Below are 57,671 nucleotides of genomic sequence, written 5' to 3'. Positions count from 1 at the left end.
CGCGGGGGCCATGCGCGGCGGGAACCTGCTGACCGCCCCCGTCGCCATCCTCGGCGCGGGCATCACCTCCTTCGCCGTCCCCGAACTGGCCCGCCGCCGCGCCCGGATGACGGCGCGGACGTGGTACCTGGCCTCCGGTGGCCTGGGGGGCGTGGTCCTGGTCGCCGGGGTCGCGTGGGGGTCGATGTTCCTGCTGCTGCCCGACGCCTTCGGCCAGACCGTCCTGCGCGACAGCTGGGAGGGCACGCGCAGCGTCCTCGTCCCGGTCATCGTGGGTCAGGCCGCGACGGCGCTGGCCGGTGGCCCGACGGCGGCGCTGTACGCGATGGGCCGGGCCCAGGCCACGTTCCGGGTGCACCTGCTGCTCGCGGCCCTGGTCCTGGTGCTGCCCATCAGCTTCGCCCTGCTGTGGGGTCTGCCCGGGGCGGCCTGGGGCATCGCCGCGTCGTTCTGGGCGGTCGTGCCGTTCTGGTGGATCTCGTTGCGCCGGGCCGTGGCCGCCGAGGTCGAGGAGCAGCGCGAGGCCCGCCCGACCGCCTCGACCGTCCAGGAGACGACGGCATGAGCGGCGGTACGAGCGGCGGCACGAGCGATGGCACGCGCACCGGGAACGGCGACCGGCTCGTCTACCTCTGCTACGGCGAGGGCCCCATCGTCGCCGAGACCGAGTTCTCCATCGTGTCCTCGTTCCGGCTCGACCCCGAACCCGCGCACGAGGTCGTCGTCTACACCGACCACCCCGAGCACTTCGCGCACCTGCCGGTGCGGGTGGAACCCCTCAGCGCCGAGACGCTGGCGGCGTGGAGCGGGCCGGACGGGTACGCCCACCGGCGCAAGCTGGAGTGCGTCGCGCACGCCCTGCGGGAGGCCACCGGGCGCGTGGTGTTCGTGGACGGGGACACCTGGTTCCGCAGACCCCCCCGGGAGCTGTTCGAGCGGGTCGACGCCCGGCACGCCCTCATGCACGTCCGGGAGAACACGCTGCGCGCGTCCCGGATCGACTACAACGTCGAGCTCGCCGACCACCTGAGCACGCACCGGTTCGAGGACTCCACGGGCCGGCCCTACGACTTCACGGCCGACCCCCCGTCGTGGAACTCCGGCGTCATCGGGCTGCTGCCCGAGCACGCGCCGCTGGTGCGCGAGGCGCTCGGCCTGCTGGACCGGTTGCAGCCCGCCGGGCTGCGGCTGCACACGCTGGAGCAGTTCGCCCTGGGGATCGCGCTGGAGCAGGCGCTGACCGTCCGCGAGGCGATCGACGTCGTCTACCACTACTGGCAGACGGAGATCCGCCACCCGGCCGCGGGCCGGGTGCAGGCCACCCTCGAGCGCACCCGGGGGGCGGACCTGCCCACCCGCGCCCGTGCGCTGCACCGGGTCCGGCCCCGCGCGCACGGTCGTCGCCGGGCCCGCGCGCTGCTCAGCGGTGCCCTGGCCGCCCTGGGAGTGCGCCGTCCCGCCGTGCGGGCCAACGCCTGAGTCGCGCGGCCGGTCCGCCCGGGCCCACCGGCGCGCCGCCCGCGCGGCGCGCCGGAGCGGGGACTACCCGACGCCCACGGCCGGGGCGGTGGGGGCCTGCGCGGCCAGGGCGTCCAGCCGGTCGTCCCAGCCGGGCCGGCGGGGCCGGAACGTGGCGGGCGCACCGGTGGCCACGTTGTCGGCGGGCACGTCCCGGGTGACGACGGCGTTGGCGCCGATCACGACGCGGTCGCCCACGGTGATGCCCCCGAGGACGCAGGCCCCCGCCCCGATCGTCACGTCGTCCCCCACGACCGGCTGGCCCGGGGTGGACCCGTCGCCCAGGGTGACGTTCTGGTAGATGCGCAGCCCGCGGCCGATCCGCACCGAGGGGCCGATGACGATGCCGGTGGAGTGCATGATGCACAGCCCCGGTCCGATCCGCGCGAAGGGGGAGATCTCGGCCCCCGCCGAGCGCAGCGTGCGCGCCTGGATCAGGTGGGCGGCGGGCATGAACCGGGGGGCGACGACCTGGGCCAGGCGCAGCTGCACCGCGGCGCGCACCCGGGGGACCAGCGCCACCCGGGCCGCGACCTCGGGCCACCAGGCGCGCGCCGGTCTCCCGCCGGGATCGACCATGTGCTCCAGGTCGCTGCGCAGCGCGGCCAGGGGTCCAACGTTCACCGGGTTCCTCCCAGGGGGGTCGTCCACGGGGGCACGGTCACCTCGACCGCGTCCGTGGGGTCGTCGTCGGTCCGCTGCTCCTCCCAGACGGACAACTCGGTCCGTCGGCCGACGAACAGGGTGGCCATCGGCAGGAGCACGTAGAAGATGTTCGCCGCCAGGAAGCTGGAGGACGTGACGGCGTTGAGGAAGACCGCCGCCAGCGCCACCGTCGGCGCGGGGGAGCGTCGCACGGCGGCGACGAACAGGAACACCACCGCGAGCAGGAACGCGGGGAGGCCGTACTCCAGCACCATCTTCGCCGCGCCGGCGAAGCTGATGGGCAGCCCCGTCTGGGCGAAGATCGCGTCGGAGATCCGGTCGGCCTGCCCCGGCCCGAGCCCGGTGAGGACGGACCAGGGGTCCGAGGACCAGCGGTCGAGCAGGTACTGGTACGGCTGGACGAACCGCAGGCTGCCCGAGGAGTTCGTCTGGCCGGCCTCCCCCGAGCGGCTCAGCAGGATGGGGCCCAGGGGGGACAGCAGCGCGGCGACACCCGCGATCCCCAGCACGACCGCCGCGCGCACGGCCCACAACCCACCGCGCCGCACGGCCAGGACCACGAGGCCGAAACCGAGGACCATGAACCCGGTGCCCGTCACGGTGCACACCAGCGCCACGGCGAACACCGCGACCCGCCAGTACTCCCGGCCCCGGCTCAGCACCGACAGCAGGGCGAGGGCGAGGAACTGCGAGAACACCGACGGTTCGACGAAGACGAAGGCGTTCGCCTTGATGACGGGGGAGCCGTACTCGATGGGGTAGGACGTGTTGTAACCCTGGAACAGCAGGTTCTGCGGCACGACGGTGCGCAGCAGGTCCGTGTAGCTCCAGATCCCCGCGAACTGCGCGAGCATCTGCACGATCCCGATCCCGGCGAACACGAGCATGAACGTCTCGAACCGGCGCTGGACGCGGGGGAACAGGTGCAGGCGGCGTTCGTCGACGCGGAAGCACAACGCGGCCCAGGTGACGACGAGCAGCAGCAACGAGGTCAGCGAACCCGTTCCGCGCCAGAGGACGTCGACGAGGGCGACCACGCTCAGGGCGCCCATCGCCAGGGCGTAGGTGCGCACCGAGGCCCCGTCCTCGCGCACGTGGCCGTGGTAGGCGAGGTACCCCAGGACGGCGGCGACCACGGGGATCGTCACGGGGACGGGGGAACCGAGCGGCAGGGCGAACCGCTGCAGCACGGTGAGGGCGACGACGACGATCGTCACCCCGACCATGACGCGGGCGTCGGCCGTGCTCGTCGCGCCGGGGGTGTCCGGGCCCTGCCCGTGGGCGGGGGTTCGAGACCCGGCGGCGCCGGGGGTGCCGGGGAGCCCGGGGGAGGCGGGGGCGACGGTGGTCGCGACGGTGCGCAGCCCCGTCGCCGTCCGTGCGGTGCCGCGGTTCGTCTGCTGCTGCGCGTCGTCCACGCGTCGTTTCCCCCCGTCGGTGCGGCCGGGCGCCGCCCCGTTCCCGTCGTCCCCGTCGTCCCGGTGGCCCTGCCGTCGCGGTCCCCCCGCGGGCCTCATGCTAGGCGGCGCGGGCGGCCGGCGGGGCCGGTGCCGCCGGTCGCGCGGGGCGGGCGGGGGGCTCTGCGTGAGAACTTCACACGTTCGCAGCAGGGCGTCCACCCCCGTTCGGCCGCCTGCGTGACAACGCCGGACGGGCGCCGGGAAAGGGTGCAATAGTGGCGCCCGCAGCGGTCGCCGGGTGCTGATCACACGGCGTAGGGAAACCCCAGCACCGAGTCACGGGCGGTGGGGGCCGCGGGGTGGACCGGCACGCTGCACCGGGGGGCGCGGTTCTGCGTCACGTCAGGGAAGGGACTGGTAGTCGGTGACAACGAGCTCGCACGTTCGGAGCAGTTCTGGTGCGTGGGGCGCCATCAGCCGCCAGCGCTGGAAGATCCTGGTGGTGGCCGTGCTGGCCGCCGTGCTCGGGTACGTCCTGCCCTCGCACCTGCTGACCCCGACCTACGAGGCCACCTCGACCATCACGCTGTCGAAGGACCGCCCCTACGACCCGACGACGTCGAACGCCTCCTCCCTGGGCGACCCGACGAAGTGGGCCACCCTGCAGGCCGCGGTCGCGGGGTCCGAGACGGTCCTGTCCGTCGCCGGCCAGACGCTGCCGGCGGACCTGCAGCCGACGTTCCGCGACGGCCTGACGATCACCGCCAAGGACGAGTCGAACCAGATCACCGTCACCGCCACCGCGCAGGACGCCCAGGACGCGGCGACCGTCGCCGACGCGGTCGCCGCCGCGTACCAGACGGTCAACACGCAGAAGGTGCAGCAGGCCACCGCCAACGCGCTGACCGCCGTCGGCGGCGACACCGCCCAGCAGCAGACGATCAACCTCAACGCCAGCGCCTACGGCAACGGCATCTCCGTGCTGGACGCGGCCACCGTGCCCTCCCGGCCCGCGCCGCCGTACGCCTGGCAGCTCGCGGTCCTGGCCGGTCTCGTCGGCCTGTTCGCCGCCGCCGGCGCCGTCGCCTGGCGCGCGCACCTCGACCAGCGCGTGGACACCCCGCCGCTGGCGGGCGTGGCCGAGCTCGGCCGCTGGAGCTCCACGCCCCGCGGCCGCGGCATCGGGGACCAGAACTCCGCCGAGTCCCGCAACGCGGGCATCGTCCTGGTCGGCCTGCAGCACCTGGGTCATCTGCGCACCCCCCGCCTGGAGGTCTCCAGCGTCCTGGTCACCGCGGCCAGCGGTGACGCCGGCGCCCTGGCCACCGGGCTGGCCGCCTCGGCCGCCCGCGCGGGCCGCCGCGTCGTCGTCGTGGACGCCGACGAGGCCGGCAGCCGCCTGGGGGCCTTCGGTGCGCCCGTGGCCCAGCCCGACCAGCGCGTCCTGCCCGAGCGCCGCTGGACCGACGAGATCCACCCCTGGGTCATCGGCGGCGGCGCCGTCGTCGGGGTCCTGCCGCTGGAGGCCCGTTCCCTGCAGCCGCACGTCGTCGGGGCCGGGGTCCGCCAGCTCGTCGAGGCCGGTCACCTCGTGATCTTCGTCGGCGGTTCCGTCGTGACGTCGCCGGTGGCCTTCGCCGTGGCCGGGGAGGTCGACGCGGTCCTGGTCCAGATCGAGGCCGAACCGCGCGCCGAGGTCGTCAGCAAGACCGTCGCCCAGCTGTCCATCGCGGCCCCGGCCGTCGTCGCGCAGGTCGTCGTCGGGGACGCCGGGCACGGCACCGCCGCGTCCGGCGAGCGCTCCGAGGCGGCACGCCAGCGCCCGGTCGTCCAGGCCCAGCAGGCCCCCGAGGTCTCGCGCCGCGGCTGACGCCCCCCTCCGCACGACGGGCCGGTCCCCCCGGGGGCCGGCCCGTCGTGCGTCCCGGGGCACCTCACGGGGCCGGGGCGGCGGCGATCTCCTCCCACGGGCCGGGGGCGATCCAGCCCTCCTCCATGTGCGTGGCGAGGGCGGGCCGCGCGCCCAGCAGCACCCGCCGCCGCGAGGGCCGCCGCAGCGAGCGCACGTCGACGGCCGCCCTCGTCCCGGTGAGGTAGGCCCGGCGCAGGGCGGACCTCCAGGCCGGGGTGCCCTCGGCGGGGGCGTGGTGCTCCAGGAGCTCGCGCAGCCCGAAGCGCCGCCGGCCCTGCAGCGTCAGGCAGGTGGTGTGGTCGAAGTCGCCCCCCGACAGCGCGCACAGCCACAGCAGCCGTTCGTCCTGGCGCAGCGCGCCGACGCGGGCGGCGAACGTGCTGGTGGTGCTGTCGAGCCGCTCCCAGCGAACCGGCAGCCCGGTGCCGGCCACCGCCTGGCCGTAGGGGGCGAAGTAGTCGGCTCCGGCGTGCCGGGGGTCCCCGGCCGCGTCGAGGAGGGCCACCAGGGCCTCCGGGCGCCACAGGTAGTCGTCCTCGGCGAGCAGGAGCAGGTCCCTGCCGTCCCAGCCCCGCCGCCGGGGCAGGCCCAGGGCCGTCAGGTAGCTGCGCCGGTTGGAACCGCCGTCGATGGTGACGGGGTCGCCCCAGCGCGCCATGAGGTCCAGCCGGTCGGCGGGCACCGGACCGTCGTTGAGGAAGACGACCTCGGTCCGGGTCTGGGGGCGCTCGGTGCGGACCCGATCCAGCGCCCGGCAGAAGGACTCCAGCCCCACCCGCTTGCTGTACCAGCCCGGCCGGCCCTTGCTGTTCTCCCCGCCGTGCGAGCGGTAGACGACGTGAAGTCCCACCCCCCGATCGTAGCCGGGGACGGGCCCGGGACCCCGGCCCGCGATCACGCGGGGGAGACCCATCGTCGCAGGTCGGCGGCGCGTTACACCTTTCGCCGAACTTTCTGCTCAAGCCGCCGGTCAGGCCGGCCGATGACCTCCCTGTCACCCCGAACGGGCCAACCAGGCACCTCCGCTCCCCCCGCGGCGGTGCCCTGAGCACAGCGAGGTTGATCCACCCCCATGAGCAAGCTTTCGACGTTCCTCCTGTCCGCCTCGGCCGCCGCGGCGGTCGCCGCCGGTGTCGCCGTCCCCGTCTCCGCCCACGCCGCCGACGACGTGCTGCGCTTCGCCACGTCCACCACCCCCTACGTGGACACGGCCGGCCGGACGTGGCAGGCCGAGACCGGCTTCACCGGTGGCTACCAGGTCACGGCCCCCTCCTTCCGCGACATCAAGGGCACCGACAACGACGAGCTGTACCAGTCCGAGCGCTGGGGCATGAGCGGCTGGCGCACGCCCGTCGCGAACGGCACCTACAAGGTCACCCTGAAGTTCGCGGAGACCTTCTTCACCTACCGCGGCGCGCGGGTCTTCTCGGTCACGGCCGAGGGCCGGCCGGTCGTCACGGACCTGGACATCTTCGGCACCGTCGGCTTCGACACCCGCCTGGACAAGTCCTTCACCGTGACCGTCAAGGACGGCTCGCTGGACCTGGGGTTCAGCGCCACCCGCAACAACGCCAAGGTCGACGCCATCCAGGTCCAGCGGGTCCGCGCCGGGGCCGTCACCCCCGGCCCCCGCCCGACCCAGCCCACCCCCGTGGTGACCACCCCGGCGCCGACCACCCCGCCCAGCACCCCGCCGAGCACCCCGCCCAGCACCCCGCCCAGCACGTCCCCGGTGACCCCGCCGCCCAGCTCGGCCCCGGCGAAGCCGTCGACGGGCAACGCCTCGGGTCACGCGTGGATGTCCGGCTCGGCCGGGGTCGGGGCCGCCAACGGCCGGTTCGGCGCCTGGCGCGGCAGCGACCTGGACGTCGTGGCCAGCTGGGCCGGCGACGCCGACAACTCCGCGAACTTCTACACACTGTGGAAGGGGGCCGAGTACGGCGCCTGGAACGGGTCGATGGACATGGCCGTCGGCGGCATCGACGCGGGCGAGACCTGGGCCCAGGCCGCGGCCGGGCGCTACGACGCCCGCTGGGCCGCCTCGCTCACCAAGCTCAAGCAGCTGTGGGGCGACCGCGACGGCACGATGTACATCCGCTTCGCCCACGAGATGAACGGCTACTGGTTCTCCTGGAGCGTGAACAAGAACAACTACCAGGACTTCATGACGTCCTGGAAGCGCTACCGCGCGCTGCAGCAGCAGATCTTCCCCGAGGCCGAGCTCGTCTTCTCGGTCAACAAGGAGACCAACGGCGCCGGGATGGACTGGACGACGTTCTTCCCGGGCAAGCAGTACGTCGACGTCCTGTCGGTGGACTACTACAACAACTGGCCGTACGCGGCCACGCTGGCGCAGTTCCAGCAGCAGTCCTGGGAGCGGGACGGGTGGGGTGCGCCCAAGGGCATCAACGCCCACCTCGCCTTCGCCAAGAGCCAGGGCCTGCCGCTGGCGGTCTCGGAGTGGTCCGGCAACGCCGACGACGGTGACTCGCCCGCCTTCATCCAGGGCATGCACGACGTCTTCAAGGCCAACGCCGGGACCGGCGCCGGCCAGCTCCTGTACGAGGTCCAGTTCAACGTGGACATCGACAACCGGCGCTGGCTGCTCGACGGCGGTTCGCGGATGCCCAACTCGGCGGCGAAGTACCGCGAGCTCTTCTGAGCCGCTGACTCCCGACCCCGCACGCGCGACGCCCCCGCCGGCCCGGTGATCACCGGCCGGCGGGGGCGCCGCGCGTCCTCCCCGGTCGTGGGGGGCGGCTACTTGATGCGGTCCATGACGACGCGGCCGGCGACGGAGGCGCGGCCGGTGGTGACGCCCTTGACGTAGGCCCAGTGCTGGGCGGCGCGGTCCCGGCGGCGCAGGGCCGTGCACTGCAGCGTCCGGACGGCGTAGCCCAGGGCCAGCACCGAGCTGATGCCGTGCACGGTCGCGCTGGAGTGGTGGCGGGCCAGGTAGCGGCGCATGGCCGCCCCGCGCAGCCGCAGCATCTCCAGGTTCGGCGCCCCCGAGCCGCCGGCGGCGTGCGGGACGATGACGTCGGTGCGCAGCCGCTCGCGCAGGCCCGCCTGCCGGGCCGTGCGGCCGAACATCATGTCCTCGTTGTAGACGTAGAAGTCCTCGTCGAAGCAGCCGAGCCGGACGAAGGTGCTGCGCCGCACGGCCATGCACGCCCCGGTGGTCCAGTCCACGTCGAGGGCCTCACCCGGTGCGGGCTTGGCGTACAGCCCGGCCCGCGGGAACACCTTGTGCAGCCCGGCCGAGTGCACCACGGCCCGGGCGGCCGTGGGCTCCCAGCCGCCGACGCCGAGCTCGACGTGCCCGTCGACCCCGGCCATCGTCGCCGCCGAGGCGGCCAGGCCCGGGTCGGCCGCGACGTCGGCCACGAGGGTGGCCAGGTGCTCCAGCGTCGGACGGGAGTCGGGGTTGCCGAAGACGACGTACTCGTGGGTGGAGGTGCGCGCGCCCATGTTCGCCGCCTTGGCGAAGCCCTTGCCCCCGCCGGAGTCGACGTAGCGCGTCGCGGGCCGCTCGGCGGGCAGCTGCGAGAGCCCGTCGACGTCGGAGGCGTTGTCGACGACCACGACCGGCAGGTCCTGCGGCAGGCCGGCCAGCAGCGCCCGGATCTGGTGGGCGCTGCGGTAGCTCACGAGGACGAGTTCGACGTCGTGCTCCAGCCCGCCGCGCCCGGCGCCCTGCGCGTCGCCCGGGGCCGCCCGCCCCCCGGCCGCCCGTCCCGCGGCGCCCACCGCGGCGCCCACCGCGTCGCTCACCGTGTCGTTCCTCGCGTCCCTCACGTCCACGCTCACTGCCGCCCGTCCCCTTCCGGTGTTCTTCCCCCACGGTCCTGCGGTGCGCGGGCGCACCGGCTGGGCCGTTCCGGTGGTGGTCGTCCCACCGCCGAGGCCCAGTGTGGACCCCCGCAGCGCGTCCCGAAGGGTGACCGTCCGTGGCGAACGGGTGGTTCGGTCGGGAATCCCGCGCGATGCGCGCAAGTTCGTCACTACGCGCTGACCTGGAGCGACAGGGAGTAATGGCTAGACCGGCCTTCCTCGGATGCCCACGAAAACTACCCAGAGTAATTATTGAAACACGGATGGCTTTGTTGCTCAGCGTGTCCCGCGCTTGCAAGAATGCCCGGGCCACCCGCGGACCGCGCGGGGGTCACGGGGGCGGTGAGGGGGGCCGACGGCCGGCGGGCCGGCGGGTTTCACCGCTCCGGACGTACGTCTGGGGGGTTCCACACGTGAAACTGGGTCGACCGAGTCCGGCGCTCAGCGCCTTGACCGTCCTGTCCTTCGCCGGTCACGTCATGTACCCGTTGTACCTGCTGGCCAGCGAGCGCCTCGCGCCGCGCCGGCCCGTGCGCCCGCGCGCCGGGGAGGCCGGCTGGACGTGGGACGACGTCGACGTCCTCATCCCGGCCTTCGGCGAGGCCCGCGTCCTGGCCGACACCGTCCCGCAGTTGCTGGGCGAAGGCGTTCCGCTGGACCGCATCACCATCGTCGTCGACGAGGACGAGAAGACCCGCGCCACGGCCGAGCACCTCGGCTGCCGGGTCGACTGGTCGCCCACCCGGGCCGGCAAGGCCGCCGCCGTGAACCGCGGGGTGCAGAACTCCCGGGCCGGCATCGTCGTCCTGCTCGACGCGAACGCGTTCGTCCCCGGGGACGGGTTGCGCGCGCTCGTCGACCGCGTCGCCACCGACCTGCACCTGGCCTCGGGCGTGCGCAAGGAGTCCGGCGCGGCCGACGAGGGCCTGTACTGGCGCTACGAGAACTGGATCAAGCAGACCGAGGCCGGTCGCGGCGGGTCGCTCGCGCTGGTCGGGGAGGCCGTCGCGCTGCGCCGGGAGTCGTTCCGGCCCATCCCGGGCTCGGTCCTCAACGACGACCTGTTCCTGGCCTTCGACTTCGCCCGGCGCGGGCTGAGCGTCGGGGTCGTGCCCGAGTGCGTCGCGGTGGAGGACTCCGCCCCGCGGGGGGACCAGCTCGAACGGCGGGTCCGCATCATGAGCGGGCAGCTGCGGCTGTTCTGGGGTTTCCGCCGCTCCTTCCTGTCCGGGGACGACAAGTTCGTGCACTTCGCCATGCACAAGGGGTGGCGTTCCACGCTCGGGCCCGCGGCCCAGCTCACGCTGACGGCCGCCTGCCTGGCCCGGCCGGGGAACCGCTACAGCCAGCTGTTCCTCCTGGGGGAGGCCGTGTCCGTCGCGGCCTACCTCAAGGGGGACAAGCTGCGGGGCAGGGCGGCGGCCCCGCTGCGCGTCCTCGGGCAGGCCGTCGGCATGCCGCCGGTCATCTTCGCGCTGTCCATCCCGCGCGCCCTGGGCCGTTCCCGGTCCGGGGCCTGGAAGAAGCGCACCCGGTGACGGCCGAGCGCACGGCCTGGGTCCTCGCCAAGCAACTGCCGGCCAGCACCGATTCCGGTGGCCGCCAGCGGGTCCGGGCCGTCATCGACGCCTACGCCGCCTCCTTCGACCGGGTCCACGTCGTCGGGTTCGGCCGCTGGCCCGGCTGGCGCGAGGTCCTGCCCGCGCACGTCACCGTGCACGAGGTGGAGTCGCCGAAGCCCACCCCGGGGGCGGTCCTGCGCAGCTCGCTGTTCGCGGGCAAGTGGTTCTCCCGGCAGGTCCACGACCTGCTGGCCGCCGGGGTCCGCGCCCGCGACGTCGTGCACGTGGACTTCCCGCAGATGGCGGTCAACGTGCCCGCGGACGTGCGCATCGACGTCCTGGACCTGCACAACGTCGAGTCCGACCTCGTCGCGCGCCGGTTGCGGACCGAGCGGCCGCTGGCCGGGCGGTTGCTGGCCCCGGAGGTGGCGCGGTTCCGCCGCTTCGAGCTCGCCGCCGCGGCCCGGGCCGGGCACGTCACGGCCTGCAGCCGCAAGGACCAGGAGGTCCTGTCGGCGCACGGCATCGACAGCACGTTCGTGCCCAACGGCGTCAGCGCCGCCTCGCACGTCCCGACGGTCCCGCCGGCGACGCGCACCGCGCTGTTCGTGGGGGCGGTCGACTACGGCCCCAACAAGGCCGCCCTGCGCTGGTTCCTCGACGAGGTGTGGCCGCTGGTCCTGACCCGCGTCCCCTCGGCGCGGTTCCTGGCCGTCGGGCGCGGCCTGTCGGCGGTGCACCCGCGCCCGGGCGGTGAACCGGGCGGGGTGGAGTTCCACTCCGACGTCGCGGCCGTGGACCCGTTCTACGACCGTGCCGACGTGTGCGTGGTGCCGCTGCTGTCGGGCGGGGGGACGAAGATCAAGCTCGTCGAGGCCCTGTCCCGGGGCCGGGCGGTCGTCACCACCAGCCTGGGTCTGGAGGGCCTGGAGGAGCACCGCGACGTGCTGCGCGTCGCCGACGGTGCCCCGGAGTTCGCCGACGCCCTGGTCGAGCTGTTCGAGGACCCCGAGCAGGTCGCGAAACTCGGCTCCGCCGCGGCGGACGTCGCGCAGTCGTTCTCGTGGGAATCCGCGATGACTCCGCTGCGTGACCTCTTGACGACGATTCGTCGATGAGTTCCCCGAAGCGGGTTCCTTTTCACCCGCTTCGCCCAATCTCACGCTCCGTGTTCAGGCCCCTGTAGTAGCCTCGCGGCAGCACCTCGGCGGGAAACCGGTGGCTCGGATTCGTGGGGGGTTCGGACCGCCACCGGAGATCCCACGCGTTCGGCGCGACAGGTGCGCAGTTCCCCCACGGACGGTCTGCGGGCGCGGTGCGCCCGCGCCGACGAGATCCGACCGATCAGGTTCGAGTGAGGGACAACATGACCGAGGCCACTCCCGTCTCCGAGATCCCCGTCGTCATCCTCTGCGGTGGCATGGGCACCCGACTGCGCGAGGCCAGTGAGAAGCTGCCCAAGCCGCTGGTGGACATCGGCGGACGGCCGATCCTCTGGCACATCATGAAGCTGTACAGCTCCTACGGCTTCCGGAAGTTCGTCCTGTGCCTGGGGTACAAGAGCGACCTCATCAAGCGCTACTTCCTCGACTACCGGATCAACGCCGGTGACTTCTCGCTGAACCTGTCCTCCCAGGACGCCCCGACGTACCACACCAACGGGGTGCAGGAGGACTGGGAGATCACGTTCGTCGAGACCGGTCTGACGACCGCGACGGCTGCCCGCATCAAGCGCGTCGAGCAGCACCTGACCGCCGACAAGTTCCTGCTCACCTACGGCGACGGGCTCGGCGACGTCGACGTCCTCAAGACGCTGCGCGACCACGAGGCCGCGGGCCGGCTGGCCACGGTGACGGCCGTGCACCCGAGCTCGCGCTACGGCGAGATGCACGTCACCGGCGACACCGTCACCGAGTTCAACGAGAAGCCGACCCTGGCCGACGGCTGGGTCAACGGCGGGTTCTTCGTCTTCGACCGCGCCTTCGCGGACAAGTACCTCGAGGACGACCCCGACATGATGCTCGAGCAGAAGCCCCTGCAGACCGTGGCGCGCGACGGCCAGCTCACCGTCTCCCAGCACGAGGGGTACTGGCTGGGCATGGACACCTTCCGCGAGTGGACCGAGTTCAACAAGCTCTGGGACGCCGGCAAGGCGCCGTGGAAGACCTGGGAAGACTGAGACCCGCCAGACCCACGAGAACCGGAGAACCGCAGTGAAGATCGTCGTCACCGGGACCGAGGGGTACCTCGGCGCCCTGCTCGCCCCCACCCTGCTCGAGGCCGGCCACTCCGTGCTGGGCATCGACACCGGCTACTACAAGCAGGGCTGGCTCTACAACGGCGTCCCGGCCTCGGTCGAGACGCTGGCCAAGGACATCCGCCACGTCACCCCCGAGGACCTCGCGGGCGCCGACGCGGTCGTGCACATGGCCGAGCTGTCCAACGACCCGCTCGGGGAACTCATCCCCGACGTCACCTACGTGGTGAACCACCGGGGGTCCGTCCGCCTGGCCGAGGTCGCCAAGCAGGCCGGGGTCTCGCGGTTCGTCTACATGTCGAGCTGCTCGGTCTACGGCGTGGCCGAGGACACCGTCGACGAGACGTCGGCGGTGAACCCGCAGACCGCCTACGCCGAGTGCAAGGCGCTCGTCGAGCGCGACGTCGCGCCGCTGGCCGACGACGACTTCTCGCCGGTGTTCATGCGCAACGCCACCGCCTACGGGGCCTCCCCGCGCCAGCGGTTCGACATCGTGCTGAACAACCTCGCGGGTCTGGCCTACACGACCGGCAAGATCGCCATGACCTCCGACGGCTCGCCCTGGCGTCCGCTGGTCCACGGCCTGGACATCGCCAAGTCGATCCGCGCCGTCCTGGACGCCCCGCGCGAGAAGGTCCACAACGAGATCTTCAACGTGGGCGACTCCGAGCAGGTCTACCGCGTCCGCGAGATCGCCGAGGCCGTCGGCCGCGCGCTGCCCGAGGCCGAGATCACCTTCGGGCAGAGCAACGGCGACAACCGCTCGTACAAGGTGAACTTCGACAAGATCCACTCCACGCTCGAAGGCTTCTCGTGCGACTGGAACGCCGACAAGGGCGCCCGCCAGCTCATCGAGGTGTTCAAGGCCATCGACCTCGACGAGGCGACGTTCACCGGCCGCGGCCACACCCGGCTCAAGCAGCTCGAGCACCTCATCCGCACCGGGCAGCTCGACCAGGAGCTGTTCTGGCGCCTCCAGCCGACCTCGGGGATCGCCCAGTGAAGTTCCGGACCACCCCCATCGAGGGCGTCGCGATCATCGACCTGGAGGAGCGCGCGGACGACCGCGGGTTCTTCGCCCGGTCCTTCTGCCGCGAGGAGTTCCTCGCCGCCGGGCTGAACCCGGCGGTCGAGCAGTGCAACCTCTCGTACAACCACAAGGCTGGGACGCTGCGCGGCATGCACACGCAGGTGGACCCGGCGCCCGAGGCCAAGCTCGTGCGCTGCACGGCCGGCGCGATCCAGGACATCATCGTCGACCTGCGCCCGGACTCGCCCACGCGGTTCCAGCACGTCGCGGTGGAGCTGTCGGCGCAGAACCGCACGGCGCTCTACGTGCCGGAGTACTTCGCGCACGGGTACCTCACGCTGACCGACGGCGCCGAGGTCGTCTACCAGGTGTCCCAGAGCTACACCCCGGGCACCGAGCGCGGCCTGCGCTACGACGACCCCGACCTCGCCCTGCCGTGGGCGCGCGACGTGGCCGTCATCAGCGACAAGGACAAGAGCTGGACGCTGCTGGCGGACGGGGCGCAGCTGTCGTGATCATCGTCGACAACGCGCTCAAGCGTCGCCAGGCCGAGGGCCGGCCCATCCGGGTCGCCCTCGTCGGCGCCGGGTTCATGGGCCGCGGGTTCGTCAACCAGGTCGTGAACTCCGTGCCCGGCATGGAACTCGTCGCCATCGCCAACCGCACGGTGTCCAAGGCGCGCGACGCCTACGAGCAGGCCGGGGTCACCGGCGTGGTCGAGGCCGACGACGCCGCCGCCGTGGACAAGGCCATCGCCCAGGGCACGCCCGTCGTGTCGGCCTCCTACGAGGCCGTCGTCGACGCGGGCCGGGTCGAGGCCGTCGTCGAGGCGACCGGCAACACCGAGTACGGCGCGCACGTCGTCGTCCGGGCCATCGAGCAGGGCAAGCACATCGTCCTGCTCAACGCCGAGGTCGACGGGACCGCCGGCCTCGCGCTGCGCACCCGCGCCGAGAAGGCCGGGGTGGTCTACACCGGCTGCGACGGTGACCAGCCCGGCGTGCAGATGAACCTCATCCGCTTCGTGCGCTCCATCGGCGTCACACCGCTGGTCTCGGGGAACATCAAGGGCCTGCAGGACGAGTACCGCAACCCCACCACGCAGGAGGGTTTCGCCAAGCAGTGGGGGCAGGACCCCTACATGGTGACGAGCTTCGCCGACGGCACGAAGGTGTCCTTCGAGCAGGCCCTCGTCGCCAACGCGGCGGGGTTCTCGGTCGAGAAGCGCGGCATGCGCGGCGCCGACCACCGCGGGCACGTCGACGAGCTGACGCAGGCGTACGACGTGGACCGGCTCAAGGAGCTCGGCGGCGTCGTCGACTACGTCGTCGGCTCCAAGCCCGGCCCGGGCGTCTACGTCCTCGGCACGCACGACGACCCCAAGCAGCAGCACTACCTGAACCTGTACAAGCTCGGCACCGGGCCCCTGTACTCGTTCTACACGCCGTACCACCTGTGCCACTTCGAGGTGCCGCTGACCGTCGCCCGCGCGGTGATCTTCGGCGACGCCGCGATCGTGCCGGGCGACGAGGTGAAGGTCGAGGTCGTCACCACGGCCAAGACCGACCTGGTGGCCGGCAAGGAGATCGACCGGCTCGGCGGGTACGACACCTACGGCGTGGCCGAGACGTACGCGGCCACCAAGGCGGGGAACCTGCTGCCCATGGGGGTCGCCGAGGGCTGCGTCCTGAAGCGCGACGTCGAGAAGGACCAGGTCCTGACGTACGACGACGTCGTGCTGCCCCAGGGCCGGCTCATCGACGCCCTGCGCGCCGAGCAGGCCGCGCTCCTGGCGCGCTGACGCACCACCGCACGTCCCGAACGGCCCCCGCGGGGTGGGTCGTTGACGCGAAGCGACGAACCTATCGGCGCTCCGCGTCAACGACCCACCCCCGCCGGGGCCGTTCGGCGTCCCCGGGACCGTGCGCGCCGCCCCGCGCGTTAGGGTCGCCGACGTGAACTCCGCGGGCAGGCTCGACGTCGCGGTCGTCGGGGCCGGGCGGGTGGGGCCGGTCCTCGGGGCCGCGCTGCGCACCGCGGGGCACCGCGTCACCGGCATCACCGCCCGCACCCGGCAGGCCGCCGAACGCGTCGAGGCGCTGCTCCCGGACGTCCCCTGGATCGAGCCCGAGGACGCCTTCACCGCCGACCTCGTCCTGCTCGCCGTCCCGGACGACGTCCTGGGCCCCCTCGTCACCGGGCTGGCCCCGAACGTCCGCCCCGGCCAGCTCGTCGTCCACACGTGCGGGCTGCACGGCCTCGGGGTGCTGGAACCGGCCGCGCGGCACGGTGCCCTCACCCTGGCCCTGCACCCGGCGATGACGTTCACGGGCACGTCGCTGGACCTGCAGCGGCTGGTCGGGGCGGCCGTCGCCGTCACCACGCCCCCCGTCCTGGCGCCCGTGGCCGACGCGCTCGTCCGCGAGTGGGGTGCCACCCCCGTCGCCGTCGCCGACGCCGACCGGGCGGTCTACCACGCGGCCCTGGCCCACGGCTCCAACCACCTCGTCACCCTCGTCGCGCAGGCGCTGGACGCCGCGCGGGCGGCGGTGGGCCAGGACGCCGAGCGGGTCCTGCGGCCGCTGCTGCAGGCCGCCCTCGACAACGCGCTGCGCGAGGGCGACGCCGCGCTCACCGGTCCCGTCGCCCGCGGCGACGCCGGCACGGTCGCCACCCACCTGCGCGTGCTGGGCGACCTGGACCCGGCCACCGCGGCCACGTACGCCCGGCTGGCCCGCGTCGGCGCCGACCGCGCGCAGGCCGCCGGCCGGCTGACCCCCACCGCGGCCGCCGCGGTCCGCACCGAACTCACCGCAGGAGAACCGTGAGCACCACCCCGCCCGCCCCGACGTCCGCCCTCACCGTGGCCCGCACCCGCTCCGAGCTGGCCGCCGCCCGGGCCGCGCTGCCCGGTCCCGTCGCGGTCGTCATGACGATGGGGGCGCTGCACGCCGGGCACGCCCGCCTCATCCGCGAGGCGCGCGGCCGCGCGGCGTCGGTCCTGGTGACCGTCTTCCTCAACCCGTTGCAGTTCGGGCCGAACGAGGACCTCGCCCGGTACCCGCGGACGCTGGACGCCGACCTGGCCCTGGCCGCCGAGAACGGCGCGGACGTCGTGTTCGCCCCCGGGCCCGACGTCGTCTACCCCGACGGCACCCCGGGGGTGCGGGTGGCCGCCGGGCCGCTGGGGGAGGTGCTCGAGGGCGCCAGCCGCCCCGGGCACTTCGACGGGGTGCTCACGGTCGTGGCCAAGCTGCTGCGCCTGACGCGGGCCGACCTGGCGTTCTTCGGCCAGAAGGACGCCCAGCAGCTCCTGCTCGTGCGGCGCATGGTGCGCGACCTGGACCTGGGCGTCGAGGTCGTCGCCGTCCCCACGGTCCGCGAGGACGACGGCCTGGCCATGTCCAGCCGGAACCGCTACCTGACGCCGTTCGACCGCGAGGTCGCCCTCGTCCTGCAGCGGGCGCTGAGCGCCGGCCGGGCCGCCGCGCCGGAGGGCCCCTCGGCGGTGCGGCGGGCGGCGCGGGACGTGCTCGTGGCCGAACCCGCCGCGCGCGTGGACTACCTCGCCCTCGTCGACCCGCACGACCTGGCCGACGTCCCGGAGCACTTCCGCGGCCAGGCGCTGCTGGCCGTCGCGGCCCGGGTGGGCTCGACGCGCCTCATCGACAACACCCCCCTCGTCGTGGGCCACCCGGCCGACTGAGCGGGTCACGTCGCCACCGCCGGGCCCCACTAACCTTGGCCGCGTGGACGACCAGACGCCCGACCTGCCCGAGGACGAGTTCGAGGACCTGCCCGAACAGGTGAGGGTCCGCCGCGAGAAGCGGGACCGCATCATCGCCGCCGGCGGCGAGGCGTACCCGGTGTCCGTCCCGCGGACGACGTCGCTGGCGGACCTGCGCACCCGCTACGAGCACCTCGAGGCGGGCGAGGAGACGACCGACGAGGTCGGGGTCACCGGTCGCGTCGTGTTCCTGCGCGGCACCGGCAAACTCGTCTTCGCCACCCTCCAGGAGGGCGACGGCACCCGGCTGCAGGCGATGGTCTCGCGCGACGGGGTGGGCGAGGACGCGCTCGCCGCCTGGAAGTCCGACGTGGACCTGGGCGACGTCGTGTTCGTCCACGGCACCGTGATCTCCTCCCGCCGCGGGGAGCTGTCCGTGCTGGCCGACGCCTGGCAGATGGCCTCGAAGGCGTTGCGCCCGTTGCCGGTCCTGCACAAGGAACTGTCGGAGGAGACCCGGGTCCGGCAGCGCTACGTCGACCTCGTCGTGCGCGAGGCGGCCCGGCAGAACGTGCGCGCCCGCTCGAACGTCGTGCGCTCGGTGCGCCGGACGCTGGAGGACCGCGGGTTCCTCGAGGTCGAGACGCCGATGCTGCAGACGCTGCACGGGGGCGCCAGCGCGCGCCCGTTCGTGACGCGCTCGAACGCGTTCGACACCGACCTGTACCTGCGCATCGCACCGGAGCTGTTCCTCAAGCGCCTCGTCGTCGGCGGCATCGAGCGCGTCTTCGAGATCAACCGGAACTTCCGCAACGAGGGCGCCGACTCCACCCACTCGCCCGAGTTCGCCATGCTCGAGGCGTACGAGGCCTGGGGCGACTACGACTCCGTCGCCGAGCTGACCCGCACGATCGTGCAGGAGGCCGCCCAGGCCGCGTTCGGCTCCCACGTCGTGACGTGGGCCGACGGCACCGAGTACGACCTGGGCGGGCAGTGGCGCAGCATCTCCATGTACCCGTCGTTGTCGGAATCGCTGGGGGAGGAGATCACCCCGGAAACCCCGCGCGAGCACCTGCTGGCCCTGGCCGGGAATCTCGGCGTCCCCGTCGACGCCACCCGCTGGACGGCCGGAAAGCTCGTCGAAGAACTCTGGGAGCACCGGCTCGGGGATTCCCTGGAAACGCCGACCTTCGTCCGCGACTTCCCCGTGGAGACGTCTCCGCTGGTGCGCGCGCACCGCAGCGTCCCGGGTGTGGTGGAGAAGTGGGACCTGTACGTCCGCGGTTTCGAGCTGGCGACGGGGTACTCCGAGCTCGTCGACCCCGTCGTGCAGCGCGCGCGCTTCGTCGACCAGGCCCGGCTGGCCGACCTCGGTGACGACGAGGCCATGCGGATCGACGAGGACTTCCTGCGCGCCCAGGAGCACGGGATGCCCCCCACGGGCGGCATGGGCATGGGCGTGGACCGCCTGCTCATGGCGCTGACGGGGCTCGGGATCCGCGAGACCATCACGTTCCCGCTGGTCAAGCCCCGCTGAGCGTCGCCCCCGGGGTCCTCCCGCGCGGACGTACCCTGGGGGTGTGGATCAACTCGCCGCGTTGCTGCCCTCCGCGGGGCTGGCCCTCCTGTTCGTGCTGCTCATGCGCTCGATCCTGCACGCCGACCGCCGGGAACGGGCCGCCGAGCGCCGGGCCAGGGCCGAGCGCCCCGGTACCGCCCCGCGTCCGGGGGGTGTTCCCGGAGAAGGGCCGGCAGAAAACGGGCGGACCGACCGCCCGTCCTGACCGGGACCCTATTCGCGGCATTCCCGGGGTGATTTGACCTGACTCGCGGAAAGGGCCAGAGTGTTCCCGACCGGCGCGTCCCGCGAATCGGTCGTCCACGCCCTTCCGAAAGGAATGCCCCACGATGGCGCAGAAGGTTCAGGTCCTGCTCGTCGACGACATCGACGGCAACGAGGCCTCGGAGACGGTGACCTTCGCCCTGGACGGGGTCAACTACGAGATCGACCTGTCGGACGAGCACGCCGCCGCCCTGCGCGACGCCTTCGCCCCCTGGGTGGGCCACGCCCGTCGCGTCGGCGGCCGCTCCAGCTCGGGCCGCAAGTCCTCCTCCGGTTCCCGCCCGGCGGCCAAGGCCTCCGAGGGGCCCGAGCGCGACACCGGTGAGGTCCGCACCTGGGCCCGGGAGAACGGCTACACGGTCTCCGACCGCGGCCGCATCTCCGCCGAGATCCTCCAGGCGTTCGACGCGGCGCACTGAGCCCCGCCCCCCGCGCACCGACGAAGGGGCCGACCACCACCGGTGGTCGGCCCCTTCGTCGTCGGTGCGTCATCCCCACCGCCCGCAGGACCACCCCACCACCCGCAGGACCATCCCTGCGCCCGACGGCCCGTGCACCCATCGGTGGATGCGGGCGTTGACGACGGTGCGTGAGGATCGAGCCGTTCCGCTGCGGCGGGCCCCGGCGACGGGGCAGCCGCGCGTCCACCCGTCCACCACCCGCCACCACGAAGGGGCACCCATGATCGAGGCGGTCGGCCTGCGCAAGGTCTACGGCAAGAAGGTCGCCGTGCAGGACCTCAGCTTCACCGTGCGCCCGGGCATCGTCACCGGGTTCCTCGGACCCAACGGGTCCGGCAAGTCCACGACCATGCGGATGATCGTCGGCCTCGACCGCCCGAGCGCCGGTCAGGCCCTGGTCGACGGCAAGCCGTTCGCGCAGCACCGCGCGCCGCTGTCGACCGTCGGGGCCCTGCTGGACGCCAAGGCCGTCCACACCGGGCGCTCGGCGCACAAGCACCTGCTCGCGATGGCCGCCACGGCGGGCATCCCGCGCTCGCGGGTGGACGAGGTCATCGACCTCGTCGGCCTGGGGGAGGTGGCCCGCAAGCGCGCCGGGGGCTTCTCCCTGGGCATGGGGCAGCGCCTGGGGATCGCCTCGGCGCTGCTGGGGGACCCCTCGACCGTCATGTTCGACGAACCGGTCAACGGCCTGGACCCCGACGGCATCCTGTGGATCCGCAACCTCATGAAGGAGCTCGCCGGGCAGGGCCGGGCCGTGTTCGTGTCCTCGCACCTCATGAGCGAGATGGCGCTGACGGCCGAGCACCTCGTCGTCATCGGCAGGGGCCGGCTCATCGCCGACGAGTCCGTCAAAGCCTTCGTCGACCGCGTCCAGCCGCGCGGGGTGACCGTCCGGTCCCCGCAGGCCGAGCAGCTGCGCGACCTCGTCGCCGCCGAGGGCGGGCGGCTCGCCGCGATGGACGACGGCAGCTTCGACGTGCGCGGCCTGAGCGCCGAGCGCATCGGGGACGCCGCCGCCCGCCGCGGCCTGCCCCTGCACGAACTGACCACCGTCAAGGCGTCGCTGGAGGAGGCCTTCATGGAACTGACCGCCAACGCCGTGGAGTACCAGGCGCACGGACCGGCCGGGGGTGGACCGCTGACGGTGCCCGGCGCGCCGGCCCCGGCCCGCGAGGAGGTCGCCCGATGAGCGCGACGACGGCGCAGCCCGCGCAGTACCGCCCGGCCGAGCACCGGGTGACCTTCGCCGGCCTGGTGCGCTCGGAGTGGATCAAGTTCTGGAGCGTGCGCTCGATCGTGGTGACGATGGTGGTCTCGTTCGTCGCCGTCGTGGGCATCGGCGTCCTCACGTCCTTCGCGACGCGGGCCCTGTTCGCCGACGTCGCCGGGGCCCAGGCGATGGCCGCCCAGGGGTTCGACGGGGTCGGGGCGAGCCTGACCGGCGCCCAGATGGGCACGCTCATCGTCGCCGCGGTCGGCGTCATCGTCATCGCCGGGGAGTTCTCCACCGGGATGATCCGCACGTCGGTGGTGACCGCCCCGCGCCGCCTGGGGGTCATCGCGGCCAAGGCCGTCGTGCTGGCGGTGAACGTCGCCGTCGTCACCGGGGTCGCGGTGCTCCTGGCGTTCCTGCTCGGCCAGGCCGTGCTGGACACCCGCGGCCTGGGCGCCTCCCTCGGCGACGAGGGCGTGGGGCGCGCGCTGCTGGGCAACGTGGCGATGCTCGTCGGGGTGGCCCTGGCCGGTCTGGGCGTGGGGGCGCTGCTGCGCAACGCGGCCGGCGGCATCTGCACCGTCGTCGCGGCGATCTTCGTCGTGCCGCTGCTGCTCCTGCCGATCCCGCAGTCCTGGGGCGGGGACCACGTCCGTGAGCTCTGGTTCAGCAACACCTACCTGAACGCCACCACCGTCAGCCAGAGCGAGAGCTACCTGTCGGCCGGGCTCGGGTTCGGGGTGTTCCTCGTGTGGGTCGCCGTCCTCCTGGGCCTGGGGGCGCTGGCCCTGCGCAGCCGGGACGTCTGAGCGCCCGGCCGGTCAGGACGAGGAGGCCCGCACGACGAGCTCGGGCAGGTGGACGACCTGGCGCTCGGGGGCGGGCGGGTCCTCCCGCAGGTCGACCGTCCCCGCGTCGACCGTCCGCCCGGTGCCCGCCTGCGCGGCGGCCCGCTGCAGCAGCAGCTCGACGGCCGAGCGGCCCAGCAGGTCCGTGGGCTGGCGCACGGACGTCAGCGGCACGGCCGCCGCGGCGGCGAACTCGATGTCGTCGTAGCCGACGAGGGCCAGGTCGCCGGGGACCGTCAGCCCCCGCCGGCCGGCCTCCTGCAGCACCCCCAGCGCCAGCAGGTCGTTGAGGCAGAAGACGGCCGTGGGGCGCTCGGGGCGGCCCCAGGACTCCAGGGTCGCCCCGACCGCGCGGCCGTTGTCCAGGTGCATCGCCGGGACGTCGATCTCGACGAGGGTGTCCGCCGGCAGCCCCGCCTCGCGCACGGCCCGGCGCGCGCCGGCGGTGCGCCGGTCCACCTGCGGCAGGCCCCGGGGGCCGCCGACGACGGCGATCCGCCGGTGCCCGGCCGCGAGCAGGTGCGCCACGGCCAGCCGGCCGCCCTCGACGTCGTCCACCGATACCGAGGCGGTCACCCCGTCCGGGTCGCTGCGGTCGAGCAGGACGAGGGGGACGTCGAGGCGGCGCAGCTCGCTCAGCCGCTCGGCGGAGGTGTCCACCGGGGACAGGACGATGCCGGCCACGCGCTGCTGGCGCAGGACCTCCAGGTGCCGGCGCTCGCGGGCGACGTCCTCGGCGCTGCTGCACAGCAGCAGGGTGTGCCCGCCGGAGTCGGCGGTCAGCTCGGCCCCGCGGGCCAGGTCGGTGAAGAACGGGTTGGCGATGTCCAGGACGACCAGGGCCAGGAACCGGCTGCGGCCCATGCGCAGCTGGCGCGCGGACTCGTTGCGGACGTAACCGAGCTCCTCGATGGCGGCCTGCACCCGCAGGCGGTTGGCCTCGGTGACGGTCTCGGGGCGGTTGAGGACGTTGCTGACGGTCCCGATGGAGACACCGGCCCGGGCGGCGACCTCCTTGATGCTCGTTGCGGCCACGCCCGATGCTAACCCGAAGTTCTAGATAGATCACGTTCCGTGAAGACCGCGGACCCGGTAGCGCAGGGCCGGGGCCCGGTACTCCTCCAGGGCGTGCGCCACCCAGCCCGCCGTCCGGGCCGCGACGAACACGAACTCCCCGGCGTGCGGCGGCAGACCCCGCGCCAGGGCGTGCGCGGCCAGGGCGAGGTCGACGTTGGGGTGGGCCCCCGCGCCGTGGGTGCGCAGCACGTGCACGAGCAGCCCCGGCAGCGCCGCCGCGACCTCCCCGGCCGGCACGACGTCGAGCAGCTCCTCGGCCCGCGGGTCGGCCCGGGTGTGGACCACCGTCCCGAAGCCGGGCGGCACCCGGCCCGCCAGCGGGGCCAGCGCCGCCGCGGGCCCCTCGTGCAGCACGCGCTCGAGGAACCGGTGGGCCACCGCCGGGGCCCCCGCGTGCAGCGGCCCGTCCGCCGCGCCCAGCGCGGCCGACAGCACCGCCGGCAACCGGGCCCGCGCGCTGGCCGCGACCCGGGCGGCCACCGTCGAGACCGCGAGACCGTGGTCGGCCAGCAGCACCAGCGCGGGCTCCCAGCCCCCGGGAGTACCCAGCACGTCCCCGACGGCCGCCGCGACCGCGCCCCCGCGGCCCAGGACGGCGGCCAGCAGCGGTTCGGGGTCGGGCCCGGCCTCCTCCGGAGAGGGGCCCTCGGCCGGCAGCAGCGCCCCCGCCGCCGCGACGGCCACCCGCAACCGCGCCGCCGGCCGCGTGCCCGCCGGCAACCCCCGCAGCACCGCCTCCACCCCGGCCGTGAGCCGCGGGTCCCCGGCGAACGGCCCCGGCGTCGCCGTCCCCGTCCACAGCAGGCGCGCGACGGCCTCGAAGGAGTGCGTGCGCGACAGCGCCACCGCGTCCTGCCCGCGGTAGCGCAGCCGGTCGTCGTCCAGGGAGGTCAGCTCGCTGTGGACCGTCTCGACCGTCCCCACCGGCCGGCGCCGGCCGCGGGCGGCGAGGGCCTCGACCTCGGCGGGGTCGAACAGGCTGCCGCCGGGGGTGCGGTGGGCGTGCAGCAGACCGCGGCTGACGTAGGCGTACAGCGTCGCGCGCCGCACCCCGAGCCGGTGGGCGGCCTCGGCCGAGGACAGGGCTGAGGCCGGGGGAGCCGCGCTTGGTGGGGTCCTCGGCGGGGTCCTCGGCGGGGGCACGGTTGATCCGATCAACGTTGCCCCCGGCCGGTCAAGGTCCGCACGCTCCTGCCGTGAACGCACCCACCGGCACCCCCGAACCCCACGAGCCGCCCCACGAGCCGCCCCCGGGCCTGCGCGGCGTCGTCGTCACCACGACCGGGCTCGGCGACGTCCGCGGCGAGGAGGGCTTCTTCCACTACCGGCAGTACTCCGCCGTCGACCTCGCCCGCACGCGGACCGTCGAGGACGTCTGGTTCCTGCTGCACCGCGGGCACCTGCCCTCGGCCGCCGAGCTGACCGCCTTCCGCGCCGAGGTCGCCCCGCTGCGGGTCCTGCCGCCGGTGCTCGCCGACGTCCTGCCGGCGCTCGCGGCCGCCGGCGGGCCCCCGCTGGCCGGGCTGCGCACGGCGCTGTCGCTGCTGGGGGCCGCCGAGGGGGCCCGGCCCGTCCTGGACCTCACGCCGCAGCAGCGGGCCGCCGACGCGCTGCGGGTCTGCGCGCTCGTGCCCACGGTGCTGGCCGCGCTGCACCGCACCCGAGTCGGGCTGGCGCCCGTCGCACCGCGCGAGGACCTGGACGCGGCGGCGAACTGGCTGTGGATGCTGACGGGCGCGCAGGCGCCGCCGGCGCACGTCCGGGCGCTGCGGCGCTACCTCGTGGCCACCGTCGACCACGGCTTCAACGCCTCCACCTTCACCGCCCGCGTCGTGGCCTCCACGGGCGCGGACGTCGTCGCGGCGGTCGTGGCCGCCCTCGGCGCCTTCTCCGGCCCCCTGCACGGCGGTGCGCCCGACCGCGCCCTGGCCGCGCTGGAGGAGATCGGCCACCCCGACCGGGCGGCCGCCTGGGTGCACGGGCAGCTCGCCGCGGGGCGGCGGGTCATGGGGTTCGGGCACGCCGTCTACCGGACGGCCGACCCGCGCTCGGTGCTGCTGCGCGAGACGGCCCTGGAGCTGGGCGGGGAGCTGGGCGAGCGCGCCGTCGCCGTGGAGGAGCGGGTCGTCGCGGCGCTGGCCGAGGCGAAGCCGGGCCGGGCGCTGCACGCCAACGTCGAGTACTACGCGGGTGTGGTGATGGCCACGTGCGGCGTCCCGCCCGAGCTCTTCACGCCGACCTTCGCCACCAGCCGGGTCGTCGGCTGGTGCGCGCACGTCCTGGAGCAGGCCGGCGACCCGCGCATCGTGCGGCCCTCGGCCCGCTACACCGGCCCGCCCGCCCCGGCGCCGGTGCCCTGAGCGGGGGACCGGCCGGCCCGGAGGCGTTGCGCCGACGGCGAACGAAGTGGCGGAACACCCCGCCGCGGGCGCAGGTTGGTCAGGACAACCGGGTCACGACCGACCCACGACCACCGTCAGGTGCCCCCGGGCGCCGCCGATGGGAGTGAGAGTGTCAGAGCTCGGGACTAGCATCGGAATGGTCCGGCGGGGGAACACCTCCCGTGCAGTCCGGACCCGACCACCCGCGAGGAGCGCCGCATGTTCGAGAGGTTCACCGACCGCGCCCGACGGGTCGTCGTCCTGGCCCAAGAAGAGGCCCGGATGCTCAACCACAACTACATCGGGACCGAGCACATCCTGCTCGGCCTGATCCACGAGGGCGAAGGCGTCGCCGCCAAGGCCCTCGAGTCGCTGGGCATCTCCCTGGACGCCGTCCGCGAGCAGGTCCAGGAGATCATCGGCCAGGGCCAGCAGGCCCCGTCCGGTCACATCCCCTTCACCCCCCGCGCCAAGAAGGTCCTCGAGCTGTCGCTGCGCGAGGCGCTGCAGCTGGGGCACAACTACATCGGGACCGAGCACATCCTGCTCGGCCTCATCCGCGAGGGGGAGGGCGTCGCCGCCCAGGTGCTCGTCAAGCTCGGCGCCGACCTCAACCGCGTCCGCCAGCAGGTCATCCAGCTCCTCAGCGGCTACCAGGGCAAGGAGCCGGCCACGGCCGGCGGCCCCCAGGAGGGCACCCCCTCGGGCTCCCTGGTCCTGGACCAGTTCGGCCGCAACCTCACCCAGGCCGCCCGCGAGGGCAAGCTGGACCCGGTCATCGGCCGCGACCCGCAGATCGAGCGCGTCATGCAGGTGCTCTCGCGGCGCACCAAGAACAACCCGATCCTCATCGGGGAGCCCGGCGTCGGCAAGACCGCCGTCGTGGAGGGCCTGGCCCAGTCCGTCGTGCGCGGCGAGGTGCCCGAGACCCTCAAGGACAAGCAGATCTACACCCTCGACCTCGGCGCGCTCGTCGCCGGGTCCCGCTACCGCGGTGACTTCGAGGAGCGTTTGCGCAAGGTCCTCAAGGAGATCCGCACCCGCGGCGACATCATCCTGTTCATCGACGAGATCCACACCCTCGTCGGGGCCGGTGCCGCCGAGGGCGCGATCGACGCCGCGAGCATCCTCAAGCCGATGCTGGCCCGCGGTGAGCTGCAGACCGTCGGGGCGACCACCCTGGACGAGTTCCGCAAGCACATCGAGAAGGACCCGGCCCTGGAGCGCCGCTTCCAGCCCATCCAGGTCCCCGAGCCGACGCTGCCGCACGCCATCGAGATCCTCAAGGGCCTGCGCGACCGGTACGAGGCGCACCACCGCGTCTCCATCACCGACGCCGCCCTCGTGGCCGCCGCGACGCTGGCCGACCGCTACGTCAACGACCGGTACCTGCCGGACAAGGCGATCGACCTCATCGACGAGGCGGGTGCCCGGTTGCGCATCCGCCGCATGACCGCACCGCCGGACCTGCGCGACTTCGACGAGCGCATCGCCGACGTCCGCCGCGAGAAGGAGAGCGCGATCGACGCGCAGGACTTCGAGAAGGCGGCCTCGCTGCGCGACAACGAGAAGAAGCTCCTCGCGCAGAAGGGTGAGCGCGAGAAGCAGTGGAAGTCCGGTGACATGGACGTCGTCGCCGAGGTGGACGAGGAGCTGATCGCCGAGGTGCTGGCCACCGCGACGGGCATCCCCGTCGTGCGGCTCACCGAGGAGGAGTCCTCGCGCCTGCTCAACATGGAGGCCGAGCTCCACAAGCGCGTCATCGGCCAGAACGACGCCATCAAGGCGCTGTCCCAGGCCATCCGCCGCACCCGCGCCGGGCTGAAGGACCCCAAGCGCCCCGGTGGCTCGTTCATCTTCGCCGGCCCCACCGGCGTCGGGAAGACCGAGCTCGCCAAGGCCCTGGCGGAGTTCCTCTTCGGCGAGGAGGACGCCCTCATCCAGCTCGACATGAGCGAGTTCTCCGAGAAGCACACGGTCTCGCGCCTGTTCGGCTCGCCCCCCGGCTACGTCGGGTACGAGGAGGGCGGCCAGCTCACCGAGAAGGTGCGCCGCAAGCCGTTCTCGGTCGTCCTGTTCGACGAGGTCGAGAAGGCCCACCCGGACATCTTCAACTCGCTCCTGCAGATCCTGGAGGACGGTCGCCTGACCGACTCCCAGGGCCGCATGGTCGACTTCAAGAACACCGTGATCATCATGACCACGAACCTCGGCACCCGGGACATCTCCAAGGGCGTCGGCACCGGGTTCGCGGCCGGGTCCCAGACCCAGCTGACGAACTACGAGCGGATGAAGGCGAAGGTCAACGAGGAGCTCAAGCAGCACTTCCGGCCCGAGTTCCTCAACCGCGTCGACGACATGGTCGTCTTCCCGCAGCTGACGCAGGAGGAGATCGTCCAGATCGTCGACCTGTTCATCAAGCGGCTGGACGACCGCCTCAAGGACAAGGACATGGGCATCGAGCTCACCCCGTCCGCGAAGGTGCTGCTGGCCACCAAGGGCTACGACCCGGTCCTGGGCGCCCGCCCGCTGCGCCGCACCATCCAGCGCGACGTCGAGGACGTCCTGTCCGAGAAGATCCTGTTCGGCGACCTGCGCGCCGGCCAGATCGTCTCGGTGGACACGACCGGTGAGGGCAAGGACGCCGCCTTCACGTTCGAGGGCACGTCCAAGGAGGACCTGCCGGTGACCGTCCCCGTGGGCGACACCGGCACGAGCACCGACGACTGACCCACCCGGTCCACGCGCAGGACGGCCCGGCACCCCCTGGGGGTGCCGGGCCGTCCTGCGTCCCGGTCCCCACCGGCCGTCTGACAGGATCGACGGGTGCCGAACGCCGAGGTCGCCCCGCAGGTCCGGGTCCGTCCCGCCCGCACGGGCGACGTCCGCGCGATCCGCGACCTCGTCGAGGCCTACGCCCGCCGGCGCATCCTGCTGGGCAAGGAACTCATCACCCTGTACGAGGCCGTGCAGGAGTTCGTCGTCGCCGAGCTGGACGGCCGCGTCGTCGGCTGCGGCGCCCTGCACGTGCTGTGGGAGGACCTGGGGGAGGTGCGCACCCTCGCCGTCGACCCCGCCGTCCGGGGTGCCGGTGCCGGCCACCACCTCCTCACCGCGCTGCTGCGCCGCGCCGACGACCTCGGGCTGACCCGGCTGTTCTGCCTGACGTTCGAGACGGCGTTCTTCGAACGGCACGGGTTCGTCGAGATCGAGGGGACCCCGGTCGAGCCGGAGGTCTACGCCGAGATGCTGCGCAGCCACGACGAGGGGGTCGCGGAGTTCCTCGACCTGGCGCGCGTCAAACCGAACACGCTGGGCAACAGCCGGATGCTGCGCCTGGCCGCAGCGCCGGCAGCGACACCGGAACGAGGAGGGGCATGAGCACGACCGTCATCGTCATGGGGGTCTCGGGCAGCGGGAAGACGACGCTGGCCCAGGACCTCGCCAAGACCCGGGGCTGGACGTACGCCGAGGGCGACGAGTTCCACAGCCGGGCCAACGTCGAGAAGATGCGGTCCGGGCAGCCCCTGACCGACGAGGACCGCTGGCCGTGGCTGCGTTCCATCGCCGCCTGGATCTCCGAGCGCGAGGCGGTGGGGGAGTCGGCCGTCGTCACGTGCTCGGCGCTCAAGCGCGCCTACCGCGACCTGCTGGCCGAGGGCAACGCCTCCGTCGTCTTCTGCGAGCTGAAGGTCCCCGACGAGGTGCTCCAGGACCGGCTCACGCACCGCGAGGGGCACTACATGCCCGCGTCCCTGCTGCGCAGCCAGCTCGACACCCTGGAGGACCTGCAGCCCGACGAGCCCGGCTTCCGCGTCCGGGTCCAGGGCGGTCCCGCCCAGGTCCTCGACGAGGTGCAGAGCCACCTGTGAGCCGGGGACGGCCCGCGCCGCCGGCCGCTGGTGCCAGGGCGGCCTAGGCCCGCCCGTGGACCTCGTCGTCAACCGCCGCCTCACCGTGCCGGAGGCCGAGCTGCGCGAGCGGTTCTCCCGCTCCTCCGGCCCCGGTGGGCAGGGCGTCAACACGACCGACTCCCGCGTGGAGCTGTCCTTCGACCTGCTCCGCTCCCCGTCGGTGCCCGACGACCTGCGCGAGCGGGCGCTGGAGCGGCTGCGGGACCGGCTCGTGGACGGCGTGGTCACCGTGGCGGCCTCGGAGCACCGCGCGCAGCTGCGCAACCGCGCGGCCGCCGCGGAGCGGTTGCGGTCCCTGCTGGCGCTCGCCGTCGCCCCGCCCCCCGCGACCCGCCGGGCCACCCGCCCCACCCGCGGTTCCCAGCGCCGGCGCCTGGACGCCAAGCGCCGTCGCGGGCAGACCAAGCGCCTGCGCGGGTCCACCGACGACTGACCCGCCCGCTGCGGGGCGGGGTCGTTGTCCGGCGCTGCGGGGCGGGGTCGTTGACGCAAAGCGCCGAACCTATGAGCGCGATGCGTCAACGACCCCACCCCGTCGGCCACCCCGTCGGGCGGTGGGGTCAGGTGCGGGGCAGGCAGTAGCGGCCGTCGTCGAGGGGTTCGACGAGGCCGTCGGCGACGAGCCCGTCCAGGCAGCGGGCCCGCTGGCGGTCCTCGGGCCAGCACGCGGCGAGCTCGGTGGCGCTGACCGGGTCGGCGGCGGCGCGCAGGACGGCGAGCAGCTTGCCGCGCACCTGCCGGTCGGTCCCGGCCCACGCCTGGCCGCGGCGGGCGGGGCCGTCGTGGGCGGGGCGGCCCGCCAGGACCCAGGCGCAGCGCTCCAGCAGGGGGCAGTCCCCGCAGCGCGGGGAGCGGGCCGTGCAGACGAGGGCGCCGAGCTCCATGACGGCGACGGCCCAGCGGGCGGCGGTGGGGGCCTCGGCGGGCAGCAGGGCGACCGCGAGGCGCTGCTCGGCGGCGGTCAGGGCGGTCGCGGGTTCGGCCGCGCCCGTCACGGCGCGCGCGTGCACGCGCCGGACGTTGGTGTCGACCACGGCGTGCCGCTGCCCGAAGGCGAAGGAGGCGACGGCCGCGGCCGTGTAGGCGCCGACCCCGGGCAGGGCCAGCAGCTGCGCGTGCTCCGCCGGCACCTGCCCGCCGTGCTCGTCGCGGATGGCGACGGCCGCGGCGTGCAGGCGCAGCGCCCGCCGGGGGTAGCCGAGCCGGTCCCACGCCCGCACGGCCTCCCCCGGGGCCGCGGCGGCCAGGTCCGACGGCGTCGGCCAGCGGTCCAGCCACTCCAGCCACCGCGGCAGGACCCGCGCGACCGGCGTCTGCTGCAGCATCACCTCGCTGACCAGGACGCCCCACGGGGTGCGGTCGGGGGCCCGCCAGGGCAGGTCGCGGGCGTGGTCGGCGTACCAGTCCAGGACCCGGGCGTGCAGGTCGTCCAGGGGGGCTGCGTCGGGGGTCGTGCTCATCGCGCTGGATCGTCGCACGCCGGCCGCGGCGCGCCTCCACCACCGCACCGGGGCCGGCACCTACCTTCGCCCGGTGAGCAGCGTCCTGCACCCGGTCGGACCGGAGGACAAGGGCACCTACTGGCGACGACGCCTCGTGGTCGTACTCGCACTCGTCGTGATCGTCGTGCTCGCGGGCGTGGGGATCAAGGCCCTGACGACGTCCGACGACGCGGCGGCCCAGGGCCCCACGAAGCTCGACCCCAGCACGGTCACCACCACGCAGGCGCAGTCCCCGACGGCCTCGCCGTCGGGCAGCCCCACCGGCACCTCGACGCAGAGCCCCGGCGCGACGGCGAGCACGCAGACCACGACGGCCACCGCGACCACCGCGGCCGGGGCCTGCCCGGACGCGGCGCTGGAGGTCTCCCTGACCACCCGGGCGACCACCTACGGTCCCGGCAAGGCGCCGAACCTCGTCCTGACGGTGCGCAACACGTCCGGGACGGCGTGCACCGTGGAGACCAGCAGCGCCGTGCGCGTCCTGACGGTCACCGACGCCGCGGGGGCGACGGTGTGGTCCAGCGCCGACTGCCAGACCAGGGGGGAGTCGGTCACCGCCGAGCTGGACCCCGACGGCACGCGGTCCAAGACGACCACCTGGTCGCGCCAGCGCTCGGAGGCCGGGTGCCCGACCGGGCAGGCGGCCGTGGAGCCGGGGACCTACACGGTCGCCGGTTCCTGGGACGGCGTGGACGCCGCACCCGTGACCGTCGCCCTCACCGGCTGAGGCGCCGCGGCGCGGGCCGGGTCAGACGCGGGTCAGACGCGGGTCAGACGTAGCGTTCGAGGATCGAGCTCTCGGCCAGCCGCGACAACCCCTCGCGCACCGCGCGGGCACGCTGCTCGCCGACGCCGTCGACGGTCATGAGGTCGTCGATGCTGGCGGCCAGCAGCTTCTGCAGGTCCCCGAACTGGTCCACGAGGCGTTCGACGATGGCCCCGGGCAGGCGCGGGACGCGGTTGAGCAGGCGGAAACCCTTCGGGGAGACCGCCGAGTCCAGGGAGTCCCCGCCGACGGAGAAACCCAGGACCCGCGCCACCGAGGCCAGGTCCACGAGGTCGGCCGAGTGCAGGCCCGCGAGCGCCTCCAGCACGACGTCGGGCGGGCCCTCGTGGCGGGAGGCCTCCAGGTAGTCGCGGACGACGAGTTCGCGGTCGGGCCCGACGCCCCCGACGAGTTCGTCGAGCTGCAGGGACAGCAGCCGGCCGTCGACGCCGAGTTCGACGACGTAGCCGGAGATCTCGTCGGCGATGCGGGAGACCATCTCGATGCGCTGCACGACCGAGCAGACGTCCCGGACCGTCACCAGGTCCTCGATCTCGAGGGCGGACAGCGTGCCCGTCACCTCGTCGAGCCGGGCGCGGTAGCGCTCCAGCGTCTGCAGGGCCTGGTTCGCCCGGCCGAGGATCGCGTCGGACCCCTCGAGCACGTAGCGGCGGTTGCCGGTGTAGACGGCCACGATCCGCATGGACTGCGAGACCGAGATGACGGGGAAACCGGTCTGCTTGGCGACGCGCTCGGCGGTGCGGTGGCGGGTCCCGGACTCGCTGGTCTCGATCGAGGAGTCGGGGACCAGTTGCACGGCGGCCCGCACGATGCGCGAGACGTCGCGGTCCAGGACGATCGCGCCGTCCATCTTGGCCAGTTCCCGCAGGCGCGTCGCGGAGAACTCCACGTCGAGGGCGAAACCCCCGGTGGACAGGGAGTCCACGACCCGGTCGAACCCGAGGACGATGAGGGCACCGGTGCGGCCGCGCAGGATGCGTTCCAGACCGTCGCGCAGCTCCGTCCCCGGGGCCACCGTCGCCAGCGTCGCCCGGAGGACCTCCTCGGGGGTGCGGTCCACCACCGGCCACCTCCGAACCTCGCACGTCACGACCACGAACCTGCGCGGAGTCTAGCGGTGCACTGGGCCGATCGGGGGGCGACCCGCGGCGGACGGTTTCACGACGACACGAGTCGGGCGGCGGCGCACGCGTCGAACAGCGTCTCGACCTCGTGCACCCGCAACCCGGCCGGTGCCGCTCCGTCCCCCAGCGACCCCTTCGGGACGATCGCGGTGGTGAACCCCAGCCGCGCGGCCTCGCTGAGCCGGCGGGGGACCCCGGTCACCCGGCGCACCTCCCCGGCCAGCCCCACCTCGCCGACCGCGATGGTGCCCGCGGGGATCGGCCGGTCCTTCGCGGCGCTGGCCACGGCGAGGGCCACGGCCAGGTCCACCGACGGCTCGGTCAGCTTCACCCCGCCGACCGTGGCGACGAACGTGTCCCGGTTGCCCAGGGCCACGCCCAGGCGCCGCTGGACCACCGCCAGGACCATCGCCATCCGGCTGGAGTCCAGACCGCTCGTGACGCGCCGGGCGTTGCCGGGCGCCGTGTCGGTCGAGACCAGCGACTGCAGCTCGGCCAGCAGGGGCCGGCGGCCCTCCAGCGTCACGGTGATGCACGTGCCCGCGACCGGTTCCGGTGTCCCGGAGACGAACAGGCCGGAGGGGTCGGGCAGGCCGACGATGCCGTCCTCGCCCAGGTCGAAGCAGCCGACCTCGTCGGTGGGGCCGTACCGGTTCTTCACCGCCCGCAGCAGCCGCAGCCGGGAGTGCCGTTCGCCCTCGAACTGGCAGACGACGTCGACGAGGTGCTCCAGGGTGCGCGGGCCGGCGATCGAGCCGTCCTTGGTCACGTGCCCGACCAGCAGGGTGGCCAGGGCCCGGCGCTTGGCCACCCCGATGAGGGCGCCGGCGACCTCGCGGACCTGCGAGACCCCGCCGGCGGCCCCCTCGACCTCGGCGGAGGCGACGGTCTGCACCGAGTCGACGATGAGCAGGTCCGGGTCGGACCGTTCCACGTGGCCGAGCACCGTCGCCAGGTCCGTCTCCGAGGCCAGCAGCAGCCGCGGCCGCAGCGCCCCGATCCGCTCGGCCCGCAGCCGCACCTGGGCCGCGGACTCCTCGGCCGTGACGTAGAGCACCGTGCGGCCCGTGGCCGCGGCGCGCGAGGCCGCGTCGAGCAGCAGCGTCGACTTGCCCACGCCCGGCTCGCCCGCCATGAGCACGACCGCCCCGGGCACCAGGCCACCGCCCAGGACGCGGTCGAACTCGTCCACCCCCGTCGGGGTCGCGCGGGCGGCCTCGACGTCGACGTCGGCGATGGGGCGGGCGGCTTCGCGCACGGGGGCGGCCACGGTGGTGCGGACCGGCGCGGTGCCGACCTCCTCGACCGTGCCCCACGCCTGGCACTCCCCGCAGCGGCCGACCCACTTGGCCGTCGTCCAGCCGCACTCGGCGCACTTGTAGGCGGGGCGGGACTTCGCGGACGGGCGGGCGGAGCTCTTGGCGGGCACGTCCTGCACCGTAGGGGCCGGGTACGACACGACCCCCGCACCGGTGCCGGTGCGGGGGTCGTGGCGGAGCGGGGGGCCGTCGGTCGGGCGCCGTGCCGGTCAGGTGCCGTAGAGGACCTTCATGGTCGTCATGAGGATGCCGAGCGTGGCCATGACGAAGCTGGGCACGAAGGCGAGGATCGCGGCGCCGATGCTGCCGCTCTTGCGGTACAGCAGGTAGGCGGAGAAGACCATGACGAGCGCACCGACGAGGGTGAAGCTGAGGCCGACGGCGATCCGGCCACCGGGGGCCGCCTCGTAGGGGTCCGACCCCAGCAGCAGCAGCGGGACCACGCCGGACAGGAACAGCCCGACGACCCAGATCGCCAGGGCGGCGACGGTGCCGGCGTTGGGCTTGGGCCACTTGACGGGGTTGAGGGCCCGCTGCTCCTCGTGCTGGACCGGCGGGGTGGCGTGCGCGCTCATGCCTCCATCATCCACGCTCGGGGCCCTGCACGGCGACCCAGGTGCCGAACGGGTCGCCCCGGCCCCGTTGGGCCGGGCGGGTGAGCCGGCTCCGGAGGCCGCCGCGGGCCGCCGACACCTCCACGGTGAGAGGACCGCGCCGAGGAGGCAGCCTGCTGCCGCGGCGGTTCGAGGCGCCGCTGGAGCGGGAGTTCCAGGTGGTCCGCAACGCGGCGCGCTCGCGGTGGTTCCTGCCCACGGCCGTGCTCGGTCTCGTCTTCTTCGACCTGTACGTCCTCATCGACCTCGTCCTCGCCCCGCAGGTCCTCGGGCTGTCCCTGGGCCTGCGCCTGGGGCTGGTGACCCCCGTCGTGGCCGCGGGGCTGTGGCTGCGCACGCGGCGGATCGCCGCCCACCCCGGCACCCGCCTCGACGCCCCGCTGGTCGCCGGGGCCGCCGTGCTGGTCGTCGTGGTCGTCGCCGTCCTCCAGCGCAGCGCCCCCGGCGCCCTGGAGGGGGCCTACTTCGGGGGCGTCTTCGTCGTCGTCGTCTTCTTCGGCACCCTGCTGCGCAACGACGTGCGGGGGGCCGGCGGGACGCTGCTGGCGATGGTCGCCGCCGTCGCCTGGGGGCAGTGGTACGTGGGGACCGACCCGCTCGCCCTGCAGCTCGCCGCGCTCCTGGCGGTCGCCGTCAGCGGCCTGTTCGGCCTCGTCCTGGCCGGCACCGTGGAGGAGAGCGAACGGGCCCGGTTCCTCACCGAGCGCCGCGAGCGCCGGCTGGCCGCCGAGCGCGAGGAGCTCATCGCCGCCCTGGCCCGGGCCGCCGTCCGCGACGAGCTGACGGGGCTGCTCAACCGGCGCGGGCTGCTCGAGCGCGTCACGGCCCACCCGCGCGCCGCGGGCCGGGCGGGCGTCCTGCTCGTCGACGTGGACCACTTCAAGGAGCTGAACGACCGGTTCGGCCACCTGGAGGGGGACCGGTCCCTGAGGCTGGTGGCCGACGCCCTCGCCGCGGCGTGCCGGCCCACCGACGTCGTGGCCCGCTTCGGCGGGGAGGAGTTCGTCGTGGTGCTCGACGTGGGGGCCGGAGCGGAGGACGGTGACCGTGACGAGGTCGGTGTCGGTGTCGGTGCCGGGGAGGACCCGGGGGAGGGGGACCTGCACGTGGCCGGTGGACGGGTGCGCGCGGCGGTGCGCGACCTGGCGCTGCCCCACCCCCGCGGCGGGGTCGTGACCGTGAGCGTCGGCGCGGCCCGCGGGCCCTGGGAACGGGCCCTGGCCGACGCCGACCGGGCCGTCTACGCGGCCAAGGACGCCGGCCGCGACACCGTCGTCGTGCACGGCGCCGGCGCCCCGGCCGCGGGGGTCGCCTCGTGAACCCCCGTCACCTGTCCGGTATCGGCCGCCGGCTGCGCGGGCTGGGGGTGCCCGTCGTCTCCCCCCGGTACGAGGCCCTGGCCCGGCAGGCGGCCGACGAGGTGCTCGTCACCAGCCCCGAGGGCACCGTCCGGTTCCTCAGCCCCTCCTTCAGCCGCCGCTGGAACCTCGACCGGTGGGCCCTGCTGGGGATGGACGCCTTCGACTGGATCCACCCCGACGACCGCGACCGCGCCCGCGAGGCCCTGCGGCGGGCCTGCCTGCCGGGGGCCGCGCCGGTGGACTCCGAGCACCGCTACCTCGTGCTGCGGACGGGGGAGGTGCGCTGGGTCCGGGTGCGGTTCAGCGACGCCCGCCACGAGCGCAGCGTCGCCGGCGTCATCTGGAACTGCGTCGACACCACCGAGGAGAAGCACGCCTTGGAGGCGTTGCGCTTCGTGGCCGACCACGACCGGCTCACCGGTCTGCCCAACCGCCGCAGCCTGTTCGAGGCCCTCGCCACCGCCCGGGCGGCCGGGGCGACCTGCGGTCTGGTGCTCATCGGCCTCGACGGGCTCCGGGCCGTCAACGACCGCCTGGGCCACTCCGCCGGTGACGACGTCGTGCGCCGCACCGCCGAACGGCTCACGCGGGTGGCCGGCGGGGACGCGGTCGTCGCCCGCCTCGACGGGGACGAGTTCGCCCTGCTCGTCACGGGCACCGAACGGGTCGTCGGGCAGGCCGTCGCCGTCCTCGGGGAGCGGTGCGTGCGCGCGGTGCGCGAACCGGTCGCCGTCGGCGGGCGCTCCGTCGTCGTCACCGCCGGGGTCGGCACGGCGCTGGCCGGTCCCGCCGGCGGGCCGGACCGCCCGGCCCCGGCGGACCCGGACGGCCACGACCGGGTCCGGGAGCTGTTCGGGCACGCCGACGTGGCCCTGACCGCGGCCAAGGCCGCCGGTGGGGACCGCGCGGTCCCCTTCTCCCGCAGCCTGCTCGACGCCCGGCACGAGCGCGCCGAGCTCGCCGCGGACCTGCGCCAGGCCGTCGGCCAGGGGCAGTTGCGCGTCGTCTACCAGCCGCTCGTCGACCTCGCCGCGGGGTCGACGGTGGGGGTGGAGGCGCTCGTGCGCTGGGAGCACCCGCGCCGCGGGACGGTCTCCCCGGCCGTCTTCGTCCCCGTCGCCGAGGAGTCCGGGACGATCCTGGAGCTGGGGGCCTTCGTGCTCGACGAGGCCCTGGGGGCCGCCGCCGGGTTCCGCGCCGCCGCCGGGGGCGGGGTGCTCGTCAGCGTCAACCTCTCGGCCCACCAGCTGCTGCAGCCCGGTCTGGACGGGTTCGTCGCCGACGCCCTGGCCCGGCACGCGGTCGACCCGGCCGTGCTGTGCCTGGAGGTGACCGAGAGCGCCGCCGTCGCGGACCTGTCCGCCGCGCGCGAGACGCTGCTGCGCCTGCGCTCGCTGGGGGTGCAGACGGCCCTGGACGACTTCGGCACCGGCTACTCCTCGCTGTCGTACCTGCGCCGGCTGCCCGTCGACAAGCTCAAGATCGACAAGTCGTTCCTCGACGACGTCGCCGACGACCAGGGCGTCGCGGTGCTGTCCGGGATCGCCGCGCTCGCCTCCGGGCTGGGGCTGACGACGGTCGCCGAGGGCATCGAGACCGACCAGGTGGCCCGGCTGGTCGCCCGGGCCGGGTGCACGTGGGGTCAGGGCTACCACTTCGCCAGGCCGCTGCCGGAGCAGCAGGCCCGTGAGCACCTGGCCCGGCGGCCGGGCCGGGAGGGGCCTCAGAACCCCTTGTGGCGCAGCACGACGGCGTAGTCGACCCGGGTGCCGGGGTGGCCGGCGAGGAACGCCTCGGCCAGCCGGGGGGCGAACTCGATGCGGACGACGGCCTCGAGGTCGGCGCGGGAGTCGAACTCCCACGCCACGTCGAGCCGTTCGGCGGCCCAGCCGCGGCGGGCGAAGAACCGGTCGACGGCCACGGGGTCGTAGGACGGCAGGGACGTCGCGAACCACCGGCCGACCGTCGAGCGGGTGGCGTCGTTGTCCACGACGAACGCCGTCCCGCCCCGGCGCACGACGCGGTCGAGCTCGGCCAGCCCGGGTTCGCAGCCGGGGCCGAAGAAGTACGCCCAGCGGGCGTGGACCACGTCGACGCTCGCCCCCGGCAGCGGCAACGACCCCGCTTCGCCCTGCAGCACACGGGTTCCCGGGACCCCCGCCACCCGGTCCCGGGCCCGCCGCACGAGGGGCGGGTGCGGTTCGACGCCGGTCACCGAGCGGGCGCTCGCCGCGAACCGGGGCAGGTGGAACCCGGCGCCGCACCCGACGTCGAGGACGTCGAGCCCGGACCAGTCGTGGATCTCCCGCATGGTCGCCTCGATGAGCCCGCCGCGGTCCACGGCGAGGTTCTCCAGCTCGTAGACGTCGGGGGAGTCCCAGATGTTCGGGCTGGGGACGACGCCGCTCACCCGCTCGTCACCGGCGCCGGTCGGCGGGGTGGACCGTCAGCGGCAGCAGCCGCCGGTGCGCCGAGCCCGACCGCGTCCGCGCCACGAGCGCCTCGCAGTGCCGGGCCAGCTCCTCGTAGGGCGCGTCCCCGATCATCTCGCGCAACTCGTTCTCGCAGCTGCGGAACACCGGCCGCTCGGCGACGTGGGCGGCGGGGTTGCCGGTGCAGTACCAGTCCAGGTCGTGCCCGCCCTCGCCCCAGCCGCGGCGGTCGTACTCGGCGATGCTCACCTCCAGGTACGTGGACCCGTCCCCGCGCGTGACCGTCCGGTAGGAGCGCTTCAGGGGGAGCTGCCAGCACACGTCGGGTTTGTAGGTCAGGGGGTCGACGCCGTCGCGCAGGGCCTGCAGGTGCAGCGCGCAGCCGGCGCCGGCGGGGAAACCCGGCCGGTTGGCCAGGATGCAGCCGCCCTCGTGCACGCGCGTCTTGCGCTCGCCGTCCTCGACCTCCGTCCAGCCGCCGGCGCGGGCCTCGTCGTGGAACTGCCAGACCTCCGGCGTCAGCCGCCGGACGACCCCCGCGACGCGCTCCTCGTCGGCCTCCTCCGTGAAGTGGGCCCCCAGCGCGCAGCACCCGACGTCGGGGCGGTCGGCGTAGATCCCGGGGCAGCCGTCGCCGAAGATGCACGTGTAGTCGCTCGTGAGCCAGGTCAGGTCGACCCGGTAGACCGTCCCGGGCTGGTCCTCGGGGTCGTTCCCGTCCGTCACGTCCTGGGGGTCGGGGAACTCCAGCCACAACCGGGCGGTGTCCAACGGGGTCTCCACGCTCACCGCAGCAGCGTAGGCGCGCCCGCCGGCCGCGCGGGGCACCCGCCGTCGTCCACTAGGGTTCCGGCGTGCGCTTGGGTGTCCTGGACGTGGGCAGCAACACCGTCCACCTGCTGATCGTCGACGCCCACCCCGGGGCCCACCCCCTGCCGGCGAACTCCACCCGGCGCCTGCTGCGGCTGGCCGAGCACCTGACCCTCGACGGCGCCATCGACGACGCGGGCATCGAGGCGCTCACCGACGCCGTCGCCGCCGCGGCCGCCGCCGCCGAGGACGCCGGGGTCACCGAGATGCTCGCGTTCGCCACCTCGGCCGTGCGCGAGGCCGTCAACGGCGAGGACGTCCTGGACCACGTCGAGCGCACCACCGGCGTCCGGTTGCAGGTGCTGCCCGGCACCGCCGAGGCCGACCTGACGTTCCTCGCCGTGCGCCGCTGGTTCGGCTGGTCGGCGGGCCGGCTGCTCGTGCTCGACATCGGCGGGGGCTCCCTGGAGGTCGCCGCCGGCCTGGACGAGGCGCCGGACGTCTCCTTCTCCCTGCCGCTGGGCGCCGGCCGCCTCACCCGCGACCGGCTCGCCGGGGACCCGCCCGCACCGGAGGCCGTGCGCGACGTGCGCCGCTGGGTGCGCCAGCAGGTCGCCTCCCGGGTGCGCGACGTGGCCCGCGCCGGCACCCCCGACCACGTCGTCGTGACGTCGAAGACCTTCCGCAGCCTGGCCCGGCTCACCGGCGCGGCCCCCGCCGCGGAGGGGCCGGCGGTGCGCCGCGTCCTGCGCCGCGACGACCTCGCCCCCTGGGTGCCGAAGCTGGTCGCCATGAGCGCCCGCCAGCGCGCCGAGCTGCCCGGCGTCAGCGCCGAGCGCGCCCCGCAGGTCCTGGCCGGGGCCCTCGTGGCCGAGGCCGCCTTCGAGCTGCTGGGCGTGGAGGAGGCGCTGGTCTGCCCCTGGGCGCTGCGCGAGGGCGTCATCCTGCGCCGCCTGGACGCCATCACCGCCGGGGCCGTGGACGGCGGGCACGGCGTCGTCGGCGCGGGGAACTAGCGTGGGCGCCGTGGAAGCGACGCCCCCCGGGAACCTGCCCGGCAGCCAGGTCCGGGTGGGGCTGTCGACGACGTGCTCCTACCCGGAGTCGACGACGGCCGCCTTCGAGATCGCCGCGCGCCTGGGCTACGACGGCGTCGAGGTCCTCGTCTGGACCGACCCCGTCAGCCAGGACGCGGCCGCCCTGGGCCGCCTCGTGGAGCACTTCGGGGTGCCCGTGCTGTCCGTGCACGCCCCCACGCTGCTGCTCACGCAGCGCACGTGGGGCCGGGGGGACCCGTGGGGCAAGCTCGAACGCTCCGCCGAGCTGGCCGCCGCGCTGGGCGCCTCCACCGTCGTCGTGCACCCGCCGTTCCGCTGGCAGCGCGAGTACGCGAGCGGGTTCGTCGCCGGGATCGAGGCGCTCGAGGTGCGCACGGGCGTGACGATGGCCGTGGAGAACATGTTCCCCTGGCGCGCCCGCGGCCGTGAGCTCGTCGCCTACGCCCCCGGCTGGGACCCGACCGACCTCGGCTACCGGAACCTGACGCTGGACTACTCCCACGCCGCGACGTCGGAGCAGGACTGCCTGGAGCTGACGCGCGCCTTCGGCGCCCGCCTGGCCCACGTGCACCTGTGCGACGGCACCGGCTCGGCCAAGGACGAGCACCTCGTGCCCGGCGACGGCACCCAGCCCGTGGCCGCGGCCCTCGCCGAGCTGGCCCGCACCGGGTTCGGCGGGACCGTCGTCGCCGAGGTCAACACGCGCCGGGCCCGGGGCCGCGCGGCCCGGGAGGAGTCCCTGGCCCGCACGCTGGCCTTCGCGCGCGAGCACCTCGCGCGGACCCCGGAGGTGACGGGATGAGGACCCGGGTGGACGGAGGGGGACGCGCGTGAAGCTGGCGCTGGTCGGTGCGGGGGTGATGGGCCAGACCCTGCTGGGGGGTCTGCTGCGCGCGGGACGGTCCGCCGACGACGTCCTCGTCGTGGACCGCCGGGCCGGTCGCGGCCGGGAGCTGCACGAGCGCTTCGGCGTCCGCGTGACGGGCGAGGTCACCGCCGTGCGCGGGGCGCGGACGGTGCTGCTGGCCGTCAAACCGCAGGACCTGCCCGCGCTGCTGGATTCCCTGGCCCCGCACCTGGACGCCGACGCGCTCGTCGTCTCCCTGGCCGCCGGGGTCACCACCGCGGCCATCGAGGCCCGGCTGCCGGCGGGGACGTCCGTCGTGCGGGTCATGCCGAACACGCCCTCCCTCGTCGACGAGGGGATGGCGGCGCTCGCGGCCGGGTCCTCGTGCGCCGACGCGCAGCTGGCCGAGGCCGAGGACCTGCTGCGCTCGTGCGGGCGCACGGTCGTGCTGGCCGAGAAGCACCTGGACGCCGTCACCGCGCTGTCCGGGTCCGGGCCGGCCTACGTCTTCTACGTGGTGGAGGCGATGGTCGAGGCGGGGGTCCTGCTGGGCCTGCCGCGCGCCACGGCCACCGAGCTCGTGGTCCAGACGGTGGTGGGGGCCGGGGCGATGCTGCGCGAGACCGGCCAGCACCCGACCGTCCTGCGCGAGCAGGTGACGTCCCCGGCGGGCACGACGGCCGCCGCGCTGCGCCAGCTCGACGACTCCGGCGTCCGGGCGGCGCTGATCTCCGCGGTGGAGGCCGCCGCGGCCCGCTCCCAGCAGCTGTCGGGGGGCTGAGCCGTGGCCGACGGGACGGGTGCGGCGGGCCGGGACGAGGTGCGCGTCGTCTGGGACGAGGCGTTCACGCGCTACGACTTCGGCCGGTGGCACCCGATGGCCCCCGTCCGGCTGGACCTGACCGCGCGCCTGTGCGCCGACCTGGGCCTGTTCGACCGGCCCGGGGTCACCGTCGTGGGGGCCGAACCCGCCGACGACGAGCTGCTGCGCACCGTGCACGACCACGCCTACGTCGAGGCGGTGAAGGCCGCCTCGGCCGACCCGCGCCAGGCCCAGGAGGTCTTCGGCCTGGGCACCGAGGACGACCCGGCCTTCCCGGGGATGCACGAGGCCGCGGCCCGGATCGTGGGCGGCTCCGTCGACCTCGGCCGCGCCCTCGTCGCGGGCCGGACGCTGCACGGGGTGAACTTCTGCGGGGGCATGCACCACGCCAAACCGGGCTGCGCCAGCGGGTTCTGCGTCTACAACGACGCCGCGGCGGCCATCGTGGCCATGCTGCGCGAGGGTGCCGGGCGCATCGCCTACGTCGACCTGGACTGCCACCACGGCGACGGCACCGAGGCCGTGTTCTGGGACGACCCCCGCGTGCTGACGGTCAGCGTGCACGAGTCGGGCACGACGCTCTTCCCGGGGACCGGCTTCGCCGACGAGCTCGGCGGCCCGCACGCCCACGGCAGCGCGGTCAACCTCGCCCTGCCGGCGGGCACGGGGGACGCGGGCTGGTTGCGGGCGGTGCACGCGGTGGTCCCGCAGCTCGTGCGGTCCTTCGCCCCCGACGTGCTGGTGACCCAGCACGGGTGCGACACCCACGCCCTGGACCCGCTGGGGCACCTGACGGTCTCCGTCGACGCCCAGCGGGTGGCCTCGGCGGCGATGCACGCCCTCGCCCACGAGGCGTCGCAGGGCCGGTGGCTCGCCCTCGGTGGCGGGGGGTACGAGGTCGTCGACGTGGTGCCGCGGACCTGGGCCCACCTGGTCGCCGAGGCGTCCCAGCAGCCCCTGGACCCGGCGACCCCGCTGCCGGCGTCGTGGCGGGCGCACGTGGAGGCGACCCTGGACCGGCAGACCCCCGAGACGATGACGGACGGTGAGCCCGCCACCTTCACGGGCTGGGAGTCCGGCTACGACCCGGACGACGCCGTGGACCGCGCGATCCTGGCCACGCGGCGGGCCGCGTTCCCCCTGCACGGGCTCGACCCGGACTTCGACTGATCTCCCAGGAAGTTTTTACCGAGCGTCAGTGCTGGTCACAGGCTGTTTAAGTCACTCTGTGTGACTCCGTAGCCACGTAGACCTTCCACGCGCGTCACACCTGCCCCTACAGTGGACTCGAAACGCGCCCCCACCGGGCCGTCCGCGGGGGACGGTGCGCAAACGGCGCGCGAACTGAAGGGTGCTGTGGGGATGCCTGAGGATCGCCCGCTGTCCGAGGTCCGGTTCCTGACCGTGGCCGAGGTCGCATCGATGATGCGCGTGTCGAAGATGACGGTGTACCGCCTGGTGCACAACGGGGAGCTGCCCGCCGTGCGCGTCGGCCGCTCCTTCCGCGTGCCCGAGGCCGCCGTCCACGAGTACCTGCGGCAGTCGTTCATCGACACCGCCTGAGCCGGCCGCCCCGCACCGCCCGGCACGTCGGGCGCGTACGGGCGGGTAGACTCGACGACGGTCTGCCGCTCGCTGAGCGGCACGTCAGCGTGCCGGTCCGCCGGGGCGCCGGCACGCAACCAGTCGTATCGAGTGAGCGAGGACCCCTTGGGCTCTGTCATCAAGAAGCGTCGCAAGCGCATGGCGAAGAAGAAGCACCGCAAGCTGCTCCGCCGCACGCGTCACCAGCGTCGCAACAAGAAGTGATGCGCTGAAGGGCGGCTCCCCCGCGGGGGAGCCGCCCTTCGTGCTGTCGTGGGCCTTCTGCCGACCGAGCTCAGGGTGCGGCGCTGGACGGGGCGGCGTGACGTGCAAGCCCTGGCCGTCCTGGACCCGCACCAGGCCGGCGGGGAACACGGCCGCGGTAGTGCGCCCGCGACGAGGAGCCGCGGCACCGGCTCCCCGTCGTCCAGCGATGTCCTCCCGGGGTGCGCGGTGAGGGGTGGAGCACCCGGTGGGTCGTCGGGCGCGAAGTACCCAGCGGGTGTGGTGACCGCATCCGCCGGCAGGCGCTGCCGCGGGTGGAGTCCCGGGCTGAGCCCGCACTCAGGCGGGTGCGAAGGCCACGGCCCACGCCGAAGCGGAGCCGTCGACGCGGCTGGGCTCGACCTTCGAGTCTCCGGTGCCCGGGACGGGGAGCTCCGGCACTTCCTGCACCTGCCCGTCGCACGTCAACGTCCGGGCGGTACCGGCCAGGTCCAGGTCCACGTCGCCGCCGCCGACGCACACGGCGAAAGCGCGCACGGTCGAGTTCGCGGTCAGCGGGACCGAAGCGCCCTGACCGACGACGGCCTGCCCACCGACGGTCCCCAGGACTGCGGGTGTTTCCCCCGCAGCACCCGCCGCAGCGCGTGCGGCGGTCGCCGCTGACGTGGCCAGACCCACTGCCTCATCGACACGATTGTCCGGCACGCCGGCCTCCTGGTCTGAGGTGCAGGCCGCGACGCCGGCCAGCACCGCTACCGCCAACGCCAGGCGCACACCGCGGGGGGCGGGGGCACGCCCGGTCCTGGCGCCGGCAGGAAGCGGCGCGGAGGTGCTCGTGCGGGACACGCCTCCATCTCAGGAACAGGCCCGCACCCCGGTCTCGACGTCGCGGAACGGGACCCGGGCCTGGTTCCCGCACCACGGTGCCTGCCCCTCCCGGCCCCGGCTCGTTCGCACGGTGCGGGCCGTCGGTGGTGCGGTGCTGCCGCTCCCCGCGACCGGGGACGAGGTGAGCCGTCCGGCCGGGCGAGGGTCAGGAGCAGGTGATCGTGGCCGGGGTGGCGGTGCTGCCGGTGGCGGCGAGCTGGTAGCCGAACGTCGTGGTCGCGCCCGCGGCGAGGGAGCCGTCGTAGGAGGCGTTCCGCACCGTCAGCGTCCGCCCGGACTGCGTCCAGGTGCCGTTCCACAGATTGGTCACCGTCTGCCCCGCGGGCAGCGTCGCCACCGTCGTCCAGCCGGTGCGGGCCCGGGCGCCGTTGGTGACCGTCACGGTCTGCACGGCGCCGGTGCCCCCGGCGGAGTCGGTGCGCGGCGTGGCCGAGCAGATCGGGCGGCCCGACGTCGGGCGCACCGCGCGGGTCACCGTCGGCGCGGGGCGGGCCGTCGTGGTGGGGCTCGGGTCGGGTGCGGGGGTGGCCGCCGGGCCGGTGCCCGCGGAGAACGAGGTCACCGCCAGGCCGGCCCCGCCGGTCCACGGCTCGAACCCGGCCTGGACGCTCGTGAGGTACCAGGAGCGCTGGACCCAGCCGCGGGCCAGGGCGTCGTCGAAGAAGGTGCTGACGGGCAGGTCGAGCGAGGAGGTCGGGGTGGTCCGCACGTAGGAGACGACGTTCCACCCGGTGGTGCCGAACCAGACGTCCCAGGTCGCGCCCGCGAGCGCCACGGTGGCGACCTCGCGGCCGATGGGCTGGGGCCGGCCGGCGTGGTTCAGCCACACCATGACCTCGGCGCCGGTGTTCTGGCCGTCGGTGCGCGGGGTCGGGTCGAACCACAGGTCGTAGGCGGCGTTCCACTCACCCGTCGCCGAACCCGCTGCGGGGTAGGTCGTGTCGACGCTGGCGCGGACGGAGCGGAAGGTGCTGCCGGACGCCTGCACGGGGGTGAAGCCCGGCGTGCAGTCGGCGTGGTGGCAGCCCCAGTAGATCGAGGGGTAGCTCTCGGGGGCGCCGTCGGTGGGCACGGCGCCGTCGGCGCGGGTGAGGCGGAACCCCGTCGCGGTGGGCTCGATGCACTGCTGGGCCGAGGTGCCCCAGCGGTTGTTCTGGATGCGGTACTGCCCGTCCGCCGTCGTCGCCTTGGCGTACTGGTCGCACAGCGCCGTGGCCGCGGCGGCGCGGGGGGTGTCGAGCGTGGTCACCGCGGTGGCGGCGCCGGCGAGGACGGCGGTGACGGCGGCGGCCGCCCCGAGCGCGGGTCCGGCGGAGGCGGTGAGGGCGCGCACACCGCTGTCTCGACGCCGGGGTGGGCGCGACCTGAGCGTTCTGTGGCGTGATCTGCGTCACGCCCGGCTCACACCCGAGCCGCGCCCGCGGGGGTCACCGGCGGCGCAGCAGCCCGGCGACCACGACGGCGCCGGCGGCCACGCCCCCGGCCCGCACGCTCCAGCGGGCGACGTGCTGCCAGGAGCGGAACTCGTGGACGGGCCACCCGTGGGCCAGGGCGTGCCGGCGCAGCGCGCGGTCGGGGTTGACGGCGCTGGGGGAGCCGACCAGGCCGAGCAGGGGCAGGTCGTTGGCGGAGTCGGAGTAGGCCGCGCAGCGGCTCAGGTCGAACCCGCGGTCCCCGGCCAGGGCGCGCACGGCGTCGGCCTTGGCCTGCCCGTGCAGCGGCTCGCCGGTGAGGCGGCCGGTGTAGGTGCCGTCGACGGACTCCGCGACGGTGCCGAGCGCACCGGTCAGGCCCAGGCGGCGGGCGATGACGTCGGCGAGCTCGACGGGGGCCGCGGTGACGAGCCAGACGGGGGCCCCGGCGTCCAGGTGCCGGCGGGCCAGCGCGCGGGTGCCGGCCCGCACCTTGGCCTCGACGTGCTCGTCGTAGACCTCCTCGCCGATCTGGCGGATCTCGGCGGTGGTGTGCCCGGCGACGAAGGCCAGCGCCAGTTCCCGGACCTCGACCAGGTGCCCGAGGTTCTCCCCGCGCAGGGCGAAGTGCAGGGCGCGGCGACCGAAGCGCTGCAGCTCGCGGCGGGAGAAGAAGCCCCGGGCGGCCAGGCCGCGGGCGAAGTAGAACAGGGAGGCGCCGCGGACCATCGTGTTGTCCAGGTCGAAGAAGGCCGCGTCCCACGCCGGTTCGCGCGGGGGTCCGCCCAGGGTGCCGTCCGGTCCGGCCACGGGGGTGGGGCGGGAGGCGTCGTCGCGGTGCACTGCGGCATCGTAGGACGCGCCACCGACAAGGAGGGTGACGAATGGTCCACGGACAGCGATCACGTGCGGCGGACGCCCGCGTCGTGCTCGTCTCCCGCGCCGGGTGCCACCTGTGCGAGGAGGGCCGGGAGGTCGTGCGCGCGGTGGCCGAGTCGGCCGGGGTGGCCTGGGCCGAGGTCGACGTCGACGCCGACGCCGAGCTGTCGCGGCGGTTCACCGACAAGGTCCCGGTCGTGCTCGTCGACGGCGCCGAGCGGGACTTCGGGCACCTGGACGCCGACCGGTTGCGGCAGGCGCTGGCGGGCCGGCGGTGGTGGCGGCGGGGGCGCTGACCGCCACCGAACCGCAGGTGAGGTGAGGCTCCCCTTCCTGTGAAACCACAGGTCACGGACGGCGTGGTGCTCGTCACGCGGGCCCTGCACGACTTTGTGCATGGCTTCACAAGAGCCTAGGCTGCTGGCGCACGACCAGGGGTCCGGGGGTTCCCCCAGACCCGAGCGACGCGTACGAGGGTGCCGGTCTGACCGCTGTGGACGAGGACGACGTGGGGACGGTCGACGTCCCCGAGGCGACCGTGGCGCGGCTGCCCCAGTACCTGAGGGCCCTGTCGGTCCTGGCCGAGGCCGGTCTGCGGACGGTCTCCTCCGAGGCGCTGGCCGAGGCCGTGGGCGTCGGGTCGGCCAAGCTGCGCAAGGACCTCTCGCACCTGGGCAGCTACGGCACCCGCGGCGTCGGGTACGACGTCACCGGTCTGCACCGGCAGATCGCCGACCGCCTCGGGCAGGCGACCCCCTGGAACGTCGTCATCGTCGGCATCGGCAACCTCGGTCACGCCCTGGCCGGCTACGGCGGCTTCGCCGACCGCGGCTTCCGGGTCGTGGGCCTGTTCGACGACGGCCCCCAGGTCGTCGGGGAGGTCGTGGGCGGGGTGCGCGTCCGCCCGCTGTCCGAGCTGGACCGGGTCGTGCACCCGGGGGAGACCATCGGGGTGCTCGCCGTGCCCGCCGAGCACGCCCAGGACGTCTGCGACCGGCTCGTGGCCGCCGGGGTGCGCAGCGTGCTGAACTTCGCCCCGGCCGTGCTGCGCGTGCCCGACGGCGTCGACGTGCGCAAGGTGGACCTGGCCTCGGAGCTGCAGATCCTCGCCTTCCACGCCCAGCGGCGCGGCGTGCGCGGGAACGTCCCCGCGCGTGTGCCGTCCCTGGGCCCCGTGACCGAACGTGTCGGAGAGGTGGTCTGAGTGGCCCTCATGGTCGTGGGTCTGTCCCACCGGACGGCGTCGCTGGACGTGCTCGAGCGCGCCAGCGTCGACGCGGGCGCGGCCCAGGAGGTCGTGGCGTCGCTGACGGCCTCCCCGCACGTCGACGAGGCCTTCGTCCTGTCCACCTGCAACCGGGTCGAGCTGTACTGCGACGTCACCCGCTTCCACGGCGGGGTCGCCGACGTGGGCGACGCGCTGTGCCGGCGCATCGGCCTGGGCGTGGAGGACCTGGGCGAGCAGCTCTACGTCCACTACGAGGACGCCGGGGTCGAGCACCTGTTCCGCGTCGCCTGCGGGCTGGACTCGATGGCCGTGGGGGAGAGCCAGATCCTCGGTCAGCTCCGGCTGGCGCTGCGCGACCTGCACGAGCGCGGCCTGGCCGGTGGCACGCTGGACCGGTTGCTGCAGAACGCGTTGCGCGTGGGCAAGCGGGCGCACTCCGAGACCCGCCTGGACGCCGCGGGGGCCTCCCTGGTCGACGCGGCGATGACCCGCGCCACCGCGGTCGTCGGGGGCCCGCTCGCCGGCCGCCGCGCCCTGGTCGTCGGGGCCGGGGCCATGAGCGCGCTCGTGGCGACGACCTTCGCCCGCGCCGGCCTGGACGTCGTCGTGGCCAACCGCACCCCCGACCGCGCCCGGCGCCTGGCCGCGGCCGTCGGCGGCCGGGCCACCGGCCTGGACGACCTGCGGGCCGAGGTGGCCGCCGCCGACGTCGTCGCGAGCTGCACCGGCGCCGTCGGGCACGTCCTGGACGTGGCCACGGTGGCCGCGGCCCTGCTGGACCGCCCGCAGCGGCCGCTGTTCGTGGCCGACCTCGCGCTGCCCCGCGACGTGGCCCCCGACGTGGCGACGCTGCGCGGGGTGCACCTGGCCGGTCTGGAGGCCCTGGGGGCCGACCTGGCCAGTACCGCCGTCGCCGACGACCTGCGCTCGGTGCGGGCGATCGTGGCCGAGGAGGTCGCGGCGCACGCGGCCTCGCTGCGGGCCGCCGACGTGGCCCCGACCGTCGTCGCGCTGCGCGCGCAGGCCCGCCACGTCGTCGACGCCGAGATGCGCCGGCTGACCAGCCGCGTCGACCTCGACGACGCCTCCCGCGCCGAGGTGGACCGCGCGGTGCACCGCATCGTGGAGAAGCTCCTGCACACCCCGACCGTGCGGGTCAAGCAGCTCGCCGAGTCCCCCGGCGGGGTGGGGTACGCCGCGGCCCTGCGCGCGCTGTTCGACCTGGAGGTCGGGCCCGAGCACGCCCGCGGCGGGGCCCTGCCCGGGGACGCCCCGCTGTCGGGGACCGTCGCCGACGCGGTGGGACGGGTGTCGTGACGCGGGTGCTCCGGCTCGGGACCCGGCGCAGCGCGCTGGCCACCACCCAGAGCTCCTGGGTCGCCGACGCCCTGCGCCGCGACGGCTCGCAGGTCGAGCTGGTCGAGGTGACCACGCACGGCGACGTCAACCGGGCGCCCCTGGCCCAGATCGGCGGCACGGGGGTCTTCGTCTCGGCGCTGCGCGACGCGCTGCTCGCCGGGGAGGTCGACCTCGCGGTGCACTCCCTGAAGGACCTGCCGACCGCCGCCGCCGAGGGCCTGGCCCTGGCCGCCGTCCCCGAGCGCGAGGACCCGCGCGACGCGCTCGTCGCCGCCGGCCGCACGCTGGCCGAGCTGCCCGCGGGCGCCCGCGTCGGGACCGGTTCGCCCCGCCGGCAGGCGCTGCTGCAGGACCTGCGCCCGGACCTGGAGGTCGTGGCGATCCGCGGCAACATCGACACCCGGCTCGGGTACGTCGCCTCCGGCGAGCTCGACGCCGTCGTCCTGGCCGCCGCCGGGCTGGCCCGCATCGGCCGCGCGGCGGAGGTCAGCGAGTTCTTCGCCCCCGCCACGTTCGTCCCGGCCCCGGGGCAGGGCGCGCTGGCCGTGGAGTGCCGCGCCGGGGACGAGGAGGTGCGCGCGGCCCTGGCCCGGCTGGACGTGCCCGCCGTGCGCCGGGCCGTGGCGGCCGAGCGGCAGGTGCTCGCCTCCCTGGAGGCGGGCTGCTCCGCCCCCGTCGGGGCCTACGCCGACGACCGGACCCTGCACGTCGCCGTCCAGGCCGCCGACGGCGCCCTCGTGCGCCGCGCCCGCCCGTTCGCGACTGTCGCCGACGAGGCCTCCGCGCGTACGTTGGGCTTCGACGTCGCGCGCGACCTGCTGACCCACGGACTCTCGGGGCCCGCGGGGACCGTCCGCCGTCCCGAGAGCCCCCCCGCGTCCAGACCCGGTGCGCCCGCCGCAGCCCGCAGCGACGGACCGCAGGTCTCGTCGGAGAACCACCCCCAGGACCGTCCGGACGACGGTCCACGTCCCGATCCGGAGAGTGGCTCGTGAGCACGATGACGAACAGCCCCCTCGTGGCCGACCCGGAGCAGGTGCCGGTCGACGCGGTGGCGGTGGCCCCCGAGGTGAGCGTCCTCACCGAGGTGGTCGACGCGAAGAAGAGCCGCGACGAGGTCCCCGCTCAGCCCCGCGCGAAGAGGACGTCGTCGAAGGGCACGGCGCGCAAGGACAAGACGGGCGACAAGGACCGCGCCGCCAAGGCCGACAAGGAGCTCGGGCACGTCTCCTTCGTCGGGGCCGGCCCGGGCGACCCCGGGCTGCTCACCGTGCGCGCGGTGGACCTGCTGCGCACCGCGGACGTCGTCGTCCTGGACCAGTCCAGCCGCGAGGACCTCGTGGCCCGCTTCGGCCGCACCGGGGTGGAGGTGCTCGACGCCGGTTCCGGCGAGGACGGTCAGCCCCTGACCCGCGCCGCGCGCGCCAAGCTCGTCGTGCGGGCCGCCAAGGCCGGCGGGCGCGTCGTGCGGCTCATGGACGGGGACCCCTCGACCTTCACCGGCCTCGTCGACGAGGTCGCGGCCTGCCGCAAGTCCGGGGTCGGCTTCGACGTCGTCCCCGGGGTCTCGGCGGTCAACGCCGTGCCCGCCTACGCCGGGGTCCCCATGACCACGCCGTCGACGTCGAGCATCAACGTCGTCCACCCCGCCGGCCGCGCCCTGGACTGGTCCCGGCACGCCGACGCCGACGCCACGGTCGTGGTCCTCGGCACCGGGGACGACATCGCCACCGCCGCGCGCGGGCTGCTGGCCGCCGGCCGGTCGGCGGCCACCCCCGTGGCCCTGACCTCCCACGGCACGACGACGACGCAGACGACCACCACGGCCACCCTCGGCACGCTGGAGGAGGCCGCGACGGTCCTGGACGGCTCGCCGACCACGGCCGTCGTCGGCGACGTCGTCGCGTTGCGCGAGCAGAACAGCTGGTACGAGACCAAGCCGCTGTTCGGCTGGCGCGTCCTGGTGCCGCGCACGAAGGAGCAGGCCGGCGGCATCACCACCCGGCTGTCCGAGCACGGCGCCACCGCCGAGGTCGTCCCGACGATCTCGGTGGAGCCGCCGCGCACGCCGCAGCAGATGGAGAAGGCCGTCAAGGGCCTGGTGACCGGCCGCTACGAGTGGATCGGGTTCACCTCGGTCAACGCCGTGCGCGCGGTGCGGGAGAAGTTCACCGAGTACGGCCTCGACGCCCGCGCGTTCTCCGGCCTGAAGGTCGCCGCCGTCGGCGGGGTCACCGCCGAGGCGTTGCGCGAGTGGGGGATCGAACCCGACCTGCTGCCCGAGACCGAGCAGTCGGCCGCCGGGCTGCTGGAGGCGTGGCCGCCCTTCGACGACGTGCTGGACCCCATCAACCGGGTGTTCCTGCCGCGCGCCGACATCGCCACCGACACCCTGGTGGCGGGGTTGCAGGAGCACGGCTGGGAGGTCGACGACGTCACGGCCTACCGGACCGTGCGCGCGGCCCCGCCCGCCGCGCCCGTGCGCGACGCCATCAAGACGGGCTCGTTCGACGCGGTCGTGTTCACGTCCAGCTCCACGGTGCGCAACCTCGTCGGGATCGCGGGCAAGCCGCACCCCTCCACGGTCGTGGCGTGCATCGGCCCGGCCACGGCCAAGACCGCCGAGGAGCACGGCCTGCGGGTCGACGTCCTCGCCGCCGAACCGAGCGCCGACGCGCTCGTGGAGGCGCTGGCCGGGTACGGCCAGGGGTTGCGGGCCGGGGCCGTGGAGGCGGGCGAACCCGTCCTGCGGCCCAGCCAGAAGAAGTCGTCCGCGCGCCGCCGGGCGCGCTGAGCATCGCGCGCCCCGGCGCGCTGGAGAGGTCCCCCGTGGTGCAGCTGCCCGTCCGTCCCCGTCGTCTGCGCTCCACCCCGGCGATGCGCCGGCTGGTGACCGACGTGCACCTGCACCCGGGGGACCTGGTCCTGCCCGTCTTCGTGCGCGAGGGGCTGACGCAGGACCAGCCCGTCCGCACGCTGCCGGGCGTGGTCCAGCACACCCGCGCCTCGCTCGTGGCCACCGCGAAGGAGGCCGCCGCGGCCGGGCTCGGCGGGATCATGCTGTTCGGGGTGCCCGAACGGCTGGACGCGACCGGCTCGGGCGCCGACGACCCCGACGGGATCCTCAACGTCGCGCTGAAGGACGTGCGCGAGGCCGTGGGGGACGACCTCGTCGTCATGGCCGACCTGTGCCTGGACGAGTTCACCGACCACGGCCACTGCGGCGTCCTGGACGACCGCGGTCGCGTCGACAACGACGCCACGCTGGAGCGGTACGCCTCGATGGCCCTGGCCCAGGCTGCCGCGGGCGCGCACGTGCTGGGGCCCAGCGGGATGATGGACGGCCAGATCGGGGTGCTGCGCGACGTCCTGGACTCCGGCGGGTACGAGGACACGGCGCTGTTCGCCTACGCCGTGAAGTACGCCAGCGGGTTTTACGGCCCGTTCCGCGAGGCCGTGAACTCCCAGCTCACGGGCGACCGCCGCACCTACCAGCAGGACCCGGCCGCGAACGTCTCCGAGGCCCTGCGCGAGGTGCGCCTGGACCTCGACGAGGGCGCCGACATGGTCATGGTCAAACCCGGCCTGCCCTACCTCGACGTGCTGCGCGCCGTGGCGGACGTCGCCGACGTGCCCGTCGCGAGCTACCAGGTGTCGGGGGAGTACGCGATGGTCGAGTTCGCCGCGCAGGCCGGGGCGATCGACCGCGAGCGGGTGGCGATGGAGTCGCTGCTGGCGCTGCGGCGGGGCGGGGCGCAGATCGTGCTGAGCTACTGGGCGCTGGAAGCGGCGCGGGAGTGGCTGTGAGGGGCTGAACCTTCCACGAAACGGCCTTCCGTAGAAGGTTGGGTGGTCAACCTTGCACGGTCGTGGTCGACGTGAAAGGTTGGCGAGCGTGGCCGCCTCCGAGGACGCGTTCTGGACGGCGGGTGGCGAAACCGGCCTGCCCAGCCGGGACCGCCGGTCCGGCCCCTACCGCACCTACCGGCCGGACCCGCTCGGTGGTCGCCCCCTCGTCGTGGATCCGACACTCTCCCGGCGCATCGGCGAGGTCGAGCGGTCGATCCGGCGACTGGCCGGGGGGACGTCCGGTGTCGACCTCGAAGGCCTCTCCCGGTTCCTCCTGAGGTCGGAGGCCGTGGCCAGTTCTTTCATCGAGGGCATCGCGCCGTCGAGCGCGAACGTCGCGGTCGCCGAGCTCGCCCAGACCGAGGACGTCCAGCGGGTCGGTGACCAGGCCCAGCTGGTCGCTCGGAACATCACGATCGTCGCCCGTGCCACCGAAGAGCTCGTAGCCCTCGACGAGGTCGCGGTGGACGACGTCGTCCGCCTGCAGAGCAGTCTGATAGCGGAGGAGCGGCACCACGGGATCCGTGTGGTCCAGAACTGGATCGGCGGGTCCAACTGGCACCCCCTCCAGGCGCAGTTCGTGCCCCCGCCACCGGACCAGGTCGACGAGCTCATGGCGGACCTGTCCGACTACGTCAACGGTTCGCACCACGCGCCCCTGGTGCAGGCGGCGCTGGTGCACGCCCAGTTCGAGACCGTCCACCCGTTCACCGACGGCAACGGCCGGGTGGGTCGTGCCCTCATCCACACCGTGCTGGCCCGCCGGGGTCTGACGCGCCAGGCCGTCCTGCCCATCAGCCTCGTCCTCTCGACCCTGCGCGAGCAGTACGTGGAGGGACTCACGTCCTACCGCTACGAGGGTTCCCCCGACGACGCCGCCGCGGTGTCGGGGACCCAGCGGTGGATCCGGACCTTCGTCGAGGCGGCAGCGGTCGCCGTGGAGCAGGCCTCCGACCTCGCCGCCGCGGTCGGGGACCTGCGCGCGGAGTGGGACGAACGCCTCTCCCGGCACCGCGCGGGACGAGGGGTCCGCGAGGTGCCGCGGGCCGGTTCGGCCACGGCCAGGCTCCTGGCCCTCCTCCCCGAGGCCCCCGTCGTGACGGCCCGGACCGTCGAGCGGGTGCTGGACGTCTCGTACCCGGCGGCCAACGCGGCGGTCCAGGACCTCGCGGAGGCCGGGATCCTGCGTGCCCGGCAGCTCAAGCGCGGGACCACCGGGTACCTGGCCACCGAGGTGCTGGACCTGGTCGACCTCACGGAACGCCAGCTGGCCAGCACGGCCTTCGACACCCGGACGAGCCCGCCGAACCGGCCGGTGCCGGCGCGGCGGCAGGTCTGAGACGAGGAGGTGCGATCCGGTGGCCGGCTGACGCAGCGGCACCTCCGACTTCCGGTCCCGCTCATAGGATGAGGACGACGCTGAGATCACGACCTGACTACCGTTCGTGACAGCGACTCGACGAGGGGGACAGCAGTGACGCAGGTCGAAGGCTTCGGGGACAAGGTCGGCTTCATCTGGTCGATCGCCGACCTGCTCCGTGGAGACTACCGGCCCCACGAGTACGGCCAGGTCATCCTGCCGTTGACGGTGCTGCGCCGCCTCGACTGCGCTCTCGCCCCGACGAAGACGAAGGTCCTCGAACGTGACGCCGCGCTCACGGTGCAGAACAAGGACCGCATCCTCAAGGGGGCGGCGAAGCAGCCGTTCTACAACACGAGTCCTCTGGACTTCACGCGCCTCCTCGACGATCACGAGAACCTCGCCGCCAACCTCCTGCAGTACGCCTCGGCGTTCTCGGCGGGCACGGCCGAGGTGCTGGAGAAGTACAACTTCGCCAACCACGTCGAGCGCCTCGACGCGGCGGGGCTGCTGTACCAGGTGGTGAGCCGGTTCCACGACGTGGACCTCGGGCCGGAGGCGGTGCCGAACGAGGCGATGGGCTACATCTTCGAGGAACTGCTGCGGCGGTTCAACGAGATGAGCAACGAGACCGCGGGTGAGCACTTCACCCCGCGCGAGGTCATCAAGCTCATGGTCAACATCCTCTTCTCCGAGGACGACGAGGCGCTGCGGGGCAGCGCCCCGGTCCGGTCGATGTTCGACCCCGCCTGCGGCACGGGCGGCATGCTCATCGGCGGGCAGGAGCACCTGCACGACCTGAACGAGAGAGCCACCCTGGAGATCTTCGGGCAGGAGCTCAACGGCGAGACGTGGGCCATGGCCCGTTCGGACCTGATGATCAAGCAACAGGAACCGGAGAGCATCCAGCTGGGCAACAGCCTGTCCGCGGACGCGTTCCCGGGTCGCACGTTCGACTACCTGCTGGCTAACCCGCCGTTCGGGGTGGACTGGAAGCGGATCCAGAAGACCATTACGGACGAGCAGGCCAACCTCGGGATGGCCGGTCGCTTCGGAGTGGGCCTGCCGCGGGTCTCCGACGGCAGCCTGCTGTTCCTGCAGCACATGATCTCGAAGATGAAGCCCGTGGAGGAGGGCGGGAGCCGGCTGGCGATCGTCTTTTCCGGCTCACCCCTGTTCTCCGGCGGCGCCGGGTCGGGGGAGTCGGAGATCCGCAAGTGGATCATCGAGAACGACTGGCTGGAGGCCGTCGTCGGCCTGCCGGACCAACTGTTCTACAACACCGGGATCTCGACGTACTTCTGGGTGCTGACGAACCGCAAGGCGCCCGAGCGCCGGGGTAAGGTCCTGCTGCTGGACGCGCGTGAGTCGTGGACGAAGATGCGCAAGTCCCTGGGCGACAAGCGCAAGTACGTGAGCGACGAGCAGATCGCCGACGTGACCCGGCTCTACCACGACGCCCTGGCGGGTGACCTCAGCGACGAGCGGGTCCGGGTGTTCGCCAACGAGGACTTCGGGTACCAGCGCATCACGGTCGAGCGTCCCCTTCGACGGAGGTGGGACGTGACCGAGGAGGCCGTCGCCGCGGTCGAGATCGCCAAGCCGTTCCTCAAGGCGGACATCGACCACGACGCGGTTCTCGGGGTGCTGCGGGGGTTGGTCGGCACCTCCGAGGCGACCGAGGCCGGTGTGTGGAAGGTGTTCTGGAAGGAGGCGTCCGCGGCCGGGTTGCCGACCCTCGCGGCACCCGTGCGCAAGGCGATCCTCGCGGCGTGCGCGGTCCCGGACCCCGAGGCCGAGCCGCAGCTGGACAGCAAGAAGCAGGTGCTGCCCGACCCCGATCTGCGGGACAACGAGAACGTGCCGTTGACGGAGGAGATCGACGAGTACGTGGCGCGGGAGGTGCTGCCGCACGTGCCGGATGCCTGGGTGGACGAGAGCAAGACGCGGGTGGGGTACGAGATCCCGTTCACGCGGTTCTTCTACGAATACGTGCCGCCACGGCCGCTGGCGGAGATCGACGCGGAGATCGACGAGGTTGAGGCCGAGATTCAGCGGCTGCTGGGACAGGTGGCGCGTTGAATATGACACGGTTGCGGTACATGGCGGAGATCAACCCGTCAACCCCGGCTTTTGAGCGTGTCTCCCCGGATGATTCGGTTACCTTCACCCCGTTAGAAGCAATCTGGCCGGGGGGCAGGGCGGACTTCTCGCGCAGCCAGTTCAAGGCGGCAGTCAATACAGGGTACGTTCGCTATCAAGAAGGTGACGTCCTCCTGCCGAAAGTCACCCCCACCTTTCAGGCTGCCCGCGCTGCTGTCGTGACAGACTTGCCGGGAGGGGTCGGAGCCGGCTCCACGGAGCTGCATGTCCTCCGAGCCTTTTCCGGGCACGACCCGCGTTTCATTTGCTACCTTACTCAGAGCTCCCCTTTTCTGGCTCTTCGGATCTGATGGTGGGAAGTTCAGCCTGACCTCTTCTTCTTCCGTCGGGTCCGCCAGGGACGGGTGCCATCAGCAGCGAGCAGGATCCTGATCCGGTAGTTCGCGAAGTTGCGGAACCCG

54 protein-coding genes (1 of these 54 running past the window's edge) are annotated in these 57,671 nt (G+C 74.2%); 39 read left to right on the top strand and 15 right to left on the bottom strand.

The window, feature by feature from the left end:
* A protein-coding gene (locus tag AB2L27_RS16700) for an MATE family efflux transporter (RefSeq protein WP_370442622.1) crosses the window boundary here: on the top strand, positions 1 to 565 show its final stretch. 707 nt of this gene lie to the left of the window's left edge; only the last 565 of its 1,272 coding nucleotides appear in the window; its start codon lies beyond the left edge, outside the window; its stop codon occupies positions 563 to 565.
* The gene (locus AB2L27_RS16695; protein WP_370442621.1) at positions 562 to 1,479 is read left to right on the top strand and encodes a hypothetical protein; all 918 of its coding nucleotides are present in this window, start codon (positions 562 to 564) and stop codon (positions 1,477 to 1,479) included. The genes AB2L27_RS16700 and AB2L27_RS16695 overlap by 4 nt, the downstream gene beginning before the upstream one ends.
* Positions 1,480 to 1,542: 63 nt before the next feature.
* On the opposite strand, the gene AB2L27_RS16690 is transcribed toward AB2L27_RS16695, so the two are convergent.
* Positions 1,543 to 2,142, bottom strand: a complete 600-nt coding sequence (locus tag AB2L27_RS16690) for a serine O-acetyltransferase (RefSeq protein ID WP_370442620.1) — start codon at positions 2,140 to 2,142, stop codon at positions 1,543 to 1,545.
* Complete coding sequence (locus AB2L27_RS16685) at positions 2,139 to 3,602, bottom strand: hypothetical protein (RefSeq protein WP_370442619.1); 1,464 nt, start codon at positions 3,600 to 3,602, stop codon at positions 2,139 to 2,141. The genes AB2L27_RS16690 and AB2L27_RS16685 overlap by 4 nt, the downstream gene beginning before the upstream one ends.
* A gap of 484 nt (positions 3,603 to 4,086) precedes the next feature.
* Between AB2L27_RS16685 and AB2L27_RS16680 the strand changes: the two genes are divergently transcribed.
* On the top strand, positions 4,087 to 5,454 hold the full coding sequence (locus AB2L27_RS16680; RefSeq protein WP_370442618.1) for a YveK family protein: 1,368 nt from the start codon (positions 4,087 to 4,089) through the stop codon (positions 5,452 to 5,454).
* A gap of 64 nt (positions 5,455 to 5,518) precedes the next feature.
* On the opposite strand, the gene AB2L27_RS16675 is transcribed toward AB2L27_RS16680, so the two are convergent.
* Positions 5,519 to 6,346, bottom strand: coding sequence for a hypothetical protein (locus AB2L27_RS16675; protein WP_370442617.1), 828 nt, complete (start codon positions 6,344 to 6,346; stop codon positions 5,519 to 5,521).
* Between the two features lie 222 nt (positions 6,347 to 6,568).
* Between AB2L27_RS16675 and AB2L27_RS16670 the strand changes: the two genes are divergently transcribed.
* A complete protein-coding gene (locus tag AB2L27_RS16670) occupies positions 6,569 to 8,158 on the top strand; it encodes a malectin domain-containing carbohydrate-binding protein (protein ID WP_370442616.1) in 1,590 nt (529 codons plus the stop codon).
* A gap of 98 nt (positions 8,159 to 8,256) precedes the next feature.
* Here the strand turns inward: AB2L27_RS16670 and AB2L27_RS16665 are convergent, their stop codons facing one another.
* Positions 8,257 to 9,270: a glycosyltransferase family 2 protein gene (locus tag AB2L27_RS16665; protein WP_370442615.1), complete on the bottom strand. Its 1,014-nt coding sequence runs from the start codon at positions 9,268 to 9,270 to the stop codon at positions 8,257 to 8,259.
* Positions 9,271 to 9,743: 473 nt separating this feature from the next.
* Between AB2L27_RS16665 and AB2L27_RS16660 the strand changes: the two genes are divergently transcribed.
* The 13 genes from AB2L27_RS16660 (at position 9,744) to AB2L27_RS16600 (ending at position 22,235) form a co-directional block, all read left to right on the top strand.
* On the top strand, positions 9,744 to 10,868 hold the full coding sequence (locus AB2L27_RS16660) for a glycosyltransferase (RefSeq protein WP_370442614.1): 1,125 nt from the start codon (positions 9,744 to 9,746) through the stop codon (positions 10,866 to 10,868).
* The gene (locus tag AB2L27_RS16655) at positions 10,865 to 12,010 is read left to right on the top strand and encodes a glycosyltransferase family 4 protein (RefSeq protein WP_370442613.1); all 1,146 of its coding nucleotides are present in this window, start codon (positions 10,865 to 10,867) and stop codon (positions 12,008 to 12,010) included. The genes AB2L27_RS16660 and AB2L27_RS16655 overlap by 4 nt, the downstream gene beginning before the upstream one ends.
* Before the next feature lie 248 nt (positions 12,011 to 12,258).
* The gene (locus AB2L27_RS16650; RefSeq protein ID WP_370442612.1) at positions 12,259 to 13,071 is read left to right on the top strand and encodes a glucose-1-phosphate cytidylyltransferase; all 813 of its coding nucleotides are present in this window, start codon (positions 12,259 to 12,261) and stop codon (positions 13,069 to 13,071) included.
* Between the two features lie 34 nt (positions 13,072 to 13,105).
* On the top strand, positions 13,106 to 14,152 hold the full coding sequence (locus AB2L27_RS16645; protein ID WP_370442611.1) for an NAD-dependent epimerase/dehydratase family protein: 1,047 nt from the start codon (positions 13,106 to 13,108) through the stop codon (positions 14,150 to 14,152).
* Positions 14,149 to 14,694 (top strand): dTDP-4-dehydrorhamnose 3,5-epimerase family protein, encoded by a 546-nt coding sequence (locus AB2L27_RS16640; protein WP_370442610.1) that lies wholly within the window; start codon positions 14,149 to 14,151, stop codon positions 14,692 to 14,694. Before AB2L27_RS16645 ends, AB2L27_RS16640 begins: the two co-directional genes overlap by 4 nt.
* On the top strand, positions 14,691 to 15,980 hold the full coding sequence (locus AB2L27_RS16635; protein ID WP_370442609.1) for an NAD(P)H-dependent oxidoreductase: 1,290 nt from the start codon (positions 14,691 to 14,693) through the stop codon (positions 15,978 to 15,980). Before AB2L27_RS16640 ends, AB2L27_RS16635 begins: the two co-directional genes overlap by 4 nt.
* 154 nt (positions 15,981 to 16,134) lie before the next feature.
* Positions 16,135 to 17,007: a Rossmann-like and DUF2520 domain-containing protein gene (locus AB2L27_RS16630; protein WP_370442608.1), complete on the top strand. Its 873-nt coding sequence runs from the start codon at positions 16,135 to 16,137 to the stop codon at positions 17,005 to 17,007.
* Positions 17,004 to 17,885 carry a pantoate--beta-alanine ligase gene (gene panC, locus AB2L27_RS16625; RefSeq protein ID WP_370442607.1) on the top strand — a complete coding sequence of 294 codons (882 nt, stop codon included), beginning with the start codon at positions 17,004 to 17,006 and terminating at the stop codon, positions 17,883 to 17,885. Before AB2L27_RS16630 ends, panC begins: the two co-directional genes overlap by 4 nt.
* A 43-nt stretch (positions 17,886 to 17,928) precedes the next feature.
* Positions 17,929 to 19,443: a lysine--tRNA ligase gene (gene lysS, locus AB2L27_RS16620; protein ID WP_370442606.1), complete on the top strand. Its 1,515-nt coding sequence runs from the start codon at positions 17,929 to 17,931 to the stop codon at positions 19,441 to 19,443.
* A 43-nt stretch (positions 19,444 to 19,486) separates the two neighbouring features.
* Positions 19,487 to 19,690: a hypothetical protein gene (locus AB2L27_RS16615; protein WP_370442605.1), complete on the top strand. Its 204-nt coding sequence runs from the start codon at positions 19,487 to 19,489 to the stop codon at positions 19,688 to 19,690.
* Between the two features lie 124 nt (positions 19,691 to 19,814).
* Positions 19,815 to 20,168 (top strand): histone-like nucleoid-structuring protein Lsr2, encoded by a 354-nt coding sequence (locus AB2L27_RS16610; RefSeq protein ID WP_370442604.1) that lies wholly within the window; start codon positions 19,815 to 19,817, stop codon positions 20,166 to 20,168.
* 262 nt (positions 20,169 to 20,430) lie between these two features.
* Positions 20,431 to 21,402, top strand: coding sequence for an ATP-binding cassette domain-containing protein (locus AB2L27_RS16605; protein WP_370442603.1), 972 nt, complete (start codon positions 20,431 to 20,433; stop codon positions 21,400 to 21,402).
* Positions 21,399 to 22,235: a hypothetical protein gene (locus tag AB2L27_RS16600; RefSeq protein ID WP_370442602.1), complete on the top strand. Its 837-nt coding sequence runs from the start codon at positions 21,399 to 21,401 to the stop codon at positions 22,233 to 22,235. Before AB2L27_RS16605 ends, AB2L27_RS16600 begins: the two co-directional genes overlap by 4 nt.
* Before the next feature lie 12 nt (positions 22,236 to 22,247).
* Here AB2L27_RS16600 and AB2L27_RS16595 read toward each other — a convergent pair whose 3' ends face one another.
* Both AB2L27_RS16595 and AB2L27_RS16590 read right to left on the bottom strand, forming a co-directional pair.
* On the bottom strand, positions 22,248 to 23,309 hold the full coding sequence (locus AB2L27_RS16595) for a LacI family DNA-binding transcriptional regulator (RefSeq protein ID WP_370442601.1): 1,062 nt from the start codon (positions 23,307 to 23,309) through the stop codon (positions 22,248 to 22,250).
* A 30-nt stretch (positions 23,310 to 23,339) separates the two neighbouring features.
* Positions 23,340 to 24,494, bottom strand: coding sequence for a citrate/2-methylcitrate synthase (locus AB2L27_RS16590; protein ID WP_370442600.1), 1,155 nt, complete (start codon positions 24,492 to 24,494; stop codon positions 23,340 to 23,342).
* 53 nt (positions 24,495 to 24,547) lie between these two features.
* On the opposite strand from AB2L27_RS16590, the gene AB2L27_RS16585 reads away from it, so the two are divergent.
* The 5 genes from AB2L27_RS16585 to arfB all read left to right on the top strand — a co-directional run bounded on the left by AB2L27_RS16585 (position 24,548) and on the right by arfB (position 30,079).
* Entirely contained in the window at positions 24,548 to 25,711 is a 1,164-nt protein-coding gene (locus AB2L27_RS16585; protein ID WP_370442599.1) for a citrate/2-methylcitrate synthase, read from the top strand.
* 240 nt (positions 25,712 to 25,951) lie between these two features.
* Positions 25,952 to 28,462 carry an ATP-dependent Clp protease ATP-binding subunit gene (locus AB2L27_RS16580; RefSeq protein ID WP_370442598.1) on the top strand — a complete coding sequence of 837 codons (2,511 nt, stop codon included), beginning with the start codon at positions 25,952 to 25,954 and terminating at the stop codon, positions 28,460 to 28,462.
* A gap of 96 nt (positions 28,463 to 28,558) precedes the next feature.
* Complete coding sequence (locus AB2L27_RS16575; protein WP_370442597.1) at positions 28,559 to 29,113, top strand: amino-acid N-acetyltransferase; 555 nt, start codon at positions 28,559 to 28,561, stop codon at positions 29,111 to 29,113.
* On the top strand, positions 29,110 to 29,604 hold the full coding sequence (locus AB2L27_RS16570) for a gluconokinase (protein WP_370442596.1): 495 nt from the start codon (positions 29,110 to 29,112) through the stop codon (positions 29,602 to 29,604). The genes AB2L27_RS16575 and AB2L27_RS16570 overlap by 4 nt, the downstream gene beginning before the upstream one ends.
* Before the next feature lie 55 nt (positions 29,605 to 29,659).
* Entirely contained in the window at positions 29,660 to 30,079 is a 420-nt protein-coding gene (gene arfB, locus AB2L27_RS16565; protein WP_370442595.1) for an alternative ribosome rescue aminoacyl-tRNA hydrolase ArfB, read from the top strand.
* Between the two features lie 127 nt (positions 30,080 to 30,206).
* On the opposite strand, the gene AB2L27_RS16560 is transcribed toward arfB, so the two are convergent.
* Positions 30,207 to 31,106, bottom strand: a complete 900-nt coding sequence (locus AB2L27_RS16560) for an HhH-GPD family protein (RefSeq protein ID WP_370442594.1) — start codon at positions 31,104 to 31,106, stop codon at positions 30,207 to 30,209.
* A 73-nt stretch (positions 31,107 to 31,179) separates the two neighbouring features.
* On the opposite strand from AB2L27_RS16560, the gene AB2L27_RS16555 reads away from it, so the two are divergent.
* A complete protein-coding gene (locus tag AB2L27_RS16555) occupies positions 31,180 to 31,875 on the top strand; it encodes a hypothetical protein (protein ID WP_370442593.1) in 696 nt (231 codons plus the stop codon).
* Positions 31,876 to 31,918: 43 nt separating this feature from the next.
* Here AB2L27_RS16555 and disA read toward each other — a convergent pair whose 3' ends face one another.
* The 3 genes from disA to AB2L27_RS16540 all read right to left on the bottom strand — a co-directional run bounded on the left by disA (position 31,919) and on the right by AB2L27_RS16540 (position 34,953).
* Complete coding sequence (gene disA / locus AB2L27_RS16550; protein ID WP_370442592.1) at positions 31,919 to 32,998, bottom strand: DNA integrity scanning diadenylate cyclase DisA; 1,080 nt, start codon at positions 32,996 to 32,998, stop codon at positions 31,919 to 31,921.
* Positions 32,999 to 33,093: 95 nt separating this feature from the next.
* On the bottom strand, positions 33,094 to 34,488 hold the full coding sequence (radA, locus tag AB2L27_RS16545) for a DNA repair protein RadA (RefSeq protein WP_370442591.1): 1,395 nt from the start codon (positions 34,486 to 34,488) through the stop codon (positions 33,094 to 33,096).
* 99 nt (positions 34,489 to 34,587) lie between these two features.
* Positions 34,588 to 34,953: a hypothetical protein gene (locus AB2L27_RS16540; RefSeq protein ID WP_370442590.1), complete on the bottom strand. Its 366-nt coding sequence runs from the start codon at positions 34,951 to 34,953 to the stop codon at positions 34,588 to 34,590.
* A 125-nt stretch (positions 34,954 to 35,078) separates the two neighbouring features.
* Between AB2L27_RS16540 and AB2L27_RS16535 the strand changes: the two genes are divergently transcribed.
* Complete coding sequence (locus AB2L27_RS16535) at positions 35,079 to 36,311, top strand: GGDEF domain-containing protein (RefSeq protein ID WP_370442589.1); 1,233 nt, start codon at positions 35,079 to 35,081, stop codon at positions 36,309 to 36,311.
* Positions 36,308 to 38,110 (top strand): putative bifunctional diguanylate cyclase/phosphodiesterase, encoded by a 1,803-nt coding sequence (locus AB2L27_RS16530; protein ID WP_370442588.1) that lies wholly within the window; start codon positions 36,308 to 36,310, stop codon positions 38,108 to 38,110. Before AB2L27_RS16535 ends, AB2L27_RS16530 begins: the two co-directional genes overlap by 4 nt.
* Here the strand turns inward: AB2L27_RS16530 and AB2L27_RS16525 are convergent.
* Both AB2L27_RS16525 and AB2L27_RS16520 read right to left on the bottom strand, forming a co-directional pair.
* Positions 38,077 to 38,763 (bottom strand): class I SAM-dependent methyltransferase, encoded by a 687-nt coding sequence (locus AB2L27_RS16525; RefSeq protein WP_370442587.1) that lies wholly within the window; start codon positions 38,761 to 38,763, stop codon positions 38,077 to 38,079. The genes AB2L27_RS16530 and AB2L27_RS16525 overlap by 34 nt on opposite strands.
* Positions 38,764 to 38,770: 7 nt before the next feature.
* Positions 38,771 to 39,574: a hypothetical protein gene (locus AB2L27_RS16520; protein WP_370442586.1), complete on the bottom strand. Its 804-nt coding sequence runs from the start codon at positions 39,572 to 39,574 to the stop codon at positions 38,771 to 38,773.
* Between the two features lie 65 nt (positions 39,575 to 39,639).
* Here AB2L27_RS16520 and AB2L27_RS16515 point away from each other — a divergent pair, with 65 nt between their 5' ends.
* From AB2L27_RS16515 to AB2L27_RS16490, 6 genes are all read left to right on the top strand, one after another.
* A complete protein-coding gene (locus AB2L27_RS16515; protein ID WP_370442585.1) occupies positions 39,640 to 40,611 on the top strand; it encodes a Ppx/GppA family phosphatase in 972 nt (323 codons plus the stop codon).
* A 10-nt stretch (positions 40,612 to 40,621) separates the two neighbouring features.
* A complete protein-coding gene (locus AB2L27_RS16510) occupies positions 40,622 to 41,455 on the top strand; it encodes a sugar phosphate isomerase/epimerase family protein (RefSeq protein ID WP_370442584.1) in 834 nt (277 codons plus the stop codon).
* A gap of 28 nt (positions 41,456 to 41,483) precedes the next feature.
* Positions 41,484 to 42,281 (top strand): pyrroline-5-carboxylate reductase, encoded by a 798-nt coding sequence (gene proC / locus AB2L27_RS16505; protein WP_370442583.1) that lies wholly within the window; start codon positions 41,484 to 41,486, stop codon positions 42,279 to 42,281.
* A gap of 96 nt (positions 42,282 to 42,377) precedes the next feature.
* Positions 42,378 to 43,493: an acetoin utilization protein AcuC gene (locus tag AB2L27_RS16500; protein WP_370442646.1), complete on the top strand. Its 1,116-nt coding sequence runs from the start codon at positions 42,378 to 42,380 to the stop codon at positions 43,491 to 43,493.
* A gap of 192 nt (positions 43,494 to 43,685) precedes the next feature.
* Complete coding sequence (locus AB2L27_RS16495) at positions 43,686 to 43,886, top strand: helix-turn-helix domain-containing protein (protein WP_012085057.1); 201 nt, start codon at positions 43,686 to 43,688, stop codon at positions 43,884 to 43,886.
* 147 nt (positions 43,887 to 44,033) lie between these two features.
* The gene (locus AB2L27_RS16490; RefSeq protein WP_012085056.1) at positions 44,034 to 44,132 is read left to right on the top strand and encodes a 30S ribosomal protein bS22; all 99 of its coding nucleotides are present in this window, start codon (positions 44,034 to 44,036) and stop codon (positions 44,130 to 44,132) included.
* Positions 44,133 to 44,471: 339 nt separating this feature from the next.
* On the opposite strand, the gene AB2L27_RS16485 is transcribed toward AB2L27_RS16490, so the two are convergent.
* From AB2L27_RS16485 to AB2L27_RS16475, 3 genes are all read right to left on the bottom strand, one after another.
* Positions 44,472 to 44,882, bottom strand: coding sequence for a hypothetical protein (locus AB2L27_RS16485; RefSeq protein WP_370442582.1), 411 nt, complete (start codon positions 44,880 to 44,882; stop codon positions 44,472 to 44,474).
* Between the two features lie 283 nt (positions 44,883 to 45,165).
* Entirely contained in the window at positions 45,166 to 46,353 is a 1,188-nt protein-coding gene (locus AB2L27_RS16480) for a GH12 family glycosyl hydrolase domain-containing protein (RefSeq protein ID WP_370442581.1), read from the bottom strand.
* A gap of 94 nt (positions 46,354 to 46,447) precedes the next feature.
* A complete protein-coding gene (locus AB2L27_RS16475) occupies positions 46,448 to 47,275 on the bottom strand; it encodes an HAD family hydrolase (RefSeq protein ID WP_370442580.1) in 828 nt (275 codons plus the stop codon).
* 41 nt (positions 47,276 to 47,316) lie between these two features.
* Here AB2L27_RS16475 and AB2L27_RS16470 point away from each other — a divergent pair, with 41 nt between their 5' ends.
* The 8 genes from AB2L27_RS16470 (at position 47,317) to AB2L27_RS16435 (ending at position 57,189) form a co-directional block, all read left to right on the top strand.
* Complete coding sequence (locus AB2L27_RS16470; protein ID WP_370442579.1) at positions 47,317 to 47,607, top strand: glutaredoxin family protein; 291 nt, start codon at positions 47,317 to 47,319, stop codon at positions 47,605 to 47,607.
* Between the two features lie 197 nt (positions 47,608 to 47,804).
* Positions 47,805 to 48,515: a redox-sensing transcriptional repressor Rex gene (locus AB2L27_RS16465; protein ID WP_370442578.1), complete on the top strand. Its 711-nt coding sequence runs from the start codon at positions 47,805 to 47,807 to the stop codon at positions 48,513 to 48,515.
* A 9-nt stretch (positions 48,516 to 48,524) separates the two neighbouring features.
* Positions 48,525 to 49,856: a glutamyl-tRNA reductase gene (locus AB2L27_RS16460; protein WP_463605045.1), complete on the top strand. Its 1,332-nt coding sequence runs from the start codon at positions 48,525 to 48,527 to the stop codon at positions 49,854 to 49,856.
* Complete coding sequence (gene hemC / locus AB2L27_RS16455) at positions 49,853 to 50,893, top strand: hydroxymethylbilane synthase (RefSeq protein ID WP_370442576.1); 1,041 nt, start codon at positions 49,853 to 49,855, stop codon at positions 50,891 to 50,893. The genes AB2L27_RS16460 and hemC overlap by 4 nt, the downstream gene beginning before the upstream one ends.
* Positions 50,894 to 50,898: 5 nt before the next feature.
* Positions 50,899 to 52,692, top strand: a complete 1,794-nt coding sequence (locus AB2L27_RS16450; RefSeq protein ID WP_370442645.1) for a bifunctional uroporphyrinogen-III C-methyltransferase/uroporphyrinogen-III synthase — start codon at positions 50,899 to 50,901, stop codon at positions 52,690 to 52,692.
* Between the two features lie 35 nt (positions 52,693 to 52,727).
* A complete protein-coding gene (gene hemB, locus AB2L27_RS16445) occupies positions 52,728 to 53,705 on the top strand; it encodes a porphobilinogen synthase (protein WP_370442575.1) in 978 nt (325 codons plus the stop codon).
* Between the two features lie 88 nt (positions 53,706 to 53,793).
* Positions 53,794 to 55,086: a Fic family protein gene (locus AB2L27_RS16440; protein ID WP_370442574.1), complete on the top strand. Its 1,293-nt coding sequence runs from the start codon at positions 53,794 to 53,796 to the stop codon at positions 55,084 to 55,086.
* 135 nt (positions 55,087 to 55,221) lie between these two features.
* Entirely contained in the window at positions 55,222 to 57,189 is a 1,968-nt protein-coding gene (locus tag AB2L27_RS16435) for a type I restriction-modification system subunit M (protein ID WP_370442573.1), read from the top strand.
* The last annotated feature ends 482 nt before the right edge of the window (positions 57,190 to 57,671 follow it).

This window comes from Kineococcus halophytocola (assembly GCF_041276425.1).
Classification (GTDB): domain Bacteria; phylum Actinomycetota; class Actinomycetes; order Actinomycetales; family Kineococcaceae; genus Kineococcus; species Kineococcus halophytocola.
Note: the sequence above shows the minus strand (reverse complement) of the source record. Positions and strands in the feature narration are given on the sequence as shown.

Coding starts and splice junctions, on each gene's coding strand:
- AB2L27_RS16450 (WP_370442645.1), top strand. CDS start 50,899: ATGACGAACAGCCCCCTCGTGGCCGACCCGGAGCAGGTGCCGGTCGAC.
- AB2L27_RS16570 (WP_370442596.1), top strand. CDS start 29,110: ATGAGCACGACCGTCATCGTCATGGGGGTCTCGGGCAGCGGGAAGACG.
- AB2L27_RS16670 (WP_370442616.1), top strand. CDS start 6,569: ATGAGCAAGCTTTCGACGTTCCTCCTGTCCGCCTCGGCCGCCGCGGCG.
- AB2L27_RS16605 (WP_370442603.1), top strand. CDS start 20,431: ATGATCGAGGCGGTCGGCCTGCGCAAGGTCTACGGCAAGAAGGTCGCC.
- AB2L27_RS16470 (WP_370442579.1), top strand. CDS start 47,317: ATGGTCCACGGACAGCGATCACGTGCGGCGGACGCCCGCGTCGTGCTC.
- AB2L27_RS16695 (WP_370442621.1), top strand. CDS start 562: ATGAGCGGCGGTACGAGCGGCGGCACGAGCGATGGCACGCGCACCGGG.
- AB2L27_RS16580 (WP_370442598.1), top strand. CDS start 25,952: ATGTTCGAGAGGTTCACCGACCGCGCCCGACGGGTCGTCGTCCTGGCC.
- AB2L27_RS16460 (WP_463605045.1), top strand. CDS start 48,525: ATGGTCGTGGGTCTGTCCCACCGGACGGCGTCGCTGGACGTGCTCGAG.
- AB2L27_RS16500 (WP_370442646.1), top strand. CDS start 42,378: ATGGCCCCCGTCCGGCTGGACCTGACCGCGCGCCTGTGCGCCGACCTG.
- AB2L27_RS16495 (WP_012085057.1), top strand. CDS start 43,686: ATGCCTGAGGATCGCCCGCTGTCCGAGGTCCGGTTCCTGACCGTGGCC.
- AB2L27_RS16600 (WP_370442602.1), top strand. CDS start 21,399: ATGAGCGCGACGACGGCGCAGCCCGCGCAGTACCGCCCGGCCGAGCAC.
- AB2L27_RS16610 (WP_370442604.1), top strand. CDS start 19,815: ATGGCGCAGAAGGTTCAGGTCCTGCTCGTCGACGACATCGACGGCAAC.
- AB2L27_RS16560 (WP_370442594.1), bottom strand. CDS start 31,106: ATGAGCACGACCCCCGACGCAGCCCCCCTGGACGACCTGCACGCCCGG.
- AB2L27_RS16650 (WP_370442612.1), top strand. CDS start 12,259: ATGACCGAGGCCACTCCCGTCTCCGAGATCCCCGTCGTCATCCTCTGC.
- AB2L27_RS16540 (WP_370442590.1), bottom strand. CDS start 34,953: ATGAGCGCGCACGCCACCCCGCCGGTCCAGCACGAGGAGCAGCGGGCC.